This window comes from Limnobacter sp. MED105, assembly GCF_000170915.1.
Classification (GTDB): domain Bacteria; phylum Pseudomonadota; class Gammaproteobacteria; order Burkholderiales; family Burkholderiaceae_B; genus Limnobacter.
Genome location: NZ_ABCT01000002.1, coordinates 173,014 through 230,684, shown reverse-complemented (window position 1 = coordinate 230,684; position 57,671 = coordinate 173,014). Strand labels below are relative to the sequence as shown.

Sequence of the window (57,671 nt, the reverse complement as noted above, 5' to 3'; positions counted from 1 at the left end):
TCTCGGCGATCAGCAGCATACCCACCATCATCAGGAAGGCCAGTGCCAATACTTTCACAGAGGTGTGTGCTTCAACGAATTCGCCAATTGATTTGGCAAACAGCATCATCACGCCCACGGCCACCATCACTGCAGCAATCATCACCTCGATATCGTCGGCCATACCCACCGCAGTAATCACGGAGTCCAAGCTGAACACAATGTCCAGAATACCGATCTGGATGATGGAGTACCAAAACAGTTTGGCACCGGTTTTCTGAATGGCCGCACCGGCCTCCAGCTCTTCTTCAACCTGGTGTGGCGCTTCCACTTCCAGGTAAATTTCTTTCGAGGCCTTCCATAACAGGAACAGGCCCCCAAAGAAGAGTACCAAGTCTCGCCCGGTGATTGCTTTTTCCATGACGGTAAACAAGGGTTCGGTCAAACCAATGATCCAGGACAGGGAGAACAGCAGACCCACACGAGTCGCCATTGCGAACATCAAACCGAACTGACGCACGCGGTCGCGAATGTCTGCGGGCAATTTCGACACCAACACGGTAATGAACACAATGTTGTCGATACCCAGCACGATTTCCAAAGCCGTCAAAATCGCAAAAGCGATCCAAACGTTTGGATCCATTAGTAATTCCATAAAACACCCCGTTTTTTAGTCAAATTCAACAGCCCGCTATTTTGCACCACATTTCGCATGGTGGGTGATCATTTCGTATTCTGACTGCTTATTGCCAAGCGATTTAACAACAAATTGAACTGGATCGGTTTGGCAAAATGATAGTTAAAGCCCGCGGCTACGGCCCGTTCAATATCACTGTCGAAAGCATAGCCTGTCAATGCGGCAATTTCGCATTGCTGATTGGGGCCAGTTGTGGCGCGAATTTTTTCAGCCACTTCATAGCCCGATAGCTTGGGCATGTCGATGTCCAGCAAAATAAAGTCATAAGGTTCAATCATCGCCTTGTTCAAGGCTTCTTTTCCGTCCCTGGCCACCTCAACCACATGCGCGTCTTTTTGCAAGAAGGTCTGGATCAGCTTGATATTCAGTGGCGTGTCGTCGGCAACCAGCACGCGCAAGGGCCGAACGGGCAAAATACGCTCCTGGCCATGACTGTCCAGCTGATGCTCCCGCTTCAAGGTCACCGAGAACATCACCTGCGTGCCCTGGCCTGGCTCCGACTCCAGCTGAATTTCCCCGCCCATGGCATTGATCAGGCTTTTCACGATCGACAAGCCCAGCCCCGTACCGCCAAACCTGTTTTCCCGGTCAGTGTGTACTTGCGAGAACGGCTTGAACAGCAGTGATTGCTTCTCTTTTGGAATGCCAAGACCCGTGTCGCTGACCTCAAAAGTAATCAGATCTTCGTTCGGGCTAATTTGAGTGTTGCTAACAGTTAGGCTCACTTTGCCGTGAGAAGTGAACTTGATCGCGTTTGATAGCAAATTTTGAAGTATTTGACGCAAGCGGCCCATGTCGCCTGAGAAAATTTGATGCTCGCCCAGTTTGTTGTTCAGCTCAAACTTCACACCTTTGGATTCGCAGGTCAGGCGGGGCAATTCTGTGCTGCCCTTGAGCAATTGCTCCATCAAGAATGGCGAATCTACAAGCTTGACCATGCCCGACTCCAGTTTCGAGAAGTCAAGAATGTCATTCAGAATCGCCGAGAGGGTTTCGGAGGACTGCACCAGATAACCGGCCTGCTCCTTCAGTTCGCCGGCTGGCAAGTCCATTTCAAGCAAACGCGCGAAACCCATGATGCCGTTCAAAGGCGTGCGGATTTCATGGCTCATAGTGGCCAAAAAACGGCTTTTTTCTGCATTGGAGTCTTTCTCGGCCTTGGCTGCAATGGCTGTCTCACGCAGTCTGCTTTCAAGTTCAAGCTGCACGGTGCGGTCCAGGTGAGTACCCACCACTCGGGTCGGCTTGCCGTGTTCATCCCGCACAATCAGCGCTTTGGCCAAAATTTGCACCCAATGGCCGTTCTTGTGAGCCATGCAGAATTCTGCTTCGTAGGAGTCCTTTTCCGGATTGTCCAGGGCATCGGAAAGCGCCTTTTTGGCCAATTCAAGATCATCGGGCGCGGTCAGTCGCTCCCAGGTGCCAAAGTCATTGCTCAGTTCATGGTCTTCATAGCCCAACAGGCGTTTCCAGCTCGGTGAAAAATACACCTTCTGGGTGGTAATTTCCCAGTCCCACAGCCCATCGTGTGAGCCTTCCATGGCCAGCTTGAATCGTTCTTCACTCTCGGCCAGGCTGTCCCGGATTAGCCGTTCCTCGGTCACATCCTTGCACATTAAAATAATGCCGCCCCGGTGCCCGTCAGGCTTCAGCCAAGGCTCGATCGCCCAGTCCAGCCAAATGGTGTGTCCGTCCTGGCTGGTCCACGGATCAGATGTGGCGGAGATACTCTCACCCGCCAAACCAGCCCTGTGTGCCTGGCGCCAGCGTTCATGCAGGTTGGGCACCACATCGTAGTGGTTTTTGCCCACCAGACTGCCCTTGTGACCGTTTGCAAAAGTTTGCACCCAGCGCGAAGAGGCCGCCACATAGTTCATTTCGGTGTCAAACATCGCAATTGGAATAGGGGCCTGCACAATCAGCGCTTCAACCACCCAATAGCTTTCTTTGGCTGACTTCAGCGCATGTTCAAGCGATTGGCTTTTTTCCGTCAGTCCACGAGTCAAATCCAGAATATCCCTGGAGATCGGCTGTAATTCCGTGGGGAGCTCTTTCATGGACGCTTCGAGCGCTTTGGGATCGTTTTTGCGCACCAGTTCCAGGTAGGCGCTGGCCTTGGCAGACAGGCTTCTGCCCAGTGCCAGCACCAGCAAAAGGGTGGCCACGGTGCCGATGATCAAGGCCACAATGGCACCGATCAATGCTTTCGAAATCGGTGAGGCCACAGTATCCAGCGGTGTGACGGTGGCTGAAATCCAGCCCAAACTATCGGTCTCAGCGCTGTTGTTGGGGGCAAAGGCCACCAGGTAGCTTTCGCCATCACTCAAAGTTTCAATCGACCAGTTACTTTCGCCCGTGACTGCTTTCTGAAAACCCGCCATGGCTCTCCAGGCAGTGCTGTCCTGAAAGTCGGCCAAATCCAGCCGGTTGCCCATTCTCAGGCTGCCGTCCTTCGCCAAAATCACCGTGGGGGCTGATGGGTTGATGGTGTTAAACACATCTTTTTCGATTTCAGCAATGAAATACTTCCAATCCAGATGAATGCCGATCACACCAATAATTTCATCCTGCTGGTTTTTCAGCGGGGTGGTGAAGTCAATGAACTGGTATTTTTCCTCAGCGCGGGCTGGTAGTAAGGCAGCCAGCAACGCGGCCTCGTGCACATCCATAATTGCGGGTGCAATTAGCCCCTGCTTGAACCACGGGCGCGCAGCCACGCTTTTTCCGACCAGCAAATCATCCAGTGCTGCCAGCACAGTGCCGTCCGGGGCCGCCACACCAATCCACAAATAGCCTGGCGTATGCTCTCGCATAATCTGCAATAGCTTGGTTTGCTCTTCAGCCGTGTAATTTCCAAATGACTGCTCAATACGGCTGGTGTAGACCAGGTCTCGCAGGTGCTCTTTCAAATGGCGGTCCACCGATTGTGCAATTTGCTCGGTTTGTGCCAAGGAATCCACCCCGGCCTGATTGATGGTGTTGTTGCGCAATATCCAGTGCGCGGTAATGGCCACCGGAATGGAGAGCAAAAACAGCGCAATCAAACTACCCACAATCAAGCGGGTGGTAAAGCTTGAGCGAATATTGAAATTAAGCATGAAGGGGAATGTGTGGAAATGGTGGATGGCTCACTGTAACTCAGGCAGCGACACGGCTCAATCGTTAAACGAGCCCGATTAGTCTGGTTTATCAAGGGATTGAATCAATTTCAGCTGGATTGTGCTGATGACTCGGTAATTAACAATTCAAAGGTAGTATTGCCCTCAATGTTTCATCGTGACTGGAATCATCGGAATTGGACTCAACGGATTTGTTAACCCGGGCAGTGGGTATTGTGGCTTTTGGTTTGAGCATTGCGGGGTTCTGTGTCATTTCAGAACGCGGAACCAAGCTCTTGTTTGCGCTGTCGTCCATGGCTTGGGGCCTTCAGTACTACTTGTTGGGCGTACACACCGGCTTTTTGATTATGCTGCTAACCGGGGTACGGCAGGCAGTCACCATTTATTCCAATGTCATGGGGCAGCGTTTGCGCCTGGTACTGGTGCTGGGGTTCAGTGGTCTGGCCATCGCCATTGCCGTGTTCACCTGGCAAGGTTGGCTGGCCAGTTCCTTGCCCTTGTTTGCCACCTTGCTGGGTACCTGGGCCTTGTTCATGATGGGCAATGTGGGCATGCGCAAAGCCACCTTGGCCACCAATGCCCTGTGGGCCGTGCATGGCTACCTTTTCGATTCCTGGGAGCTGTGCCTGACCATGATCGTGATCACCGTGGCCAACCTGTATGGTTTGTATCGTTTGCGCGGGGCTACTGTGGTGCCTTGAGCAACAGCCAAGTATCCAATTCGCAACGCTTTACGCCATTTCCCTGCTAAAATGCAGCCTGTTTTCAAACCCTTGCATCATATAGAGGCCCCGCGATGAACACGCGCCCCGCTTCTTCGCCTGCCGAGCACAACAGCCTTGTTGTCAACGGCGCCGCAGTCGAAGCCCAACTCCGTGAACTCCTTCAAAAACGCATCCTGATTCTGGACGGTGCAACCGGCACCATGATTCAGCAATACAAACTCACGGAAGCCCAGTACCGGGGCGAGCGTTTCGCTGATTTTCACCGCGACATCAAGGGCAACAACGAATTGTTGGTGCTGACCCAGCCAGCCATCATGACCGAAATTCATGAGCAGTACCTGGCCGCTGGCGCTGACATTCTTGAAACCAATACCTTCGGTGCCACCACCGTGGCGCAGGCCGATTACGACATGGAACACCTCGTCGACGAGATGAACCGTGAAGCGGCCCGCCTGTGCAAGGAAGCGTGCATCAAGTACTCCACGCCCGACAAACCCCGGTTTGCTGCAGGCGCTTTGGGCCCCACGCCCAAAACCGCGTCCATCAGCCCCGACGTGAACGACCCCGGTGCACGCAACATTACCTTTGATGAACTGGTCGCCACCTATTACCAGCAAACCAAGGGTTTGGTGGAAGGCGGCGTTGACCTGCTGCTGGTTGAAACCATTTTCGACACGCTGAACGCCAAAGCCGCGCTGTTCGCGATCGATCAGTATTTCGAAGATTCCGGCAATAAATTGCCCATCATGATTTCCGGCACAGTGACCGATGCCTCCGGCCGCGTGCTGTCTGGCCAAACCGTTGAGGCCTTCTGGAACTCTGTTCGCCATGCCAAACCCATCACCATTGGCTTGAACTGCGCGCTTGGTGCTTCGCTGATGCGCCCCTACGTGGCTGAACTCAGCAAAATCTGCGACGTGCCCATTTGCGTGTACCCCAACGCTGGTTTGCCCAACCCGATGAGCGATACGGGTTTCGACGAAACACCGGAAATCACCTCTAGCCTGGTGAAGGAATTCGCAGCAGCGGGTTTCTTGAATGTGGCCGGTGGTTGCTGCGGCACCACGCCCGATCACATTGCGGCCATTGCCAAGGCGCTGGAAAACCAGAAGCCCCGCACCATTCCCACCGTGGAACCCAAGTGCCGCTTGTCGGGTCTGGAACCGCTGAACATCGATGACAACAGCTTGTTCATCAACGTGGGCGAGCGCACCAACGTGACTGGTTCAAAAGCATTCGCCCGTATGATTTTGAATGAGCAGTACGACGAGGCGCTGAGCGTGGCCCGTCAACAGGTCGAAAACGGCGCGCAAATTGTGGACGTGAACATGGACGAAGCCATGCTCGACTCCAAAGCCGCCATGGTGAAGTTCCTGAACCTCATGGCGTCCGAACCCGATATTTCACGCGTGCCGGTGATGATCGACTCCTCCAAATGGGATGTCATCGAAGCTGGCTTGAAGTGCGTGCAGGGCAAGGCCGTGGTCAACTCCATTTCCATGAAAGAAGGCGTTGAGGAATTCAAACGCCAGGCCAAGTTGTGCAAGCGCTATGGTGCTGCGGTCATCGTCATGGCCTTTGATGAAAAGGGTCAGGCCGACACCTACGCCCGCAAAATCGAAATTTGCGAGCGTGCTTACAACATTCTGGTGAATGAAGTGGGCTTCCCGGCCGAAGACATCATCTTCGACCCGAACATCTTCGCCATTGCAACAGGCATTGAAGAGCACGACAACTACGGTAACGACTTTATCGAGGCCACAGGCTGGATCAAGAAAAACCTGCCGCATGCCAAAATTTCAGGTGGTGTGTCCAACGTGTCTTTCAGTTTCCGCGGCAATGAACCTGCCCGCGAGGCCATTCACACCGTGTTCCTGTACCACGCCATTAAAAACGGCATGACCATGGGCATTGTCAACGCCGGCATGATGGGTGTTTACGATGAACTGGAACCTGAACTGAAGGCCCGCGTGGAAGACATTGTGCTGAATCGTCAGCCCAATTTGCCAGCCAACGATCCCGACTTTGGCAAATCAGCCACCGAGCGAATGATTGAATTCGCAGGCACCCTGAAAGCGGGTGGCAAGAAGCTGGAAGAAAACCTGGAGTGGCGCAACCAACCGGTGCAAAAGCGCCTGGCCCATGCGCTGGTACACGGCATCACCAACTTCATTGTTGAAGACACCGAAGAATGCCGCGCTGAAATTGCAGCCAACGGTGGCCGCCCCATCAACGTAATTGAAGGTCCGCTAATGGACGGCATGAATGTGGTTGGCGACCTGTTTGGTGCTGGCAAAATGTTCCTGCCGCAAGTGGTGAAAAGCGCCCGCGTCATGAAGCAGGCGGTGGCCCACCTGATTCCTTACATTGAAGAAGAGAAAAAGCAACTGGTGGCCGCCGGTGGCGATGCCAAAGCCAAAGGCAAAATTCTGATTGCCACTGTGAAAGGCGATGTGCACGACATTGGCAAAAACATTGTCACGGTTGTTCTTCAGTGCAACAACTTTGAAGTGGAAAACATGGGTGTGATGGTGCCCGCAGAGCAAATTCTCGCCAAAGCCAAAGAAATCAATGCCGACATCATCGGCTTGTCAGGCCTCATTACGCCTTCACTTGAAGAAATGGCTTATGTCGCCAGCGAGATGCAACGCGATCCCTATTTCCGCGACCGTGGTATTCCGCTGCTGATTGGTGGTGCCACCACCAGCCGCGTGCACACCGCTGTGAAAATTGCACCACATTACGAAGGCCCCACTGTGTATGTTTCAGATGCAAGCCGTTCTGTCGGTGTAGCCTCAAACTTGTTGTCGGATGAATCAGCCGACACTTTCAAGGCTGATCTGAAAACCGAATACGAACGCGTGCGCGAACAACACGCCAACAAGAAAGCACAGCCGCTGATCAGCATTGAAGCTGCGCGCGCCAACAAACAGAAAATTGACTGGGCAAATTACACGCCGCCCAAGCCAAAGTTCATTGGCAAGCGCTACTTCAAGAATTACGATTTGGCTGACATCGCCCAGTACATCGATTGGACTCCGTTTTTCCAAACCTGGGATTTGCACGGCGGTTACCCTCGCGTGCTGGAAGACGAGCTTGTGGGTGAAGCCGCCCGCAAAGTATTCGAAGACGGTCAAGCCATGCTGAAAAAGTGCATTGAAGGCCGTTGGCTGCAAGCCAATGCGGCGGTGGCCTTCTACCCCGCCAACACGGTGAGTGACGATCACATCGAAGTGTATGCCGACGAAAGCCGCAGCCAAGTGCTGTTCACCTACAGCCCTTTGCGCCAACAGGGTGAAAAACGTGAAGGCATCGCCAACAAATCACTGGCCGACTTCATTGCACCCAAAGGCGCGGGTGCGGACTACATCGGCATGTTCGCGGTCACCGCAGGTTTGGGTGTAGAAAAGAAAGAGAAGGAATTCCAGGCCGCACACGACGACTACAGCAGCATCATGTTCAAGGCGATTGCCGATCGTATGGCTGAGGCTTTTGCTGAATGCTTGCACCAGCGGGTTCGCAAAGACCTGTGGGGCTATGTGGCCGATGAAACTCTGAGCAATGAAGAACTGATTGCCGAGAAGTACCAGGGTATTCGCCCCGCGCCAGGTTATCCAGCCTGCCCGGAACACACCATCAAGCGCAACATGTTCGAAGTGATGCAATGCGAAGAAATTGGCATGACACTGACCGAGAGCCTGGCGATGAACCCGGCTGCCAGTGTGTCAGGTTTCTACTTTGCCAACCCTGAAAGTGATTACTTCAATGTTGGCCCAGTTGGGCAAGACCAGTTCAAGGCCTTGCTCGACTATTCGGGTCGCAGTGAAGAGGATTTGAGAAGGGCACTGAGCACCAACCTGACCTGACATGTCGCGCATCCACAGCGTCGCCCCACCCGGCGCTGTGTAGTCGAAATCGATTCATCGCAATTTTTGTCCAGGAAAGACGAACTTTGTTGAGTTTCAACGCCACCTAGTAAGCACTAGAAAACCGAATTCAAGGTTTGTTGGCTGAGGACTCGCGATGATCGAAGTGTTAAACAGGTTTGCAAGGCTGGCTTCTGCACGGTCCGAGGTGGTTGGTGCATCTCTTATCATCCTCATGATCGTCATGATGGTGATTCCCATGGGTCCGGGCATTCTCGATGTACTCCTGGCCATCAATATTTCTGTGTCGGTCGTGCTTGTAATCAGCGCCGTACTCATTGAAACACCGCTGGCATTTTCTTCATTTCCTGCGCTTCTTTTGATGACAACCTTATTTCGGTTGTCTCTCACCATATCCACGACACGACAAATTTTACTAGAGGGTGATGCCGGACATATTGTTCAAACCTTCGGTGAGTTCGTCGTGGGCGGCAATGTGGCCGTTGGTTTAACGATTTTCCTCATTATTTCGGTTGTTAATTTTCTGGTGATTACCAAGGGTTCCGAGCGTGTAGCTGAAGTGGCCGCGCGTTTCTCACTCGACGGCATGCCTGGAAAGCAAATGTCCATCGACAGCGATCTCCGTGCCGGGTTAATTACTCAAGCCGTTGCGAAACAACGCCGTTCCGACCTTGAAAAAGAGTCGCAATTATTTGGTGCAATGGACGGTGCGATCAAGTTTGTAAAAAATGATGCAATTGCCGGGCTTGTTATCACGGTGGTTAACTTGCTTGGTGGTTTAACGGTCGGCATGATGCAGAAGGGAATGTCCTTTTCTGAGGCGGGGTCGGTATACACCATTTTATCAGTAGGCGACGGACTAGTCGCGATCATTCCATCGTTGATGGTTTCCATCGCGGCCGGTTTGATTGTAACGCGCGTTACCAAAGGCGAAGCTGACGGATCCAACACTGCGCAAGACATGTTGAAAGACCTCAGCCGAAATTCAAATGCACTTCAAATCAGCGGCATTTTCTGTTTTCTGTTCGCATTCGTTCCTGGCATGCCCAGTTACGTATTCCTCGCCACTTCGGCAACGCTGCTGTGCGGTTGGTACTTCATTTCGAGAAAAACTGACAAAGCCGAAGAGGTCGATGTGTCCACGCAGTTCAGCGACATGCTGTCTGCCAGCGGCAAAAGCATCAAGATGGACGACATCTTGCACACCAATACTTTCGCACCGCTGGAGGTGCGGTTGCCTGTAGACATCGAGCCCACCGCGGCCAATCAAATTCAGAATATTTGCAGAATCGCGAGAAACCGGCGAGTAGAACAATTGGGCATTCTGTTTCCATTGTTCGAGTTCATCAATCACACCGAGAGTTTTGTCGAGTTCTATGTGTATGGCGTACCGGCCATGTCCATTCATATCTCCGAAAAGCGGCTCAGCATTCGCAGCGATCAGTCACTGGTGCAGGCTGTGCCCGGTATTGAATTCGTGATTGAGAAAGATGTTGTTACCGGCAAATACGACATGCTGTGCGACCCCCTTCAGAAAACACTTCTCGATCAGCACAAGCTGGAATACCTGACATTCGAAACAAGATTGGTGTCACAAATTGAAGCGTTGTTGGTCCAGAAGGTCGACCAGCTATTCACCTTGAATGAGTATCAACGACATATGACCACTCTGGGTGACAAGTACACGGAGCAACTCAAGGAGCTTGAGCGCGTGCTGCCCGTTACCAAAGTGGTGGAGGTGTTGCAACGCTTGCTTGGCGAATCAGTTTCAATCAAAAACATGCGTTCAATTTTGAATTCATTAATTGAATGGGGGCAACGCGAGCGAGACCCCATGGTTATTGCAGAGCAGGTACGCCGTGGTTTGTTCGAGCAAATATGCCATCAACATACCCACGAGCGAAAACTCAAAGTATTTATGTTGGGCGTGGAATTTGAGCAGTTGATACGAGAGTCGAGTCGAAGTGACGGCAATGGATCATTTGTTGACATTGATTCCAGTTCTCTCAATGAACTAATCGAAATTGTCGAGGAGCAGTGCAGGCCGCATCTGGTTGGAAACTATGTACCCGCCATTGTGTGTTCAATGGATTGCCGGGTGTTTTTCCGCCAAATTATTCAAGACTCATTGTTCATCATTCCGGTTCTTTCTCATCAAGAAATTTCTTCAAATATGGAAATTCAAGTGTTAGGCAACATCAATCTAAATCTTCAAGCGAGAAACAATCCATTTGCTGACGGAGTCACATCATGATTCACATTCAGGTTAAGGCCAAGTCAGGATTGCATGCCGGTGCGGTTTGGCGACTGGACAACTCGCTGGTCAGCCTGGGCGCAAACTCCCAGTCAGATGTATTCCTGTGCGATCCTGAAATTCCGGATACCTTGATCACACTTAGAAAAAGCGGGCGTCGGTTCAACATCGAGACCCTGCATTCAGAGGCCAGGTTAACCGCACCTGATCAAAAAAAAGTAGACAACACCCTTTTCCCCTCGCAGCTGCTCACGCTTGATTTCAAGCACATACAAATCGAGTTGCAGATCGTCAACGGCACCAGTGGGCTGATGTCGTCATTGAATGACGGTGTCGCCAGAACACTCCATCAGTTGGTGCAACTCTTACGGGGCATAGGAGCCAGGGCAATCGTCGCCTTACTATTCATCATCGGCTTGTTGTTGACCACAGTTGTTTTGTTCTTCGGCACAGCGGGTGTTGTCAAGTCAGAGGCCAGCGTTATCAAGAAACCAGACTTGAACAACACCTACAAATTGAAACCGCTTTCTACTCTTGAGAGTCGCATGGCAGAGAACGTGGCAAACGAGATCAATGATTTTGCAATCAGAGCCTCCACAAACCAGCTCTCGGTAACGGTGGATGATGACCGTGTGGATATCGATGCTGAGTTGTCGAGGGCGCAGTCCATCGGGTTTGAAAAACTCCTGGATCGTCTGGTCATCGATTACGGTGAGAAAGTGGATATCCGTGCCCGTCTGGCGTTGACTGAAGAGCAACGCCGTATTGATGAAATCGCCATTGAGCAGGTTGTTCTTGGTAGTCGCCCAGTCGTTATCCTGCGAGACGGGGCAAGGCTGTACGTCGGCGGGCAGTATCAAGGTGTTAATTTGCTCAGCGTCGATTCCCGAAAAGTGGTTTTTCAGGGTGAAACCGTTTATGAGGTCGTCCTCTGATGCGCAGCGCCATGGCTCTGTTGGCACCGGCGATCGTCAATCAGCTTCAAGCCAGGATTGGTCAGATCAACCCGGTAAAACGTGTTGGGTATGTCAGTGAAATTATTGTTTCTACAGTCAGGGCGATTTTGCCTGATGTGGTGCAAGGTGAGTTGTGTGAAATTGAAACGTCTGGCGGGCATAAAATCCTTGGCGAGGTTGTTGCGTTCTCTGAAAACATCGTCACCATCTCGTGTCTTGAATCTGTCGCCGGAGTCGCCTTGGGTTCCCGAGTGTTGCCCTTGGGCCGAGCGCACAGCATTAAGGCGTCAGATCACTTGCTTTCATCGCTCCTCGATGGCATGGGCCGCAATCTGGATCATCCGAATGATCGTCGATCCGGCGTCTTGTCGGTCGATTCCGATGCTCGACCCGTCATTCAGGTGGCACCACCAGCGAGTAAAAGACCACCAGTTAGCGAATCACTCGTCACGAAAGTGCGGGTCATTGATGGGCTGCTCACCCTTGGTATTGGCCAAAGGGTGGGTATTTTTGCACCCCCCGGTTGTGGCAAAAGTACCTTGATGGCCCAAATTGTTCGCGGTGCGAATGTAGATGCTGTGGTGTTTGGTCTTGTGGGCGAACGCGGTCGTGAGTTGAGGGAGTTCATCGAAAAAGAAATCACGGATGAAATTCGCAAAAAAAGTTTTTTTGTGTGCGCTACCTCTGACCGGTCTGCAATCGAGCGTGTTCGCGCTGCGTTTACCGCCACATCGATTGCCGAATATCTAAGGGACCAGGGAAAGTCTGTTTTGTTGGTTGTGGATTCGTTAACGCGTCTTGCCCGCGCGCAGCGTGAACTGGGATTGATGGCCGGGGAGCCTGCCACACAGGCGGGATTTACGCCTTCCGTGTATTCAATTTTGCCTGAATTGATTGAACGTTCAGGTCGAACGGAACAAGGGGATATTACGGCGGTTTTCACAGTTCTCATGGAAGGCGAGCGAATTGAAGACGATCCAATTGCCAGCGAAGCCAAAAGCCTTCTCGATGGGCACATTGTACTCAGCACCAAACTGGTCGAACGAAGTCATTTCCCCGCAATTGATCCCTTAAAAAGTCTGTCTCGTGTCATGGGCTCAGTCACCAGCGTCAAAACCCAGGAACTGGCGTCGCTGGTCAGGCGCGCGTATTCGCTTTATCAGGAGGTTGAGCTATTGATTCGGCTTAACGAGTACCAGCCAGGTACCGATCCATTGGTTGATGAAGTAGTCAACATCAAGGCGAGTCTCGATGAATGGTGCAAACAATCGCGATCCGAACCCGAGTCACCTACCGTGGCATTGTCGCGTCTCGGTACGTTGATGGTCGGGTTTGAGCGACTGCTTCAAGAGGCGAAGGCGTGAATACCTTCATCAAAGATATTCAGCAGATTATGGCGATCCGAAAGCTGCGGGTGGATTCATCGCGCCGTAAACAGAAACTTAAAGCGCTTGAGCAAGATCAGGCCGCGCGAACCATTGAAAGTGCCCAGGCGCATTTTGAGCAAACGGAGCAAAGACTCATTCAAATAGAACTAGAAACCCTGCAACGTTTGACCAATGGCAACTTTGTCAAAGTGGATCAGCTGGTCAGCTTCACAAAGCTTCAGCAACAGGGCATCAAAAAAATAAAAAATATCCAGCAGTCCATCGATCAATCTCATCAACAGTACGAGTCAGCACAGCTTGCGTACCAGGAAAGTTGCTTGAAAGTTAATCAGGCTGAGAAAAAATTATTGGGAATAGAGGAAGTACTTCTACAGAAATTATGGAAATAGCTGAACACATCAATGAGCAAGAAGTGGCGCAAGTTTGGGCACTGGATCGACTTCGAAGAGTGCGTTACGACGCGACCGGTTCCACAATTTTTGCCCGATCAAGATCAATGTCTCAGCGCATCTATTACTTTGATACTGACAGGCATTCTGATCTGGCGATTCGGCGCACCACTGGATTACCCCACAAAAGTACGATCAGCGACCTGATTTGGGTCAGTGCCAATTTTCCTGAGGGAAACGAGATTCAGATTGGTCTGGATTCAGCTTATATTTTTGAGCAAACCGGTAGTTTGATTACACCCCAAATCGTTGATTGGGGTGGTGAGGGTATCGTTCCGCTAATTGATATCGTCAGTGCCGTTCTGAACGAACTCGAGTCAATTCTTGGGCTTCATGTCGAGGACTTTTTGCCAGCACATCTCATGCCCACCTCAAACCCCATCGACTACCTGGCCGTGGACTACAAGCGCCAAAACAAACTCATTCTTTTGTCAGACAAGCAAACACTGAAGCTGCTTGAAGCAAAGGCACGGAACTATTGCCTGCGCTACTGGAATGACTACGAATCCATGGGGAGAAAAGTATTTTTCGAGTTGAGTGTTTACTTGTATCCAACAAAAAGAAAGTGGTTGAGTACCGAACTCGCAGAACTTGAACAGGGTGATTTGGTTGCACTGCAAAATTATAGGATCAATGCATCGTCTCGATCAATACGCGGTTCACTGCGATTTAAAGGCGACAAATTTTCAAAAAGAAACTATGAGGTATTCATTCAAATGAACGAAGACGACACACGACTCCACTTTGGTAGCGACGATCTTTCTGACACATCGGGTCTTGAGGAAGAGAATCTTCCACCACACGAGCAAATCGAACTGGAGATTCATGCGGGTAAAACCAAGATTCTTTTTAACGAGTTGTGCAGCGTCCAAGAGGGTACCTTGATTGAATTAAGAGAGCATGCCTTGCCAATGGTGACCTTGTGTGTAATGGGTTCACCAATACTTGAGGGCGAGCTAGTGCACTTTCAGGATCAACTGATGGTTCAAGTCACAAAAAGACTCGACTAAGAGAATCTCAACATGGATCAAAGCATCAATCCAATTGGTCTGATTGTCACGATAGCCTCGCTATCGGTGTTGCCATTGGTGGCGGTAACGGCCACTTCATTCCTGAAGATATCGGCGGTGTTGCTAATATTGCGCAACGCAATTGGTGTGCAGCAAGTGCCATCAAACATGGTGCTCTACGGAATCTCCATGGTGATGACCCTGTTGGTGATGGGCTCAATATTGACTGAGGCCGGCCAACGTTTCGCACCGGACGGCAAAATGCCAGTCAGCGGAACCGAAGTACTCGAGTCGATCAATGCCAGTGTGCCACCCTTTAAAAAGTTCATGTTGGCCAATGTCAATCCGGGTTATCTCAACAGCTTTCATGAAACGGCGCAAAAATTCCAGAAAAAATACGATGCACCTGAAGTCGAGAAAACAGATCTGTTTGTTGTGCTTCCAGCTTTTGTCGCCTCCGAACTTGCTGAGGCTTTCAGAATCGGATTGTATCTTTACCTGCCTTTCGTGATCATTGATCTGGCCGTGTCAAGCGCCCTGATGGCCTTAGGCATGATGATGGTGTCACCCATGTCACTTACCGTACCTGCAAAAATTGTTTTGTTCGTCGCAGTCGAGGGATGGGCAAAGGTACTTCAGGGGTTGGTCAATTCTTACTTGGTGTAAATCATGCTGATTTATTACGTCAATCAGGCATTGTGGATTTCATTGCTTGTTGCCGCCCCTGTGGTGGTTGTCACAATGGTTTTGGGGTTATTGCTTGGTTTCCTGCAGGCTATTTTTCAGTTGCAGGATCAAGCCTTGCCTTTTGGCATCAAGTTGATGGGGGTTGTGCTTATCCTGTTTGCGTTGGGTTCCTGGCAATCTCAAATGTTGGTTCAGTTTACGCAAACCATGTTTGATTTAATCTCGGTTCCGCATCGTTCTAAATGGTAGAGCCACTGACCGACACTGGCGAGCAACTGCGGCAGTTTCTTGCGGTGCTCTCGTATTATTTACCCAGAACTGTCAGTTTTATGGTGTTTTTCCCTTTGCTCTCGAAAGGTCTTTCCAGCAGTCTGATCAAGATGTCGGTCGGTTCTGTTTTGGTTCTCTACCCGGCATTTGCTTCAACTACCCTTTATTTTTCGTCAATGAACCCACCGGCTTTCACCTTGATTACCTTTCTCAGTGAAGTGGTTTTGGGTGCACTACTGGGGCTGACCATTGCATTTCCCTACTACGCGTTCAAAGCATTCGGCGCCTTAGTCGATGTTTACAGAGGCGCAACGTTCGCCGCGCAGGCCACAGGTAGTGACAGCGGGGAAGAGCTACCCATTGAGCAATTGTTTGGTCTGCTTTTTGCGGCGCTGATTTTTGCCGGGCCGGGTTTGCATGCTGTCTCTGTGCATTTACTCAACAGTTATTTGGTTATGCCACCAGGTACCTTGACCTTGCTCAGCCTGGACAGTTGGCTGACCACCATGCTGCGCATGGCCGCTGACCACATCACCTTCTCAGTCCTGCTGAGTGGGCCGGTATTAATTGCAATCCTGGCTGTAGAACTCGTGGTCGAAATCATATCGGCGTTTACCCAGCAACTTCAAGTTTACAGCCTTGAGTTCGGGCTCCGAAGTGTGTTTGGAATTGCCGCACTCATCACACTCATGTTCTTTGCCGAGCAGGAAATACTGACCATGTTCTGGCAATACAGTGAAAGCTTGAATTTGCTTCTCGGAGATGTTCAGTGAGCGGCGAAAAAACTGAAAAACCCACCCAGAAAAAATTAGACGATGCCCGAAAGAAGGGTCAGGTAAGTGTCAGCAAAGACGCTCAGATACTGTTTAAACTCCTGATGTTTTACATGTTTTTCTTTTGGCTTTCGCAAGACTATGCGGCGCGTTTCTCTGAATTACTTGACTTGATCGTGACTGCCGGGCTCAAGCAGCCGTGGACTTTCTCAGAAAGCATCTTCTCCATGTTCTTTGATCTTTTCGTGGCAATCACTGTGCCTTTGGTCGCTGTTTGTGCGATAGCCGCCACTCTGATTACCTGGGCACAAATTGGATTTCTCGTTTCGCCAGAAGCGTTAACGCCTTCATTCAAGAAGTTCGATGCCGTATCCAATATCAAGAACATGTTCTCGAAAAAATCTTTGGTGCAGTTGCTGTTGTCCATCGTCAAAGTACTGATTTTGTCTGTGGTTGGGTATCTTGTATTCAAAGACAATATGGGAGACATGATCTACAGCTATCGCGCTGGGTTGACTCAGTTTTTTGACGTATTGGTTCATGTGTTGAAGGCAATCATTTTTGTATCGCTGATCATTTTTATGGTCATCGCTGTGATCGACTGGTCTGTGGAGTACATGCATCACATCAAAAATCTACGGATGAGCCACCAAGACATCGCCGATGAACGAAAGCAGTCCATGGGAAATCCACAACTCAAGCAGCGAATGAAAAGAGAGCACCGAAGTATTCTCAATTCATCACTTACCCGGGTTGCTGGCGCAAAGGCGATCGTGGCCAATCCCACACATATTTCAGTGGCTTTGGATTATGAGCCGGGCAAACATGACTTACCTTACATTCTCGCCATGGGAACAGACGACGAAGCGTTAAGAATTCGTGAATTTGCCAAGAAAAACGGAATTCCAATTATCGTGAATGTAAAGCTGGCCAGAATGCTATATCAGGACTGCGAGGAGGATGAATACATTCAGAGAGAACACCTGGAGCTAGCAGCCCAGGTATTCCGGGCTGTCATGGAAATGGCATCTGATCAGGACAAGGGAGTTAGTCATTGATTGTTTACCTACTCCTTGCGCTTAGACTTTTTAGCCATTCATTACCGCCAGAATCCAATTCTAGGAGCAAGACTTCAGCTGCATCTTTCATCGCTGGCGTGCTACTCGGGGAGTTCCTGATTGCTTCTAGGTCATCCCTGGAGAGTTTATTGTCTCGATCTCCATTCTTGGCCAGTAGCTTCGCTTGTGGTCAACAGATTTGTTTGAATGTCATTCAAACCTGCCCGAAACTGATCGAAATCACCTCGGCTGAACTTGCTGTCTGTTCTGTTTGCATTTCCACGAATTGATACCCGGCGCATCCGCTACTGCGACGTCTTCACCATGGTAACCGGGGCTAATGGTTGTCATGTTTTTCATTCCTCCAGCTTGGAAATTAATTGCTGTTTAGCCAAGTCGCCATGTCGTTCTTTTCAAAGATTTGATCGTCGCCACAAATTTCGAGAAGCATTGAACGATTTTCACTGGATAGTGCCGCTTTGGCTGCCTCAATAATGGCCGCTCGATTTTCAGGTGGTATACCCATTTGGTCCCAGAGGGGATCGGTTTCGCTGAGCTCCGACAGAAGCCACATGCCTTGTGTGCCGTACCGATCGTTGTCTTTGACTGCAGCACTGTTCTCGTAACGCCATTCAAGGTAATCCATCATATCAACCGCTTTTGGGTCAGACAACGTGACAATATTTGCCTTGAATGCATCGCGCTTGGCAACTTCCGCGGCCTCCGCTGCTTCCGCTTCTGCGGCAGCGGCAGCCTCATTTTTGTCTGCAAGGTAAATGCCGCCATTTGCCGTCATGGCAATTGTGTTCTCGGCGGGGTTGTAAGAAACAAGTCCCATTGAAATTGCAGTGTTGAGCTGGTTGGTGGTGAAGTGGGTGTTGTCTGCTGGCAGGCCAAACAAAAAATTCAGCATTTTGCGCGTTTCTTCGTCTGGCACCAGTCCCGGTGGCAACGTTTCATCAGGCACTTCTGCCATGCCTTCAAGAATCGCCTTGGCATCTTTTTCTACTTGCTCTGAACCGTAATTCGGTGCGTACCCGGTGGCAGTGAAATAGCCCGACACTTCACTGGCGGTGTTCATCAGGGTTTGTGTCATGGTTAACAGCCCCATGCTGGGTATCAACGGCAAAGTATTGTTGGCAAATGCCTCCACCACCGTGCTGCCATTCTCGTTGGGCGTCCAGGTGCCAGGCGCCTGGCTGGCATCTCCCTGAAGCAGTCCCATCATTTTCAGTGTGTTCAAGTGCCCCTGATTGAATTCCGTGTTGGATCCAAACATGCTCTCGAGCAGAGTCAGGGTGTTCGGATCAAGGTCGCTGTCTTGTATCGGACCAAGCTGATCAGACTCTGCAGGGTAATTGGCGTTGTAAATGTATTGCGCCGCACCCATCAGGCCACCCAGTTGTGCGCTCATGGCCGAGCCGGTGGCCTCGGTATTAAATCCGGAGTTTAGGTAAGTTGCACTGCCACTTGGAAAGAAAGGAATTTCATCGCCGAAAAAGGCGGTGTCGTTGTAATTCTGAACGAGACCTTGTCCTTCTGCTGTTAGTGTGAATGTGTGGGTGATTCCATCCTCGCCAAGATTTCTTTTGTAGTTGAATTGATCGTAGTCCAAGGTTAGGGTGATGTCGCGAACCTTGAGTTCTTCGACAGGCTTGTTATTTTTCAAAGCCAGAAAGTTCAGGATTTCTTGCAGTTCTTCTTCGGAGGAAGCGGAAATGATGATGTCTCCGACGCGGTAGGTGAACTGACCATCGGGCTGCTCGTTGATGCCCGGGGCATCCGTTACTGCGACGTCTTCACCATGGTAACCTGGGCTAATGGTTGTCATATGTTTTCATTCCAGATGTAAAATTCTCGATGATAAGAATAGTTTTTACGTGCCACGCGTTTGTTCTTTTTCTGTTTCTGTGGTGGTTTGGTACAAACTGACAAGTTGCTGATACAACGCATTTGCTTCTTGTGCCTTGATGTCGTCTTTTGCACCTTCATATTGATAGTTGGCGTTGCCATACTCGCCACTTGCATTGATTGGTGCCGTGATCAGGCTGGCGCCGATTGGACCTACCCATTGATTGCCATGGCCAGTTTTGCTGTTTTTGGCAATGGCGGCGTTAGCCGCGCCTAAGCCAGCTGTAATCACTGCAGACAACATGGCGCATGCAAACTGTACGGTGGCACCTTTCAAGCGCTCTTCTGCGGCACTTATTCCCAGTTCCACCTGCGTTTCAAGTACCTGAGACATCAGTTGTTTGACATCAACTTGCATGGCGTAGCTGAGCATCAAAAATTCAAGAAATGCGTCGCCGAAAGGATTGGTGTGAATCCCGATCCTTTCGGAACCGCCGAAAAGAATGTCCGCCTCGTCGTCGGTAAGACCCCAAAGTTTTTTGGCCTCATCGCGCGTAATGGTGTCTTTGCCACTGGCCAAACCAAGATACGTTTGCACTTCTTCCGGCGACAGGTTGGCGAGCATTCGGTTGGCTTGCTCTTCAGTCAAGCCGAATTTATCCATCATGTACGCCAGAAATTTTTCTTTTTCGGTCTGGGTTAGTTCGTTGGGCTTATCGACATTGTTTGTGCTTAGGGAGTCTGTTCTTGTTGCAGCGTCTACCATTGTTTGTTCTCCTGAATAGATGTGTTTCAAACACCAAATAGTTGCGCAATCAACATTTGAAAACGTTGCAGCAAATCCTGGTAATTGGAATTTTCCTGGCTCAACATTTCAATAATCTGGCTCCAGCCATCAATAATTGCCTGGGCTACTTCTGCTTCCTTCAGTAGTTTTGCGCCCTCGTACTGCAGCTGCCCCATTTCTGCTTGAAGACCAGCTTGTGCCATCAGGATTGCGGACTGCGCATATTCAAGAAAGCGGGTTAGCGCTATTGTTTGGGCCTCGGTGAGTGAGCCAGTCAACATTTTTGCGATGTAGGCTGGAAGGGACGATGCAAACTCCCTGGCTGCTTGTACGCCCGCTGAAGCGCTTGACGACATGGCTGACAGGCCACCCGCCATCAAGGCTGTGCAAACTACAACAATCGCGATCATCAACAAGGTGCCGACCACAATGGCGCCGATCGGTCCCAAAGCGTCGCTTAACGCTTCGAACATTGCACCCATCCCTTTTTCAATGAAGGATTCCGAGCCAGCTGCTTCGCTGATCAAGGGCTCTAGAAACATGACCAAGGTCACCACAAGAATCGCGATGGTCATTGGCGTTGGAATCAAGATTGCTGTGATCATTGCCAATGCCACACCCAATGCACCGAGTGCTTTGAAAAACTTGGCCAATCCACTCATCGCTTTGGCTTTTCGCAATTGCTCGAGATAGTCTTCAATTTGTTGCTTGACCTTTTCAACCTTGGCGCGTTCCGCGCCCTCGAGGCCGACCAGGTAACTGCCGATGACATCTCGGGTTTGCTCAAGCGCCGCGATCATGTATTCGGCCAAGGTTTCTGTCAGTGGCTTACTTGCGCCGTTGTCAATCAGGCTTGCATAGCCGGTGTCTCTTACTTGATCAAGCATCTGGCGTACCTCAGAATGCGGATTGATAGGCTTGTGATGCAACCTCGGCGAGTTTGCTCATAATTGCAGAAAACTCACTCATGACCGCCTCAACCAGCTTGCTGATGGATTCAATTTCCTGATCCAACTGGTCTACAAGTGCTTGATCGCCATTTTTGAAAGCCTCGTCTCGCAGGCGGGTTTTTTCAGCGATGTCAGTTCCTTTCAGGTCCAAAAACAAATTAATGCTGACACCGAATCCGTCATTCCCTTCGACCAGGCTATTCAATGCACCCTCAATCTGGCTCATCTTGGTAGAAATGTAACGTTGCGCATTTGTGTCGCCCCGATCGACAGCAAAGCTGTATTGAAGCTTTAGTTCATCAAGATAGTTTTGTAATTCTTCCTCGCTGTATCCTTCCGGACCAGGAATTTCACTCACATCCCAATCTGTTTCAAGGTTGTATTGCCAAAGATCTTCGCTGCGCATCACCTTTTGCTCAGCTTGAACTTTCGGGTCTGACGCGCTGAGTCCCGTGGACAGCAAATAATTCATCTTGGCTTTTGCGACCGACTCGCGGAACTGGGACAAGGCCAATTGTTGGTTTTCTGCGCTTGGGTCTGCTGCAATTGATGATTCGTATGCAGCTTTCGCGGTAATCAGTTCTGTTTTCAAAGTGCCCAGGCCCACCGAATTTAGGTTTACGCCACTGGCTTCCAGTGTGTCCAGTTTTGCCAGCAGTTCATTGACCTGGTCTACAGTTTTGATGTTGTTCTCGGCACTCCACGAACTTGTCGAGGTTGAAATTGCCGACATTACTTCAGCCACGGCATCGGCCTGCGGTTGCAGTTCAGCAATAGCTGTATCCAAGGCATCAGTGCCTTGCGTGTGCTCCGCAAGCACTCTCAACAGTGCCAGCTCACTTTTCAGCTCGCTGTCCAATTGATTCAATGGGTCTGTGCCGGTGGATGAGTCCCAGCTGTTGCGAATTTGTTTCAGATCGGTAATCAGGGCATTGAGATCACTTCCCTGAGCCCATGGTTGACTTGATTGGCTTTGTAAAAAGTTGATGAGTCTCGTCAACTCTGATTTGGACATGTCGGCCAGGTTTACGCCCGGGTTCTGATTAAGCCATGCCTGAACAGCCTCCTCGGCTGTATCGACTTCACCAGTAATCGTTGTTGGTTGCCACTGTACTGATTGGTTTGGATCTACGCCTGCCATGATAAATACCTCAATGTGTGTTGTTGTGTGTTTATCGAACCGAGAAACTGGACAGTCGTTTTGTGCCCGAGTCTACTTTTTGGTCATATTGATCGCGCAGGCGTTGTAACTGCTCTCCAATAATTGCGGAACGGTAGTCCGAAGGAATGACCAGTTCTTTCGCTTCAAGGCACCATGAGTAAAGTTTCTTTGCTTCTTCTTCATTGACCTTCTCGCCATTCATGACTTTGTTGAACACTTCAAGAACATCGTTCGGAATCGGTTTTCCAGAAGCACTCATCTGCGCACGGGCTTCATTCAAATAGCGTTTCATGTCTTCGTTGGCTTCTACTGCGCCTTCTTCATGTGTCTGAAGGAGAGATATCAAGGCATCGCCGTTTGTCTCGAGTGGGCCGTACCATGCTGCCAGCTCGGTGAGACGTTCTATGTCATAGGTGTACCCCCCCAATTGCAGACCTGTAGCCAGTAGTAGCACTGTTTGAGTGTCTCCCCTTGCCGCTGCTTCAAACATTTGATCGACTTTGCTTTCATCGATCTCGTAGGGTTCGGTCAATGGTTCGGGATTCGTAATTGGGGTGGTAGCAGTCATGATTTTCCCTTTGGATTTATTAGTTAAGTGCCCGGGAAACAACGTCGCGGTAGAAGTCGCCAGACTTGCCCGCAGCATCGAAAATTGCCTGGGCCGAAGCGAGGTCAATTTTCAGTTTTGCCGCGGCTTCCACAATGTCACCAGGCTCTACATCCGGGTCATTCAGTACGTCTTGAAATTGCTGAAGCGCGTTGTCCTGGAAATCCTGACCTGTGGTTGTCATTACGCCGATTGGACCTTCGATTGCTGCCATTTTGATTCTCCTGATTAATATGTAAACACCATGCACACCAAATACGGCTGATCTGTTTGATCAGTCGTCATCGCTACCACCGACAGGGTCGGTGGCCTCGCTGAGAAAGTCGTCCAGAATGAAGCCCACTGTGATTTCTTCCAGAGCATCTAGAAGCTCTGGTGAGTAGGCCCCTGCGGGCACCGACGCTGTTCCTTCAACCGCCATAATTGACTCCTTATTTGTTGACGATACTTTTTAATGGCTCGGTAAGGTCTTTGACCAAACCAGCAGCCAATTGCCACAATGAACCCATCATTTGAATCTCGTAATTCAACATCACAGAGTCGACTGGAGAATCACCAAAATCTGAACGGGCAAGCATGTTGTTGACATTCTTGCCGTGTCGATCTGCAAAGTTAAATACGCGATCGCCTGCTTGAATAACTTCCACAATACCTCCTACTGTTGTTTAACCAATTGCTCAAAACTTTCCGATACTTTGCTGCCAATTTTTCCTGTCAGTTGAATTGACACAGACTTCATGGAGCTTTCGTGAATTGATTCAATCAGACTGAGTACGTTGTCATTGGCATCAAAATCTTTGAGTTTTTGACCCATGTTCATGTCACTTTGATTCAGCTTTGTTTGGGCATTTTCAACAAAACTTTTTACTGTGTTGTTGATGGGGCCAGCATCGTTGATCATTGCTTTGAAGTCAGCAATATCGTGTAACGGTGGTTGGGGTGTTTGTGCGCCCGGTGGCGAGGCAAGCATTGCGATGTTGTTAATTGCTGCGACCAATTTTGACCTCCAGAGCGACGCCAAGCTGCTTAGACAATTTGGCCTCTAAAATTTTAATCAGTACTTTCTGTTCGTTCAGCCCCATCGCTGGTGGCAGTTCGATATTGAGAAGCAGGTTTCCCTGGTGGTAACTTCCTTTCACTTCCAGTGCACCAAGTGCAGAGTTATCAATTTGGAAGGAAAATGAGTTTTGTATTTCTGACAAACCCTTTTCTTTTACTTCTCCTTTTTTAAGTGGAGAAAAAAGTTCTTTTGTTCCGTTTGTTTGAAAATTTCCTGTGTTTTTAGGTGTTTTCTCTGAGTTCGAGGGTGTGTGACTTTCGGGCGATACCGGAAACAGCATTTCCAGAAAATCATCTTTGAGTGAATTTTGTTGTGGCCTTGACATGGAAGGGTTTGACAAGGCGAGAGGCTTTGAGGCCTTGCTGATATTGACAGTGCAACCACTTGCTTTCTTGTCGATGCGTTCTTGCACGTTGGCGGATAAACACAGCGGATCATATTTGTTGTCAGACTTCATTGTTTACCTTTGGCTCAAACGATCAATTTCCCAAGTGATCTTGTCGAAAGTGAGTTGCATGTCCCGAAGGGTTTCCAGATGCCAGTTTTTTGTGGTGCGAAGAATGAATCCCAGTTCGGGTTCGAGTTGGCAATTAATATGAATTCCGGGGAGGGGATTTTTCATTTCTACCAGGGCTTTGGACGCCTCTGTGATGCCAGTCGATGGTGGAGTTTCGGAAACCCAGACCATAAAGTATTCTTGATGTTGAGCTGAGAAGTGATTTGTCCTGTTCTCGCTTTTCACCATGACCCAGTCGCTATTGGAAACTGACAGTTCGGCTGGTTCGATCTCATGACTGTCCATGCGAAGCTCCTACGGATAGAACTCCTGCAGCCTTCAGATTTTTGTCAATTCCGTCGGTTACTTGTTTTCTGTGAGATCCATTTTTGTAAAGATCTTCAAGCAGGTCACTTTTAAGTACCAAGCGGTTGTAGTTCGTGATGAATATGTTTTTACCGGGTCGGTTGTTTGCACTTACGGCCGAGGCAATTCTTACCAGCGAATTCAGCCCTGTGACAACTTCCGCCGATGCAACAGTTTGCAAGCAACTTTCCAGCAAGTTACTTAGCGATGGCAGACCACTCAATTTTGCCGCGGTGCAGCAGTTCAGAAATTTTTTATGGATTCCCTGAGCCTTGATTAACAGATTGATTTGATTGATTCGGCTAAGGATCATGTAGTGCCGAGGTGCGGTAATTTTTTTGGGGTTTTGTGTTTTCTCTCTCGACAGGATATTGATGAATCCATCGCGCATTTTATTCATGTCAGCGCTGAAATCTTCCTTTGTTACATTGTTTCGGATGGCCTTGAACAGTGACAATATGTCCGGTGCATCAACGTGAGGTTGTATTTCAATTGTTTGGTACGCCTTGATGAATTCACGGAGGGTCGCTTGTGAAAGTCGACTTTGTTTGCCTACTTCAAACGCTGAAATAGAGCCTGAGATGAAGTCACCGTGTTCCGAGTAAAGTGATTTTTTATAATTGTTTAAATCTTTGATTTCTGTTTTGCTCAAGCCTGGCTCTTCGAGCAACAGGCTGACAAGCAAGAACTTGCGCAATGCTTTTTCTTCCGGCCGCAAGTTTCCCGCCAGGTCGACCAAACTTTTACTTTTTGTCTTGACTGCGGTGTTTAGCGAAATCAGGTCTTTACTCAGAAATGTCATGTCCGAAGTGAACATAAGCCGATACGCTTCTTTGTATTTTTCAGACGTGCGCTTTGTGTGTGCGTCTTCCCGGCTGCGGGCGGCTACTGCAAGCGCCTGCTCTTCGGCCGTGACTTGTGGCTTGCCTTCCAGCCTGTTGTTTGGGGTTACCTCAACAGGTGGCTCGCCTGAACTGTTGTGCTGTGCATGTGCGCGAATAAAGTTATTGAGTTTTTTCTGCTCAACTGCACTTAGTTGCTTTTTTGCCAAAGCGCCACTTTGAAGCGCTTCAGCTGTGGTGACCTCTTGAACAATTGGTGGAATCGTAATTGCCATGATTACCTCGGAATAGTGCTATCGAGTTTCAAAGAGGGAGTTCCTTCAAGGTTGTCTCCTTTCAATTTGAATGACATCTGGAGTTCTTTCACCGCTTTGCGTGTGGATTCCGAATCGTGAATTGGCCGGTCAATCAGTCGTGGCGTAATCAGGAAAAGCCTTGCAACAGTTTGTGTGCGCTTTTCAGTGGAAGTGAACGCTTTTCCGATATACGGTATGTCTCCGAGCAAGGGGACTTTGTAGTCATTAACTTCAGTGGATTCTCTGTTGTATCCGCCAATTAGGATGGCCTTTTCCCGTTGAATTACAGCTTGGGTGCTTAGTGATGTGTTCTGCACCCTGGGCATGTTGATTCCTTGCGTATTCTCGGTAAGGCTGCCGTCCTGAATTTCGATGCGCAGGAAAATCCGCTCTTCCTGTTCATCGATGACTACTCGGGGAGTGACCTGCAACAGACTACCTGCTGTAATTGGAATAACGTCGGCAACGCGTTCGCCTGAAACCTGGATGTAAAGTGTTTGACTAAGGTCGATGTATGCGGACACATTGTCTTGGGTCACAATTGTTGGGCGCGCAAGTACTTTTGCGTTTTCATCGGCAGAGAGTGCTTTTAACCTGGCCATAAAACGCATTGGATCAACAATCGAAGTGGCGCCGGCTGCGATCAAGCTTGGTCGGCCAACGCCGCTACCGGGAAAGTCGTAGGCAAACCGATCTGACAGCAAGCCAAATTCCAAACCCAACTCATTGAGTCCTTTTTGATCGACTTCGACCATCATTGCCTCAACCTCGATCATCGCCACCTGACGGTCCAGTTGATCAATCAGATTCTTGTAGTAGTCGTACTTACTCTTTGCATCACGAATCAAGATTGAGTTGGTGCGTGGGTCTGCTGTGACACTGACAAACTCTGCTTTTTCAGGGTCGTCGTCGGCCTTCTTTTTCACCCCGCTACTGGGCGAGACAGGCAAAGCACCAATTCTTTCCCCCATCATCAAACCTTCGCCAGGACTAAGGCTGTAGGGGGATCGCTCAACATTCATGCCAGGTTTTTTTGCTTCCGGAGAATTTGCCATTTGCTGATTTGGAAGCCCAAGCAAGTTCAGCAGCACGGAGAGCGCGCCCGGCGTGGTAACCATGGTTCCTCGCAAGTTGGTTTGCCTGTCTTCGACTGAGGCGTGCTTGAGTGGAAAAACCATCAGTTGGGTTCCGTGCTTTGCGATCTCGGATGGATCGGGCCGGTCCTGCTGAAAGGAGTCTTCTATTAATGAGAGGTAGCTGGCGGGGCCGGAAACAATGAGTTCTTTGCTGTCCATATGAAATACAAACGGGAACTCTTTGTAGTAAAGGCCTGCTGAAGTAAGCAGTTCTTTCCAGTCGTCGTTAGAGCGATCACCACCTACATAAATGCGCTTTGTTCGCCAGTTTCCTGATCTGTAGGTATATACATTCAGGCCGTTCTGAAACCAATTGATTTGATAGGCACTTTCAAAATAGGCCATCACGTCATCAACTGTTTTAACTTCAAATCGACCGCTGACTGGTGAGCTTGGAATACTGTCTGCAACCAAACGCTTCCCAAACATCGACAACATTTTTTCAATAACCCGTTTGGCACTCTCGTCTTGCGCAAGATAGACTTTTGTTTCGACTTTGTCTGTTGTGGCTGCGCGTGATACAAGGGGGGCGAGGACTAAAGCGAGAATGAGTAATTTAAGAAATACTTTCACTGTTGACCTCAAGATTTTTTATCACAGGTACCAATGCAGGTTCGAGACGTTCAATCTCTTCTTTGTACATCGCGATCAGATTATTCAAAGACACATTGATTTCAGCTCCGTTTGCAGTACTTATTTTCAGTTCAAATGGTTGTAGCTCTTCATCGGCTTTTACATTGCACTTTCTAAGGTTCATTTGTTCAGCGAGGACTTCGGCAAGTACCTTTTTAACCAAATCTACCTGGGCAGGATTGGCCTGAAGATTCAGTTCCCGTGCGTTGTGAGAACGTATGACCAGCGCTTCGGCAAGTGTTTTGATTTTGAGAAAATCGGATGCAGTTGAAATGAATTTCTCAAGAACAACCACGCAAACTTCTGTGCAGATTGACGAGGAATTATCGAGCAGATTATTTTCTTTCCAGGCTGTGATCTTTTTGAGGGACACCAAGTCTTCGCGCACTGAGTTCGCGGCAAGCTGTCGGGATTGTTCCTTGATTCGTTCAGCTTCGTCATTTGCATCACGCAAAATGATTTGGGCTTGTCGGTGTGCCTGATTCAGTAAATCGTGATAGGTGCTTACGTGATTTAACAGGGCCGCTTTAACGACACCGCCTGATATCTGTAGTCCTTCAGGAAAATGAACGCGCTTGATGAGGTTAAGCATGATCTTCCTTGTGTAGAAAATCGATTTCCTCAATTGAATTATCGGATGTGCCGTCTGGGTCGAAGTCAAGTTCCAATACTTCGTGGTGCGAATAGACTTCGCTGTGCAAGGCGCAGAAGGCGGCTTCACTCCAGTGGTCAATCACGTCCCACAGCTCTTGTGGAATGGGCTCAAGATCATTGCTCCAGTCGATGATCTCTTTGGTTTGTGTAAGCTGCCAGCGCTGATAAATTTTCGGAAAGTAGCTTCGGAGGTAAACCGCAAATCCCAGTCGTATTCTGTCGTGAAGAAACAGTTGTTTCTTCAGGGTGTTGGCCATGTGGCGCGCCACCGATTCCTGCCACTGGATCAAGGCCTCAGGCAGATCGTTTTTCAATACAATGATTTCGCGGATCACTTCGGGCGAGTTCACGCCAAAACTACTTTCCCAGTCTTGTGGGCGTGCATGCAGAATACTTGCATCCAGACTGAATAAGGCGAATCGTTGAAGATGTTCTTCAAGTACGCTGTTTGTCGCGATGGCAATGCTGCGTAACTCTGGACGCAGGATCAGGCGATCATCGGGTAGTTCTGGCATGTTCAATGTACTTCGCAATTGAAGCAAGTTGAAATAATCGATGTTGTCGAGCTGCTCTTTTGTCAGGGGCAGTGAGACGCAATGTTCTTCGTGAATTGCGATGAGCGGGTTCGACCACCATGCCCACCAGCGACTCGAAAATATGAGTTCACCAGTCATTTGAAGATCCTGAGTTTTAGTTTGCGCAATACTTCGGGCCACTCATTTTCGTCTTTGGCCTGGAGCCACACTATCCCCAGTGAGAGTACCCAGAGCGCTACGATCAGATAAACGATGCTGAGAAAGTAAATTCGATCTTCTTCACTTAGCGCCAGTGGGCCATACCAAAGAAGCGGTAAGCAGGCATCGCCACGTGGTTCTGAAGGAATGGCGGCCACAGAGATACTTGTATTGACTTCGCCTGTTATTCCGGGAATGCTTTTGAATATCAGTTCCCTGACGCGTGGAACGTAAGCTGGAAAGGACGACCCGTTCTCGTATTTAACGAACACAGCAGCCGACGAGGGGGAGAGTACTTCACCTGGGTTGGCACGTTCCGGCAGAACAATGTGTACTCGGGCAGATAAAACGCCGTCCATGCTCATCAATGTTTCTTCGAGTTCCTGGGACAGTGCATACAGGTATCTGGCACGCTCCTCCAGTGGTGAGCTAATCATGCTTTCTTTTTTGAAGACCTCACCCATTGATGTTTTCTTCGCTCGGGGTAGTCCTTGCGACTGAAGAATTCTGAGTGCGTCTGAGGACATTTGCTTGGGTACCGAGATGATGACTCCCTCTTTGCCCGATGACTTTTCTACGGGAATGCCAGCCTCTAGAAGACTGGAGTAAATTTCATTGCCTTCTTCTTGCGACAATCCACTGAAAAGCTGACTGTTGCCGGAACAGGCTTGCAAGGCACCGATGAGAAAGAGGTAGCCGATTGAGCGAATGATGAGTTTGAGCGCGGTTTTCAAAATTTAGCGCCTTTTGGTAATGGAATTCATTTCTTCGGAAATGTTTTCGCCCCGGTTGCTGATTCTGCTCATGCTTACAAAATAGGCTGTGGCAGTAAATTTCTGGTAGACAACGGATTGCGTAAATTCGGAGTTCAATGCGAGCGAACCCTTCAGGTCAAAAGTGCTTTGATTGACCTCTTTTTCAAGTTGCTTGATGGCGATTTCAGCTTCGTTGACGCTTGCAGCAGTCTCTTCGATTAGCGTGCCCTGGTTGCGCTTGGCATCTTCTACGGATCGTTTGGAGAGACTTTGAGTTCCGCTGCTTAATGCACCATTGATGCTTTTCAGGAGTGTTTGAAACTGATTGATGTTGTCCTGGGGTGCCTGAATTTGAGCTGCTTGGCCAAGTGTGATGGCTGATGTTGCTGCGGCGGAATTAATCACTGAAGGTGCTCCTGATGAACTCGTGTTGTCTGAGTTGACGGATTGGGCTAAAAGTTCGCGTGCATGGTCACAACCAACAACGTTCTTTTGCGTCGTCTTCAAACTTCGCATCGTATTGGGATCGATTTTTTTCGGCTTTGTCGACTCCGTAGAATTGGAGCCGAAGTTCTACGCGTCGACTTGCATCTTTTGAGTCGCGCACATGGTTGAATGCAACACCGCCAGCGAGAAAGAGTTTTTTGACTTGCTGCCTTTGATCATTGTTTAAATGCACTGCTGTGCTTTGGTCGTTTCGCAGCAGTGTGCACATCACCCATTCTGAACGTTTCAGGCTTAGGTTCAGGTTGTAGAGGTAAGAGCCATCGGTGTCGGTAAAGCCTTCGATGAGCACCTGTTTCAACCATTTCTGTCCTGTTGGTGTGTTCGCTGTGCTCAGAATTGCAGGTACCACTTGATTGAGTGCCTGTTCACCTTCTGCGCCTAATCTGAATTGGTCTGACTGAAATCGACCGACTTCTCCGAAATTGATTCGATTCAGTTTGCAATCGACTTCAACCGAGGTGTTTGTTTTTGCGACTTCCTCGGATAAGTGTTGACAGATATTTGAAATTTCTTGAAGTCTAACTTTAGTCATGTCCACTTGCTCTTTGATCTCTGGCGTTTCTTTGACTGTTTGCTCTGCTTTTTTTGTGATCGAGGCTAGTGCAGTCACCATGATCACCAGAAAGAGAATCATTAGGGCGGTCATTAAATCCGCGTAAGAAATCCAGAAAGGTTTTTCTGCTTCTTCAGCGTTTCTTGATGGCTGTTGATATTGCCCGAAGCTCATGCGGCCTCCGGGCTGTTTTCTATTTGACCGTCTTGCTGTCTCGCCCGAATGACTTTTCTTGCAAGATCCTGGGGATTGCTTTTGATGTGGCTTAGTCGGTTGTCCATTTTCTTGCCCATGTCTTCAATTGGACTTTTGACTTGACGGATCAGTGCGGTTTCTATTTGACTGGCCAGTCGTCGATTAGACTCAGTTAGCGCTTGTTCAAGCGCACCGCCCATGCTGGCGACTTGTTGTGACTGAATAGACTCCAATTGCTTGATCACAGGAACCATGGCTTGAATCAGTTCGTCTTTCAGGCTTTTCGCTTGATCACTTGAGTTTGCTGAGTGATGGACAAGAGTGGCCAAATATTCTTCTCCAACGCCGGCTTCAAAGAGGCTGCTGATTGCATCGACGAGATCATCGAGCGAGCTCAGGCATCGGCGGTAAAGCATCTTTTCCCAGTGGGTGATGATCATTGCGATTGTGATGGCTGCTGCTGATGCATAGAATGCGTCGCGTACGCCGCCCAGTAAAAGAGAGACGCTTTGTGCCATCAGTTCGGGATTGGACGCGTCAAAATTGGATAGTCCGAATAGCAAACCTGAAAATGTTCCGATAATTCCAATGCCTGTCAGAATGCCCGGCAGGTGTTTGAAGTAATCAACTGCAAGCGGACGATCGATAACCGATGAGACTGAGAAGTAGTAAGAAACGGGGACTGTCAGGCGTGATTTTTTGTTTTTTGTAATTCCGTTGATGAGACCAGTTTGTGTGTGCAGTGTTTTAGAGAAGTCTCGCCAAATGGGTTCGAGTTGAGTGTTTTGGAAAACTCGACCCACGCCGGTTTTTCTGATCATTTCGTCGCCGTCGCTCATCGAGCGAATCGTGGTGCTGATTTTTTGCAGTGTCAGGCAAAGTGCTTTGGATACTTTGACGTAGCGCGTGTAGAAAAAGTAACACGCAGATACCAGTAAGACCATGACGACGACAGGGGGCACGAGTTGTAATACATTGAAGTTTGAGTTTTCCAATTCTTATGCTCCTGCAGCGGAAGGTGTAGCCGGGTGGTACGCGTCAAAACAGAAAAAAGATACCTGCCCATCTAGGTTTCCGCCCAAGGGGCAAAGTTCCATTTGTTGCGGAGCTAGCAGTTATTGTGGTTGTTGTCAGGGGATGAGTGTTCGCAGTTGTCGTAGTAGTGGGAAGGCGGAACGAATGTATTGTTGTTTAACCCATTGAATGGGTTGGTGTTGGCAACGGCAGAGGCAGGCGATTTGTACACTATGCTTCCGGCGATCATTAATGCGAGGCCAAGCGCGATTATTAATGGGCCTGTGGGTGCAGCAGGTGTAAAACATATCCCTGCTCCCAAGGCGGCAATGGCAAGCCCCGTGGTGGCCATGACCATGGCCGATTTTCGACCGGGCGCCTGTGTTTTGGAGTCCGTCGTGTTTTCTATTGGCTGGGTACTTGGTCGTTGGCTGCTTGATTGAAGCTGATTTGAGCCTATTGAAGCTGGCATGATGAATGTCCTGATTGTCTTTTTGCGTGGTTAATCCCCAAGGAAAGTTCAACTTATCTAAGTGGTGTAAAAATGCAAAAAGGCACCCCGAAGGGTGCCTTTTCACTTTGCCTGGGGGTCGGAGCCCCAGGCAATACTACAAAGCTTAGATGGGCAGGCTGTCTGTAGGCAGCGCGCTGGTCAATGCATCCAGAGGGCTTGCGCCAGAGGAGATTGGCAGGCTGGAGGGGTCCAGCAAGCTTGTCAATGAATCCAGAGGCGTGCCTGTGGATGGGAAGCTTGGCAAGCCACCACCTGCACCACCGCCTGCTGCCAGGTCGGTCAGAACACTTGGGTCCAGTAGGGAAGTAACCATGTCCAGCGGTGTGCCAGTTTCTGGGATGCCGGGCAAGCCGCCACCACCACCCGCACCTGCCAAGGCGTCGGTCAGAATGGCTGGGTCGAGCAATTCAGTGACCATGTCCAGCGGTGTGCCGGTGCTGGGCAAACCAGGCAAGCCGCCACCACCACCCGCACCTGCCAAGGCGTCGGTCAGAATGGCTGGGTCGAGCAGGGCTGTAACTTGGTCGAGTGGTGTGCCTGTTTCTGGGAAGCTTGGCAAACCGCCGCCACCAGCACCACCCAGGGCGTCAGTCACAGGGCCCAATACCGCATCCAAAGGTGTGCCTGTGGGGCCGGCTGCACCGCCACCGTCACCGCCTGGCAGTGGCAAGCCACCTGACAAAGCTGCGATCAAAGGATCGGTAACTGGGGTGAGTGCGTCGAAAGCCTGGTTCAGGCCATCAGCCAGGGGCTGAGAAACCATCGGTAGTGCGTCGGTTGCCGTGGCCAGGCCATCAAACAATGGGGCTGCTGCATCAAAACCTTGAGTCAAACCGTCGTTCAGGGGAGCCAGCACGGGGTCGAGTTGACCAACCACTTGAGCCAGGCCATCGGCCAACTGTGGGGAAACCATGCTCAGACCACCACCCAGTTGCTCGGCAACCACGCGCAGGTTAACTGGCAATGTGTCGGCCGCTGCTGTTACCAAACCGTCTTCATTGCCAGCCAATACGTCAACCACCGGTGACAGAGCTTCTTCAACGGCTTCTGTAATTGGAGTTACGTTTTGATCCAGAGAGTCGGTTACTGGTGCCAAACCTGTCAGTGCATCGCTCAAGGTGTCGTTGACTGGTGTCAGTGCTGGTTCCAATGCATCCGTGATTGGCGCTGTTTCTTCCAGAACTGGGTCAAGTGCTTCAGTCACAGGTGCAAGGGCACCCACGGGGGCATCAACCACCGTGGTTACAGGTGACAGGGCATCCAGGGTTTCTTCAAGTGCAGGGGAGGCTGGGCCGGCTGCATCGGTGACTGGCTCAAGTGCACCTGCGGCTGCTTCGCCGGAACCGCCACCTGAAGAACCACCGCCTGATCCGCCGTCGCTGTCATCGCTGCCCAGTACAAATGCTGCACCAGCGGCCGCGGCCAATGGACCGGCCAAGCCACCAGCGGCCAAGCCTGCACCGAACAAACCAAACATGCCGCCTGCACCCGTCACTGCAACGGTTTCGCCTTCGGTCAGCAATTCGAATTCGCCTTCGGCCACTTCAAATTCAGCGCCGTTCTCGCCTTCTTTCAATGTGGCTACAGCATTGGATTGCAGAATACCTTCGGTGGCCTGTTGACCATCCGCGCCGGGGAATTCGATGTAGGCAGAGCCTTCGGCACTGGTGGTGACGGTGTCACCCGCAGAAATAATGTCGCCTTCTTTCAGAAGGACTTGTTCACCGTCGGGACGGGTTACAGAAACCTCTCCCAACACGCTTTTGATAATTCCAGTGATATTAGCCACAGTGCATTCTCCGACAATGGTGTGTTTATTTAAAAGTTCGGCAAAAATTTCGCCTTGTGAGAGTTTTACTGGCCGCAATCAGGAAATGGATGTGAATATTTCCTAATAATTAACAATGTTTAACATTATTTGTAGGTGTTGTACTTACAAATCCTGACTTGTCGCATGTAAAGCCCTCTCGGGGGAACGCCGATCGAATCTAATTTTTCTAATTCAGCCAATTAGTGTAACTCTTTCGGGGGGTAATTTGCATCACCATGCCAGTTGCCGTATGGCCAGTTCTTTCATGATTTCTTCTGCTCCGCCACCAATGCACATTACTTTGACCTCGCGGTAGATGCGTTCGGTTGAGCTTCCCCGCATAAAACCCATGCCCCCCAGAATTTGAACCGCTTCATTGGCACAGTGTTGCAATGTTTGGGTGGACTGGTTTTTCAGCAGGCAAATGTCGGCCACCAGTTCTTCATTGATGTCGCCTTGGTCGATACGTGCAATGGTTTCGTCGAACCAGGCCTCCGTGGCCCGAATCTTCATGCGGATGTCGGCCAGTTTGTGGGCGATCACCTGGTGCTCGATCAGGCGCTTGCCGAAGGTTTGGCGGTTTTGGGCCCAGTCCAGTGCTTCGTTCAGGCACACGCGTGAAAAGCCGACGCAGGCGCCTGCCAGCATGAGGCGTTCGGTGTTGAAGTTTTCCATGATGATGCGAAAACCTTTGCCTTCCTTGCCGACCAGGTAACTTGCCGGGACTTCCACATTGTCGAAATAAATGCTGGCGGTGTCGCTCATCCACCAACCGGTTTTTTTAAGCGGGCTGCGTGTCAGGCCTTTGGCATTGCCTGGCACCATAAGCACCGAGATGCCGCGGGCACCAGGTTCGCCGGTGCGCACTGCCACGGTCAGCCAATCGGCACGAACACCGCTGGTGATGAATACCTTTTCACCGTTGATGCGGTAGTGGGGTACGCCGTCTTTTTGAAACAGGTCGGCTTTGGTTTTCAGGTTGGCAACGTCGGATCCGCCAGAAGGTTCAGTGATCGCCAGCGCACTGATGGCCTCACCCTTCAACACTGCGGGTGCGATCATTTGCACCAGTTCTTCACCGCCGTGATTGAGCAAGGGTGGCAGACCGATGTTGTGGCTGAACAAACCCGCGAGTAATCCGCCGCTGCCTGCGGAGCACACGAGATTGGACAGGCGCAGTCGCTCGGCCAGCGTGCATTCAAAGCCGCCGACTTCTTCAGGATATCCCAAGCCCAGCAGGCCCATATCGCCGGCCTGCTTGTAGAGTTCACGCGGAAATTCCCCGGCTTCGTCCCAGTCGTTGATGTGGGGTTTGATCTGTTCGTTGACAAATCGCTCCACCGAGCGGAAAAAATCTTCCATGGATGGTGTCTCCTCCAACCGCGTTTGTTTGTGATTATTGAATCGGGCTTAGCTGAACCATGGCTTGCTTCTGCTTCATCTGGTCACCCACCTTGATGTGCACCTGTTCCACAATCGCTGCTGTTTTGGCGCTGATGCGGTGTTCCATTTTCATGGCCTCCAGGCACACCAACACAGTGCCTGCCTCAACCTGTTGGCCGGGCTGAACCAGTACTTGGGTTACTTTGCCGTTCATGGGGCTGCTGACCACAGCTTGAAACACACCTTCTGCCAAGGCTGAGGCGCTTAGCAGGGTTTCATCATCCACATGCAGAGCTTGCGGGTTGAGCCCCTGTTGAACCCACACACCGCTGTTGGATTGAGTGACTGTGTATTGCGCGGACTGGTCGTTCACCATGGATTGAATGGTGACACTGCCTTGCTGCGTCGTCATGCACTGCCAGTGTTCGAGCACTACTGCTTCATCACCAAGCCCATCGACCTCATAACTATTGTTGTTGCTGCTGACTTTCAAATTCAGGGACTTGCCCTGCACCTTGAGTTTCAAGGGCCGTGGCAAGGCGCGAGTGCTTGAAAAACCTGTCAAAGGTGTTGGCCAGGCGGCGTGGTTTTGCTGCTGGGCATACGCCAGGAATACTGCCGCCACTGCACATTCGGCCATGAAGTGTTGGGGTTTGAGTAATTCATCGGCGTGTTGGGCCAAAAAACCGGTGCCAAAATCGCCGCCCTGAAAAACAGGGTGGCTGGCGATGCGTTGCAAATAAAGTGCGTTGTGTTCAAAGCCGATGAGTACGGTTCGTTTCAGCGAGTCGGCCAGCTTTTCGCAGGCAGCCAGGCGGTTCTCACCATGCACAATGACCTTGGCCAGCAAGCTGTCGTACCAGGGGCTGACTTCGCCGCCCTCTTGCAGGGCATGGTCGCAGCGGCTGTTTTCGTCGGGCCTCCAGGCGAGCACTGGCCCTGTTTGCGGCATGAAATCGCGGGCTGGGTCTTCAGCACACAGGCGGCCTTGAATCGCGTGGCCAAAGAATGTGATGTTGTCTTGTTGAAGTGTCAGGTGTTCGCCCGATGCAATGCGCAGTTGCCATTGCACCAGATCAATTCCAGTAATGGCTTCGGTCACACCATGCTCTACCTGCAGGCGCGTGTTCATTTCAATGAAATAAAAATCGCCGTTTGCGTCGAGCAAAAACTCGACTGTACCGGCGCCGACATAACTGGTGGCACGCACCAGTTTTAATGCGGCTTCACCCATGCGTGCGCGCAGTTCTGCACTCACTGCAGGGCTGGGCGCTTCTTCAACAATTTTCTGATGCCGGCGTTGCACGGAGCAATCACGCTCACCCAAGTGAACGGCGTGGCCGTGGGTATCTGCCAGCACCTGAATTTCAATGTGACGCGGATTGATGATTGCTTTCTCAAGCATGACCCGATCGTCGTTGAAGGCATTTTTCGCCTCCAGCTGTGCGGAGTGCAGTTGCGATGCGAATTCGGATTCATTCATCACCAAACGCATGCCGCGACCACCGCCACCTGCCAGTGCCTTGATCATGACCGGGTAGCCAATGCGCTGCGCTGCAGCCATCAGGTCGCTTACGCTTGCGTTGGGCTCGCTGAAGCCTGGAATACACGGCAAGCCAGCCTGCTGGGCAATTTCCTTTGCACAGGCTTTGTCGGCCATGTCGGCAATGGCTTGCGGTGTGGGGCCCACCAGTGTGATTCCTGCTTGCGCACAGGCCTGCGCAAAAGCCGGGCTTTCCGATACAAAACCGTAGCCAGGGTGAATGGCATCTGCCCCGGCTTTCAGCGCTGTCTCTATCAGTTTGTCGATGCGCAAATACGATTCAAGCGAGGGCGCCGGGCCAATGCAATAGGCCTCGTCAGCTTCTTGCACGTGCATGGCTTTTTCGTCGGCCTCGGAATAGACAGCGACTGTGGCGATGCCCATGGGTTTGGCTGCACGCAATATTCTGCGTGCGATTTCATTGCGATTGGCAATGAGCAGTTTTTTGATCCTAGGCATTCTTTTTCTTGCCCGGCAAAATACCCATGAATTTGCAGATGATGCCCAGCATGACTTCGTCTGCACCGCCACCAATCGAAATCAGTCGGCCATCGCGATACAGCTGCGAAGCCGGGTTTTCCCAGGTAAAACCCATGCCGCCCCAGAATTGCAAACACTTGTCAGCGACTTCGCGCACCAAGCGACCACTTTTCAGTTTGCACATGCTGGCCAGCTCGGTGACTTCACCACCCGCTACGTATTCTTCGGTGGCCTGCCACACCAATGCACGCAAGGCCTCAATTTCAGTTTTCAATTCAGCCAATGTGAAATGCACCACCTGTTGATCGAGCACGGTGCTGCCGAACAAGTTGCGTTGGCGGGTGTAGTTAATGGTTTCGTTCAGCACATGCATCATGCCTTCGATGCTGTTGGCGGCACCCCACAGGCGCTCTTCCTGAAACTGGATCATTTGGTACATGAAGCCTGCGCCTTCCATACCAATCAAGTTGCGCTGTGGCACACGCACATTGTCAAAGTGAATAAGACCCGTGTCGGATGCCCACATGCCAATTTTGTGAATCTTCTTCTCAATCGTAATGCCCGGAGTTTTCATGGGCACGATGATCAGTGATTTGTTCTGGTGGGGTTTGCCTTCGCTGGTGTTGGCCAACAGGCAGATCCAGTCGGCTTGCAAACTGTTGGTAATCCACATTTTGCTGCCGTTGATGATGTAGTCGCTGCCATCTTTTTTTGCAGTGGTTTTGACACCTGCGACATCCGACCCTGCGCCGGGCTCTGAAACACCAATACAAGCCACCATGTCGCCAGCAATGGCGGGTGCCAAAAATTCACGGCGCAGTTCGTCGCTGCCGAACCGCGCCAAAGCGGGTGTGGCCATGTCGGTCTGAACGCCGATTGCCATGGGCACGCCTCCACAATGGATTTTTCCCAAAGCCTGCGCCGCTACGACGGAATAGCTGTAGTCCAAACCCATGCCGCCAAACTCTTCTGGTTTGGTCAGGCCTAGCAAGCCAAGATTACCCATCTTTTTGAACAACTCATGGGCGGGAAACATCTGTTCCTTTTCCCAGGTGGCCACATGTGGATTAATTTCATTCTCCACAAAGCGTTCGATGGTGCGTTGTAGTTCTTTGTGTTCCTGGCTTAGTCTCACTGCACTTCCTCCTCGTTATTCACTCGTCACGCGTTAGGGGCGAGCCACGCCAAATTGCATGGGTTGCACACTGCGCTCTTGTTGCAGGCAGGCAATTAGCGCTAGCGCCAATACCTGCCGGGTGTCTCTTGGGTCGATCACGCCGTCGTCGAGCAACAAACCACTGGTGTGGAATGCGCTGGTTTGGGACTCAAACGTGTCGATGATTTGTTTTTTCATGTTTTCCAGCATGAACTCGGGCACTTCCATGCCTTTGCGGGCTGCGCTGGCCTGCATCACTGTGGCCATGGTGCCGGCAGCCTGTTCTGCGCCCATCACGGCAGTTTTGCTGTTGGGCCAGGCAAATACAAAGCGGGGGCCAAATGCCCGGCCGCACATGCCATAGTTGCCAGCGCCAAAACTTGCGCCGCATAGCAGGGTGATTTGTGGCACGGTGGCGTTGCTCACGGCCTGAATCATTTTCGAGCCGTGCTTGATGATGCCGCCCTGCTCGGCTTCCTTGCCCACCATGTAACCTGTGGTGTTCTGCAGGTAAATGATCGGCGTTTTGGTTTGGCAGCAACTTTGAATAAAGTGTGTGGCTTTGGTGGCACCTGCGGTGTCGATAGGCCCCAAATTGCTGATGATGCCGATTGAAACACCCATCAGCTTGGCATATCCGCACAGCGTGGCTGGGCCGTAGTTGGCTTTGAATTCGAGGAAGTCGGAATTGTCAACGATGCGGGCGATTACTTCACGCATGTCCACTGGCGTTTTGATATCGGCGGGCATAATACCCAGTAGTTCTTCGGCTGGGTAGCGCGGCGCTGGCGCTTGGGCATTCAGCGTAGGTATCACATTCCGATTGCTGTTGTTCCAGTCGATTTTTGCCATCACTTCGCGGGCCAGTGCGATGGCGTGTCGGTCGTCGTCGGCGATGTAGTCGCCCAAGCCTGAGACTGAGCAATGCATGTCCGCACCACCCAGTTCTTCGTCGGTGGCAATTTCGCCCGTGGCGGCTTTCAGCAGAGGGGGGCCTGCCAGAAATGCGCGCGCGCGTTCGCGCACCATAATGACCACATCGCTTAAGCCCGGAATGTAGGCGCCACCGGCTGTGGATGAGCCGTGCAGTACATTGACCACAGGCAGGCCAGCTGCGCTGAGTTTGGCCAAACGATAAAAGTTACCGCCGCCCAGAATGAAGTGTTCGACTTTGTACTTCAGCAGGTTTGCGCCTGCTGATTCACCCAGGTTGATGAAGGGAAGTTTGTTTTCCAAGGCAATGTCTTGCGCACGTTGCATTTTCTCAATGCCCATGGCCTGAAGCGCGCCGGCCTCAATGCCTGAATCGCTGGCGACTACCATGCACAAGGTGTTTGCCACATAACCCAGCCCGGCAATAATGCCGCCGCCGGGAATGCTTTTGTCGGCTTTTTGGCCGTCTTGCATGTAACCGGCCAGTGTGCTGAGTTCCAGAAACGGGGAGCCAGAGTCAAGCAGCAGTGCGACCCGGTCGCGAGGCAATAACTGACCGCGCTTTGCAAACGATGGCGCGGCCTTGGCCGAGGCATCACGGGTGCGCTGCTCCAGCGATCGCAATTCATGCAAGGCCGCTTCCATATTGGCTTTGTTGAGTTCAAACTCAGCGGAATTTGCGGAAACGAGACTCTCTAAAATAGGCATTGGTGCGTGGCTTTACCAGGAAGCAAATGGGTTGGTAAAAAATCAAACGTTTGTTTGATTTTGAGGGTGAGGCTTGGGTGTGTCAAGCCTTAAATATTTGATTATTTCTTGCTGGCCGCTGCGCGCGCGGCGTCGCGGCGCTGGATCACTTCGGGCACGCCACCCAAGTGAAAGCTGTTGAAAGCCGGGTTGGCTTTGCCGGTGCCCACTTGCCAAATACGCCGTGCATTGGGTGCTGCACCGTCGATCCGAACACACGAACCCGAGATGAATGAGGCTGCAGGGCTGCACAAGAATACCAATGCGCCTGACACTTCGGCTTCCAGCCCCAGCCGTTGCAGTGGGATGGTTTTGTCCAGCTGCATGATGGTTTGCTTCATGGGTTCGGGGTAGGTGTCCATACCGCTTGATGCAATGAAGCCGGGGGCAACTGCATTCACGCGCACGGGCGCCCATTCATTGGATGCTGTTTCCGAGAAGTTCAACATGCCGGCCCGCGCGGCACCCGAGTGGCCCATGCCAGGCATGCCGTTCCACATGTCTGCGATGATGTTGGTGATGGACATGTCAGATTCACCCAAGTGCAACATCATGTACTGGTTGAATACTTCACGGGCCATGAGGAAGCCGCCGGTGAGGTTGTTGCGCACCACGGTCTCGAAGCCTTTGCCACTGATCATGTTCAAAGGTGAGGGGAATTGCCCGCCTGCATTGTTGATCAGGTGATTGATTTTGCCGTGTATTGCCAACACATCGGCCACAGTTTCCTTCACGCGCTCTTCTTCACGAATGTCGCAGCTGTGCAAAGAAATTTTGACCGTGCAGGTTTGCTCGATTTCCGCTTTTACAGCTTCAAGCTTTTCCATTTTTCGACCGACCAAAGCCAGATCAGCGCCCAGGCTGGCCAGTTCATGCGCGGTACAGCGGCCAATGCCTGAACCACCACCGGTGACCAGTACGGTTTGACCTGCAAAAAGATTGGGGCGAAACACGGATTGGAAGCTGTTCAAAAGGGTCACCTGTGAATTGTGCAATTTGATTATTCAAACGATCGTTTGAATTTAACCATGCTTTTTGAGATCGTGCTTTCACAGGATCCAATTCACGGGTGTTTTTTTACCGGGTCCCGGCATCAGCCAAGCGGATCGTATCGGTTTTGCTGAACATTTGATCTGCGAAGGCAATGGTGTGTGTGTTCAGGGCGCGTGAGCTGTCGTGCTCTGGATCGCGGTTTGAGAAGTCGGTTCGAATGGATTTCACGCGACGGTAGACCACCTCAAAGTACTCAGGCATCACTTTTTGCACATAGGCCAAGCCAACCAGGTCGGCCAGTGTTTCTTCGAAGTGCACGTTGTTTTTGAATTGAATTCCCAGGTGTTCTTGCAAGGCCTGCTTGGCAGTCACTCGTTTTCCCTTTTCGGACATCAGGCAGTGCGTCAATTCATGGGCCGAGGTAAAGGCAAGAAATGCGGGTTCGGCACCTTCATGGCCTGAGTCGAGGAAGTGGGACCACACTCGCTTGGCATCGGCATGTTGGTTAACGTGCAGCACGCAGGCTTTGATGCCGCTGTTTGTCAAAAACGGCGAGGGATTGTTCATGGTGCTCTCGCGTACATGAATACGCTGCGTGTCGATGGTGTAGACCTGGGCAAATTGCTCGATTTCCACCTTCATGGCGGCAGTGTCGGGCAGGCTGGCCTGCGGTGTAAACAGACTGACCAAACCAAAAAATAGACCGTTCCACATGACATGCTCCAAGAATTCCGGTGATGTCTTGTGAACGGCAGGTTTGGGTGGGTTCAGCATTGCACCAATGCGTTGCCCTTAAAGGGGGTATTCAAAGGGGGTGGGGGCGTGAAAGGGCAGCGTCCGTGTCAAAATGCAGGCAATCAATCATTCAACGCGGGAGTCGATTTTCATGAGCAACAGCAATCCAGTCGCGATTATTACGGGTGCAGCAGGCAATTTGGGGCAAGCCGTGGCCATCCATTTGGGCAGTTTGGGTTACCGGCTTTTGTTGATTGACTTGCATCAGCCCGATTGGGAAGGTGAAAGCGATGCGGTGTCGATTGGCAATGTCGACCTGACCTTGCCTGAGCATGCTCAGGAGGTGGTTAATCAGGCCTGGGAATATTTCGGCCAAATTGATGCGGTCGTGAATATTGCAGGCGGTTTTGTGTGGGAACGTCAGGCCGAAAGCAGTCTTGATACCTGGAATACGCAGTACGCCATGAATGTGCAGACCTCGGTGAACATGTGCCAGGCCATACTGCCCCAGTTTCAAGATCAGCAAGGTGGTGTGATCGTTAACATTGGTGCGGCTGCTGCAGGCAAAGCGGCTGACGGCATGGGTGCTTACGCAGCAGCCAAATCGGCAGTGCTGCGTTTGACAGAGGCGCTTGCTGCGGAGAACAAACATTTGGGCATTCGCGCCAATGCAGTGTTGCCCAGTATTCTGGACACGCCCGCCAATCGCGAAGCCATGCCCGACGCTGATCCTGCTGATTGGGTCAGCCCTGACTCTTTGGCAGGGGTTATTGCATTTTTGCTCTCAGATGCCGCCCGAGATATCAATGGAGCCGGCATTCCGGTCACAGGCAGGGTGTAAACAAGATCTGTTACTTCCTACTGGCCATGCCATTGAGGTAATTGTCGATCGTGAATTCAGCCTGTTCCATCAAATCAAACAGATTCGGGCTAAGTACAAAGTTGGCGAAAAGCCCGTCAATCAAGGCATGCAAACCAATCGCTGCCTGGCGGGCGTTGGTATTTGCTGGCAATTCGCCTTTGTCGATAGCGGCCTGAAAGTCTGTTTCAATGGTTTGAATGCAGCCTTGAATCGCTTCCAAATGGCGGTCGCGAATAGGCAACATGTCGTCGACCATTTCCGCTTTGTGCATCACGATGTCAAAAACCCGCTGTGTGCGGGGGTCTTCTGCCAAAGTGCGCACCACATGCATTGAGCGGGTACGCAGGTAGGCCAGCGGTTGTTGTTCTGGGTGCAGGTCGGGCGTGGCGATGAATTCATCCATCGGTAATATTACGCGTTGTAACATGGCGTCAAACAGGTCGGCTTTGTTCTTGAAATGCCAATAAATGGCCCCCCGCGTTAAATCTGCGGCTTTGGCAATGTCGTTCAGCGTGGTCCTCGATACCCCTTTTTCCGAGAACACGGCTTCGGCCGTATCGAGAATCAGGTTGCGGGTTTCCTGCGCTTCTTCCTTCGTTTTTCTTACCACAATCGTCTACGCCAAATTGAAAAAATTATTTACATACACTCATGTATGTATGTATTATCTGACTTCTCGGTCATTAAATCAACCCGAAAAATTCCCACAAGGATATAACAGGGCACATATCATGCACAGCAACTCATTGAAATCAAAGCAAACCCAAGCTTCCCCCTACAGCCGCGCATTTGCAGGAGCCACCCTTCTGCCCGCGCTGCTGGTGACTGTTTTGTCCAGCGCCTTGTTGCTGGGCTGTGGCCAGGGCGCCGATGCTCAGGCCCCCGGTGGTCCCGGTGCCGGCCAGGCTGCACCTGTTCCGGTGGTTGAGGTGAAAACCGAACCGCTGGAACTGACCTACGAATATCCAGCTCAAATCGCCGGCCTGCGAGAGGTTGAAATTCGAGCCCGTGTGGCCGGTATTATCGAGCGCCGCCAGTTTGAAGAAGGCGGCCGAGTGAAGAAAGGCCAATCTTTGTACAGCTTGGACAACGCACCCTACCAAACCGCTTTGGCCCGTGCCTTGGCTGATGAAAATGCTGCCAGGGTTCGCGCCGCTCAAGCTGAACGTGATTACAAACGGGTAATGCCATTGGCTGATAGTAAAGCGGTGTCACAGTCTGAATTGGACAACGCGCAATCGGCATTTGAGGTGGCCAAAGCTGACCTGCAGGTAGCCAGCGCTGCGGTTCGCACAGCTCGCCTGAATCTGGAGTATGCACGGGTGGAATCGCCAGTCAATGGCTTTGCAAGCCGCTCGCTTTACTCTGAGGGCAGTTTTGTATCCGGTCCTTCTGAATTGTTGACCACGGTCACCCAGATCGACCAGGTGTATGTGAACTTTGGCATTCCTGAAAAAGACCATGAGCAATTGCGCAAAGGCATTGCAAGTGGTGCGGTTTCCTTGAGCAATGGTGATTTGGTGGTTGAGGTGCTGGGTGCCGATGGCAAGCCCATGGGTTTGAAAGCCAAGTTGGGATTCCAGGACGTACGTGTGAACCCGGCCACCGGCACGGTGGATGCGCGTGCTGTGTTGGCCAACGACAAGGAAGTGTTAAGCCCAGGGCAATTTGTGCGTGTGCGTGTTAGCGGTGCGGTGCAAAAAAATGCCGTGTTGTTGCCACAACGTGCCGTGCTTGAGAACCCGGAAGGCGGCAAGGTCGTAATGACAGTCAGCCCGGAGAATACCGTGGCGCCGCGCCCCGTTCAGGTTGCCCAGTGGAAAGGTGATCAGTGGGTCGTAACCGATGGACTGGTTGCTGGTGACAAAGTGATGACCGATGGTTTCATGAAAGCCCCGCCCGGAACACCCGTACAACCCGTGATTGCAGGTGCCGATGCGCAGCCTGCAGCAGCCGAGGCCGCAGCACCTGCAGCCACTGAGCAGAAGCAATAAGGGGTAACACATGTTTTCGAAATTTTTTATCGACCGGCCTGTGTTTGCGGCCGTATTGTCGATTTTCATCATGCTGGCGGGTTTGGCCGCCATGCGTGGTTTGCCAATTGCCCAGTACCCTGAAATTGCACCGCCTGTCGTTCAGGTTCGCGCAGTGTACCCCGGTGCTTCGGCGGAAGTGATTGCCAGCACCGTGGCCGCACCCATTGAAAACGCTATCAATGGTGTGGAAGACATGATGTACATGAGTTCGACTTCGGCCAGCAGTGGCGTGGTTGAAATCATGGTGACGTTCGAGATTGGCACCGACCCTGACCAGGCCGCCCTGAACGTGAACAACCGCGTGAAGCAGGTGGAAAACATCTTGCCGCAGGAAGTGCGCAGGCAAGGTGTGACTGTGAACAAGGGTTCATCGTCATTCTTGCAGGTGTTGGCGTTTTACTCTGAAGATGGCCGGTTTGACGACTTCTACACCTCGAACTACGTGACCTTGAACGTGCTGGACCGCATCAAGCGTATTCCGGGTACAACCAACGTCCAGATTTTTGGTGCAAAAGACTATGCCATGCGAATCTGGATTAAACCCGATCGCATGGCCCAGTTGAAGTTGACCGCGGGTGACATTGCCGCTGCACTGAACGAGCAAAACGCGCAGTTTGCGGCAGGCAAGGTGGGCCAGGCGCCCAACAACAACGGACAGGAGCTGGTCTACACCGTCACAGCTCAAGGGCGTTTGAGTGAGCCAGAGGAATTTGAAAACATTTTGATTCGTGTGAATCCGGACGGATCTTCACTTCGCTTGAAAGACGTGGCCCGAGTGGAACTGGGTTCCAAGGATTACGACTTCACAGGTCGAATCAATGGCAAACCAGCCACCCTGGTGGGCGTGTTTCTGCAGCCCGGTGCGAACGCACTGGATGTGGCTCAAACTGTGAAGAACACAGTGGATGAAATTGCTGCAGACTTTCCGGAAGGGCTTGACTATGCAGTGCCGTACGACACCACACGTTTCGTGGAAGTGTCGATTCGCGAAGTGGTAAAAACGCTGATCGAAGCGATGATCCTTGTGTTCATTGTTGTGTACGTGTTTTTGCAGAACTGGCGTGCCACGCTGATTCCAATCGTGGCTGTGCCGGTGTCCCTGTTGGGCGCTTTCGCTGGCTTGTACCTGCTGGGTTATTCCATCAACACCTTGACTTTGTTCGGCATGGTGCTGGCCATTGGTATTGTGGTGGACGACGCGATTGTGGTGCTGGAAAACGTTGAACGAATCATGCACGAGGAAGGCTTGAGCGCCCGCAAGGCTGCGATCAAGGCCATGCAGGAAGTGACCGGCCCGGTGATTGCGATTGTGCTGGTGTTGTCGGCCGTGTTTATTCCGATTGGTTTCCTGGGTGGTTTGACTGGTGAGTTGTACCGGCAGTTTGCGATCACCATCGCGATCGCCGTGATTGTGTCAGGCATTGTTGCCTTGACCCTGACGCCAGCACTGTGCGTATTGCTGCTTAAGCATGAACACAAAAAACCGGGCAAGTTTTTCACCGCATTCAACAACTGGTTTGCGCGTGTAACCAGCAAGTATGTGGGTGGTGTGAAATTCATCAGCATGCGCCCGGCCATCGGTATCGGCCTGTTTTTGGTGATGCTGGTTGTGACCGCTGGTTTGTTCAGGGCCACTCCAGGCTCATTGGTGCCAGATGAGGACCAAGGCTACTTTATTGCTGCGGTGTTTTTGCCGGATGGCGCCACATTGCAGCGCACGGACAAGGTGGTTGCTGAAGTGGTGGATGCGGTGGCAGCCAACCCGGCCAACGAGTATTCAGTGGCATTTACAGGCTTCGACTTTTTGGGTGGCAGCTTCAAGAACAATGCTGCGACCATGTTTGTCACCCAACGCCATTGGGACGACCGCGAGGCCGTGACCACAGACTTGGTCGGTGAGTTGTTCGGCCGCACGGCGGGTATTCAGGAAGGTTTGGTATTGGCCTTTGCACCGCCCCCAATTTTCGGTTTGGGCAATGCTGGTGGCTTTGAGTTTTACATTCAAAACCGTGGCGAGGGTGGGCCAGCCGAATTGGCCAAAGTGATGAACGCCTTCATGGCCAAAGCCAATGCCGATCCGCGACTGGCAGGTGTTCAAACCCTGTGGCGCCCGGGAACCCCGCAGTTGTATGTCGACGTAGACCGCGAACGTGCGCGCGCAATGGGCGTGAATGTGAACGAGGTATTTGACACGTTGGCCGCCAGCATGGGCACTTACTACGTGAACGACTTCAACAAGTTTGGTCGCACCTGGCAGGTGTTGATGTCGGCGGATGCGCAATATCGCAAAAGCCCGACTGACATCGGCAACATGTACGTGCGTTCCAACAAAGGCGAGATGATTCCAATTTCAGCCTTTGCCAAGGTAGAGTTTTCCCAGGGGCCGGAAACTTTGGAGCGTTTTAACAATCTACCAGCAGTCAAGTTGCTGGGCAGTGGTGCACCCGGCATTAGTTCAGGCGAGGCCATTCAAGCAATTGAGGACATTGCCGCTGAAGTGTTGCCCGACGATTTCAGCTACGACTTTTCCGGCGCATCGTTTCAGGAAAAGCGTTCTGAAGGATCATCCAGCTTTGCGCTGGTCTTGGGTGCCTTGATGGTGTTCCTGATTCTGGCTGCACAGTATGAAAAGTGGACTCTGCCGTTCTCGGTGCTGCTGGCCATGCCGTTCGGCTTGTTCGGTGCATTGCTGGCGGTGTGGATGCGCGACATGACCAATGACGTGTATTTCCAGATCGGCTTGGTCACGCTGCTTGGTCTGGCTGCGAAAAATGCGATTTTGATCGTGGAATTTGCGGTGTTGAAGCGTGAAGAAGGCATGAGCGCCCTGGAGGCATCACTGGAAGCAGCCCGTTTGCGGTTCCGCCCCATTTTGATGACTTCGTTTGCGTTTATTCTGGGCGTTGTTCCATTGGCATTCTCAAGCGGTGCTGGTGCAGGTGCACGCGCCGCTGTGGGTACCGGGGTAATGGGTGGCATGACAGCCGCCACATTGCTGGCCATTTTCTTTGTGCCCCTGTTTTACCGTTTGATTGATCGCGGTGAAAAAGGTGGACGACAACATGGTGATGAAGAGGAAGCAAATGATTCATCCAATCAAACTAAAACAAACAAAGGGGGCGAGCATGTTTAAAGCCCTTCCAAAAACTGCAATCGCCTTGGGTTTAACCTTGGCGTTGACGGGCTGTGCATCCAGCATCCCCTTGCTGGACAGGTTCACCGTCAAGCCAGAGCAACCCGTTGAAGTTGCCGTGCCTGAAAACGTCAAAGGCGTGGGCATGAAGGACATTCAAAACGAGGCGTGGTGGTCGCTGTTGGGCGATTCCAGTCTGGTCGCCGTGGTTGAACAGGCCTTGAAGAACAACACGGATGTTCGCCTGGCCAATGAGCGCCTGAATGAAGCGGGTGCTGTGCTGGGTATTGCGAAGTCGCAGCAATGGCCTTCCATTTTTGGTCAGTTCACCAGCGGGCGCAATCGCCCCTCACAGGCGGGTAACGTGCCTGTGTTTGGTGGTCAGAATGTGTATGAAAGCAATCAGATCGGCTTGGGCGCCAGTTGGGAGCTGGACCTGTGGGGCCGAATTGGTGCGCTGGAAGACGCAGCGCGTGCAAGTTTCATGCAGCAGGGCTACAACGTGCGTGGCGCGCGTTTGAGCGTGGCTGCAACAGCCGCTTCTTTGCACACTCAGGTGCGTGTATTGCGCCTGCAGGTGAAAGTGCTGGAGCAAACACTGGAAAGTCGCGATGCAGCTTACAAGTTGGCCAAGCAGCGTTACGACGTGGGTTTGAGCAATGAACTGCAGTTGCGCCAAACCGAAGCCGAGCTGCTGGCCGTGCGTGCACAACTGCCCGACACGCGTGAGCAATTGTCCAGGGCTGAGAATGCTTTGGCCGTGATTGTGGGTGGCAACACCCCGGCATTGCCACCCTTGGGTGTGGACAACTTGAACTTGACCAGCATATTCATCTTGCCTGAGAACACACCTTCTGAATTGCTGCTGCGCCGCCCCGATCTGGCAGCGGCAGAACAGCAATTGCTGGCAGGTGAAGCCAATCTGGAAGCGGCCCGCAAAGCCTTTTTCCCAACCATTGGCCTGAGTGCTTTTGGTGGTCGTGAAAGTGCTGACTTGAGTGATTTGTTCACTGGGCCCGCGAAAATCTGGAGCTTTCAGTCTCAGATTACACAGCCGATTTTTCAGGCAGGTCGTTTGACGAATGAACGAGATGCAGCCATTGCCCGCCGCAATCAAGCGGTGCTGCAGTACGAGGCGAGTGTTCGCACGGCATTCCAGGAAATTTACGATGCAATTGTTGCGCAGCGTGAAGCACGTGAGCGTTTGCAGGCTCGTCAGGAGCAGGTTCAAACCCTGACTCAGGTGGTTCGCCTTGCCCAATTGCGCGTGGACAATGGCGTGGCCAATCAGCTTGAACTGCTGGATGCACAACGCAATTTGCTGAATGCACAACTGAGTTGGGCTGCAGCCTGGCAAAGTCAACAGGGTGCAACCCTGGCCATGATTCGTGCCTTGGGCGGTGGCTTTAATGCTGAGCAGGTGGCCTTGAAAGAGTAAGCGATTTGCACTTCAGCACTTGAAACGGCGACCGGGCAACTGGTCGCCGTTTTTGCTTGATGCATTGAACTTTCACCGGCCTGTGATATAACCAAAATGGGTTAACCCAAAGCATTTACCAAACACTAAAGCAAAGGAGTTGGAGATGGCAGGTTATTTTGAATTAAGCAAAAGCAGCGATGGTCAGTTTCGATTTGTGCTGAAAGCAGGCAATCATGAAACCATTTTGACCAGCGAGCTTTACAAAACAAAAGCAGCCGCTGAAAACGGAATTGAGTCAGTTCAGAAAAATTGCGGTGACGCTGCACGCTACGAGAAAAAAGTGGCTGCCAATGGCAAGCACCATTTCAACCTGAAAGCTGCCAATCACCAAATTATTGGTTCTAGCCAGATGTACGCCAGCGAGGCTGCATGTGACAACGGAATCGAGTCGGTGAAAACCAATGGCAAGTCGACCACTGTGAAAGATTCGACCGCTTAAGATTTACTTGCGCAATTACAAATCATGCGGCGTTTTAGCCGCATGGTTTGTTGCACTGCTTATTTTTTTTGGTTGAGTTTGTATTCCACCGTTGAGTCGTGGAGAGTTTTATCGCCACGCGCCTTCGCCAGTAAATGGAGGCCCTCTTCCACCGGGGTTTGCATGCCACGCATGGCCCTGACTTGAAAACGGGTTTCAGCGTCAAATTCAGCCAGCATTTGAGTGGTCATTTCATCAATTAGCGCATTGAGCGGAATGCCACGCGCCTTGGCCAGTGCTTTTAGGCGAGCGTGTTTTTCATCGGACAGACGCACAGTTAGAGCCGCCATTCAAACCTCCTTTAAAAGCTGGTTTGGGGTCAGAATTCTTAAGCCATCAAAGAATAACTCAGTGCCTTTGAAGTCTTTGATATTTTGGGTCACGATCACCTCTGCATTGCCGGCAATCGCCAGTTCAATTAGATGATTGTCTGCCTCATCGCGAAGATTGGGGCGCCAATTGAAATAAATTTTTTGAAGATTACATTTTGAGAAAAACAAATCCAGAAGCTTGCTTCTTTCGGTGTCATTCAGGCGGCTTGATTTGAATAGAACCGGTCTGGACAGCACAGCTTCATACTTATTGATCAAGGCGGTGCCGATTAATGGATGAATCTTTTCAAGAAGCACCGCCTCGATTACGCGAGTGCTGTCGCCGTTGCCAAGGCAGGCTGAAATAAACACGTTGGTATCAATTACAACAATCATGATTAATGGTAGCATTTTTGCCACCACAGTACATCTTTCATTTCCCTAGAGCAAATCCACTATCGGTTCTGTAACTTCCCGGTTATGATCAAATCATGACATCAAAGAATGTCATCCTAAACAAAGCCGTCGGAGACCCACCATGACCGCCACTACAGCTGCGCGAAGAAAAGCCGCCCGTCCTGCGTCAAATACTGACGTGCCTTTGAAACAACGCAATGTGAAATTTGATTGGTCGGAAACGCCGATTGACTGGATTCCGAATGAGCCCTACGCCAGTTATTTCATCAACGAGATCAACCTGATTTTGCCTGCTGGCGAATTCTGGTTTTGCCGTCTTTATAACAAGGCCTTGCCCTGGATCACCGATGAAAAGCTGAAAGAAGATGTGCGTGGTTTTATCAAGCAGGAGGCCATGCATGCGCGTGGGCACAGCTCGGCCACCGAGGAATACCTGGCAGCGCGCGGCATCAAGACCGAGCGCAATCAGCAGTTGATGAAATGGTTGTTTGATGTGGTGCTTGACGACACACCTTTCGGTAAAAAAGTACCTGCGTGGTTGGAGCGCCGTTGGTTGTTGGCGCGCCTGGGCTTGGTGGCCACCATTGAACACATGACCTGCGTATTGGGCATGTATGTGCTTGAAAATAAAAAATGGGACGAGCTGAATTCGGACCAGGTGTTGCTGGACCTGATTCGCTGGCACGGTGCTGAAGAAGTGGAGCACCGCAGTGTGGCATTTGATTTGTACAAGCATTTGGGTGGCGATTATTTGTCGCGCTATTACCTGGCGGCCGTTGTAGTGCCCATGATTATTGGCTTGTGGGTGGACGGTGCGGCCAATATTGCCGGGCAAGATCCTCGTTTTGCCAAGAAAAAACCCGCGGTTTACAAGCCGTGGATGTGGGTTGAATGGTTCAAGGCCTCGCGCAAGCAGTTATTGCCCAACCCGCTTTGGCTGGTGATGCAGCAGTTGCCTTATTTCAGCCCATGGTACGATCCTTCCAAAGAAGGTTCGACGGAATTGGCACAGGCCTATTTGAGTCAGTCCCCGGCTGCCATGGCCGCCGGCGCGATTGCAGCGAATATGAAGGTGCCTGCTTAACTTTTGCGAGAATTCATGCCCACACACCGCACAACAAAACCCCTGATTCTGGACAATGTTGAGCAGTGTGTGGACCAAATTCTTGAGCGCCTGGGCAATCACATCAAGGTGGGCTTGCCACTGGGCTTGGGCAAACCCCCCGAGCTGATCAACGCCCTGTACCTGCGCGCTAAAGCGGATTCATCCATTCATTTGACAATACTCACTGCGCTGTCTCTGGAAAGACCAGTGGCAAGCTCGGAAATTGAGGCCGCTTTTCTGAAACCTTTTGTAGAGCGCGTGTGGGGCGACTGCCCCGACCTGCTCTATGCGGTCGATGCCACGCAGGGCAAATTGCCTGTCAATGTCAAACTGCACGAGTTTTTCTTCAAACCAGGCAGCCGCATGGACAACGCGAATGCCCAGCAAAATTATGTCAGCACCAACTACACCACCGCGGCTCGAGATATCTATGAACAAGGTTGTAACCTGGCCATGCAAGCCGTATGCAAACCTGACGACGGTGAGGCTCTTGAATATTCCCTGAGTTGCAACCCGGACACATCGCTTGAACTGGTGCGTTTGTTGCGAGAAGGAGAAAGGCCGCACCTGTTGGTGGGTTTGGTGAACCAGAACTTGCCCTACATGGCGCACAGTGCTGTGGTGCCGAGCGAAGAATTTGACCTGGTGGTTGACCACCCGCGTTACACGACCACGCTGTTCTCGACGCCCAAGTTGCCCGTGGACATTGCCGATTACGCTTTGGGCTTTTATGCCAGCGCGCTGATTAAAGATGGCGGCACATTGCAGGTGGGTATTGGTGCATTGGGTGATGCCGTGGTGCATGCGCTTGGCCTGCGGCACACCGACAACGCGAATTACTGCCGGGTATTGGGGGCGATGAATTGGCCGGAGGAAAGTGGTGCGCTTGTAGAGCGGATTGGTGGCAAACAACCCTTTAAAACCGGCTTGTATGGCGCCACGGAAATGTTTGTGGACGGCTTTTTGCATTTGATGCAAAAGGGTGTGTTAAAGCGCAAGGTGTATGAGCACTGGGCGTTGCAGCGCTTGATCAATTTGGGCAAGTGCAATCCCGATCAGCTCAGCGCATCGATTCTGGACGATTTGTTTGAATTGGGTGTGCGTGAAATTACGCCCCGCGATTTTGAGGTGCTCAAGCGGCATGGCCTGTTGGTCGAGCGCGTTTTGCTCGATGGTATTCACCTCGTGTTGCCCAATGGGCAGCGTGTGTTGGCCAACCTGGCCGACAAGGCCACACGCACAGCCTTGGCGAGCAGTGGTCTGGGTGCTTCACTTGTGAATGGTACCGTGCTGCACGCAGGCTTTTTTCTGGGGCCATCGGCAATGTACAACACCCTTAAAAACATGCCGCTTGCCGAACGCAATTCAATCCATATGTTGGGTGTAGAGCACGTCAATCAGCTGGATTTGAACCGCCCTTTGTACAGTGCCCAGCGTGAACACGCGCGGTTTGTAAACACCGGCATTATGGCCACCCTCAGCGGTGCGGTGGTGTCGGATGGTTTGGCGGATGGGCGGGTTATTTCCGGCGTAGGTGGGCAATATAACTTTGTGTCCATGGCGCACAAATTGCCCACTGGGCGAAGTGTTTTGATGATTCGGGCTGTGCGTGAGAATGAACAGAACGGCGAGGCCAGCAGCAATATTGTGTTCAGCTACGGGCATTGCACGATACCCCGGCATCTTCGCGACATTGTGGTCACTGAATATGGCATTGCCGATTTGCGTGCAAAATCCGATTCTGAGGTGGCCAAAGCCTTGATCAATATTGCCGATTCGCGGTTTCAAGGCGACTTGCTCAAGCAGGCCAAGGCTGCCAAAAAAATTGAGGAAAACTATCAAATTCCCGAAGATTTTCTGGGTAATACGCCCGAGAACCTGGCTCGCCGCTTGGGGGCATTGGTTAAAGAGAATGTACTACCTCCTTTTCCATTGGGTTGCGATTTTACCGAACAGGAATGGGTGTTGGCCCAAGCGCTGAAAGGGGTAAAAGCCCAAGCCGCAACAACATCCAAATGGAAGTTGCTTTTGAAAACCTGCCTGGCTGATCCATCGCCCGAGTCGGCCCTGCCTTACCTTGAAAGAATGAAGTTGACCCATCCGCAAAAATTACAAGACAAAGTGGTGCGCATGTTGTTGGTCGAACAATTGAAGCGATTGAAAGTCTTGGGGTAAATCCTCGCCAGGGTTACAACTTTCCCTAGCTTGCCCTGTCTCAACCAGAGTGGTATGTTGCCGGTTATGACAAAAATGGTTCGAACCCTTCTTATGTGGCTGATGTTGCTTGCGTTGCCTGTCCAAGGCATGGCGCAGGCCAGCATGTTTGCCTGTCATTTGAATGGTAATTCGACCAGTGCTGGTCAAGCGATCGACCACAGCTCCATGGACCATGGCGCGATGAGCCACGACAGCATGGATCACAGCATGCATAAAATGGATGGGCAAGCCGATCCTGATTCTTCCAAAAAACTGATGAAGTCGCTGCACGGTTGCTGTAACTGCGCACCCACCTGTGCAGTGGTGCTGTTGCCCGTGGCACAGGCCAGCTTCAATGCCATTCAGCAGGATGCAACGCACCCTGTTTCTGAGCCACAACTGCCTTACTCCGCCGATACTCGGCGAATAGACCGACCGCCCAAAACCCTCGCCATTTAATTCGTGGGCATGTCAGGCTGAACGCGCCTGCATGCCATGTGTATTGAATGATTGCGAGGATCTATGAAGTCCTATTTCTTATTCGCACCCTTGTTGCTGGCATTCGCTTTGCCCGCGAATGCCGAACAGGCTGTGCAAGAACTTGAATACCAATCGGCATTTGAAGGCTATCAAGCCTATTCTGATTCTGAAATACAAAACTGGCCCAAGGCGAATCAACTGGTTGATGAAATCGGTGGTTGGCGCGTGTACGCACGCGAGCCTTACGAGGACAAGACCAAGGATGAACCGGCAGAATCCAAACAGGCTACCCAACCCCATGTTCACAAACACGGGGGTGCCCAATGAACACGCCCCATTTATTGAAAAAAACAGCTATTTCATTGGCCGTGCTGGTGTTGGCGGGTTGTGCGTCGGTGAATATTAATGAATCGGTGGACCAAACCAATCAGGAATTGAATGGTTTCACCAACGGTAATTTGAGCCTTGTTCAGACCGATGAACAACGCCAGGCCATGGCTTCTAAGGCCAGCGAAATATTGAAAGAGCCTTTGAGCCAGCCTGCGGCGGTGGAGTTGATGCTGACCCACAGCCCGCAGTTTCAAACCGTGTTGGCCGAGAATTGGGCCCAGGCTGCGCAAGCCGCGCAAAGTGGCCGAATTCACAATCCGGTGTTTGCGTTTGAGCGTTTGCGGATCAAAGATGAGCTGGAATTGGGGCGTTTGCTGAGTTTTGGCCTGCTCGATTTACTCAGCTTGCCAGCCCGGCAAGGCATTGCCCGCACGCAACTTGACCGGGCGCAGCTACAGTTGACCAGCAGTGTAGTGGACCAAGTGACCCAGGTTCGTCAAGCCTGGGTGGATGCGGTTGCGGCACAACAGGCTTACACCTATGCCCAACAAGTGTTTGAAAGCGCACAGACCAGCGCTGAATTGGCCCGCCGCATGCAGGAAGTGGGTAACTTCACCCGTTTGCAGCGCGCGCGCCAGCAAAGCTTTTATGCCGATGCAGCGCTAAACCTTGCGGCCACCCGGCACAAAGCCACGGCTATGCGTGAGGCACTGGTGCGCATGTTGGGTTTGACTACCGATCAGGCTGCGCAACTGAAGTTGCCCGATCGTTTGCCCGATTTGCCCCAGGCCCCGAAAGCCCCTTCGGAGGTGGCCAAACAAGGTGAAAACCGATTGGATGTGCGCATGGCCAAACAGGGCTTTGATGCCAGTGCAAAAGCGCAAGGCTTGGGCAATGTCGCCAGTTTTCTGGACATTGAGGCCGGCATTCGCTACGACACTGTTTTTGAAAACGACACTGGCGAGCGCAACAACAAAAAAGGGTATGAGCTTGAATTGGCCCTGCCAATTTTTGATTGGGGTGGCATGAAGCGTGATGCCATGAACGCCAACACACTGGCTGCCGCCAATCGGCTTGAAGCCACCTTGCGCAGTGCGCAATCCACGTTGCGGGAAAGCTATTCCGCTTACCGCACCACCTATGACATTGCACGCCACTATCGCGACGAAATTATCCCACTGCGGCAAACCATCGCCGATGAAAACGTGCTGCGTTACAACGGCATGTTCATCGGGGTGTTCGAGCTGTTGGCAGACAGCCGCGACCAAGTGAACGTTGTGGTGCAAGCCATCAATGCCCAGGCCGATTTCTGGCGGGCCGATGCCGCTTTGCAAGCCACCGTGGTGGGCAAACCCATGATGGTGTCGGTCAGTGGCGCGGCGGCAAGTGCTGGCGGCGACGCTGGCGGTGGCCATTAAATCAAAGGATTCTAAACATGACTTCCAGACGTGAATTTTCAAGGCGAGAGTTTTTTAAGGCCGCTGCACTGACAGGCGGCGCGGTGGCTGCGGCCAGCGTCAGCAAAGTGGCTATGAGCGCTTTGCCTGAACCCATTTTGCAAACCTCGCCCGACACCATGCCCCCTTTGGTGCCCAACAGCGGGCGGCCCTACAACCCGGTGGTCACCTTGAATGGCTGGACATTGCCCTGGCGCATGAACAACGGCGTGAAGGAATTCCATTTGGTGGCTGAACCCGTGCTGCGGGAAATGGCCCCGGGCATGACGGCCCACCTGTGGGGCTACAACGGGCAAAGCCCAGGCCCCACCATTGAGGTGGTGGAGGGCGACCGCGTGCGGATATTCGTAACCAACAAACTGCCCGAACACACCAGTATTCACTGGCACGGCCAGCGATTGCCCAACGGCATGGATGGTGTGACCGGTTTGAACCAGCCAGGTATTCCAGCCGGTAAAACCTTTGTGTATGAATTTGAAGCACGCAGGCCCGGAACCTTTATGTACCACCCGCATGCAGATGAAATGGTGCAAATGGCCATGGGGATGATGGGCTTCTGGGTCACACACCCCAAGAACAAGAATCCGTTGATCAGCGAAGTGGACCGCGATTACTGCTTCTTGCTGAACGCCTATGACATTGATCCCGGTGCTTACACACCGAAAATCATGACCATGCTCGACTTCAACCTGTGGACCTGGAACAGTCGCCTGTTTCCGGGTATTTCACCTTTGGTGGCACGCAAAAATGACCGAGTGCGTTTGCGTGTTGGCAACCTGACAATGACTAATCACCCCATTCACATTCATGGCCATGAATTTGAAGTGACTGGTACCGATGGTGGGCCCACACCGAAAAACTCACGCTGGCCTGAAGTAACCGTGGACATTGCGGTGGGCCAAATGCGGCAAATGGAATTCATTGCCAGCGAGGAAGGCGACTGGGCATTCCATTGCCACAAAAGCCACCACACCATGAATGCCATGGGCCACGATGTGCCCACCATGATCGGCGTGGACCACCGGGGCATGACCAAAAAAATCACGAATCTGATTCCTGATTACATGGCCATGGGTGAGCGCGGCATGGCCGACATGGCTGAAATGCAAATGCCGCTGCCCGACAACACCATTCCAATGATGACGGGTGACGGACCATTTGGTTCGGTCGAAATGGGTGGCATGTTCAGCATGCTGAAGGTGCGCAAGGATCAGAAACCCGGTGATTATTCCGACCCTGGTT

Annotated in this window: 54 protein-coding genes (2 of these 54 only partly in view); 23 read left to right on the top strand and 31 right to left on the bottom strand. The window is 51.4% G+C overall.

All coding sequences use genetic code 11. The features are described from left to right. On the bottom strand, window positions 1-622 hold the 5' portion of the coding sequence (locus tag LMED105_RS03910; protein ID WP_008248364.1) for a TerC family protein. It extends 131 nt beyond the left edge of the window; 622 of the gene's 753 nt are visible here — the first part of the coding sequence; it begins with the start codon at window positions 620-622; its stop codon lies beyond the left edge, outside the window. Window positions 623-702: 80 nt separating this feature from the next. Continuing rightward, on the bottom strand, window positions 703-3,774 hold the full coding sequence (locus tag LMED105_RS03905) for an ATP-binding protein (RefSeq protein ID WP_008248363.1): 3,072 nt from the start codon (window positions 3,772-3,774) through the stop codon (window positions 703-705). A 197-nt stretch (window positions 3,775-3,971) separates the two neighbouring features. Here LMED105_RS03905 and LMED105_RS03900 point away from each other — a divergent pair, with 197 nt between their 5' ends. The 11 genes from LMED105_RS03900 to LMED105_RS03850 all read left to right on the top strand — a co-directional run bounded on the left by LMED105_RS03900 (window position 3,972) and on the right by LMED105_RS03850 (window position 17,252). Next, a complete protein-coding gene (locus tag LMED105_RS03900) occupies window positions 3,972-4,496 on the top strand; it encodes a YgjV family protein (RefSeq protein ID WP_040512267.1) in 525 nt (174 codons plus the stop codon). A 95-nt stretch (window positions 4,497-4,591) separates the two neighbouring features. After that, window positions 4,592-8,386 carry a methionine synthase gene (metH, locus tag LMED105_RS03895; RefSeq protein ID WP_008248361.1) on the top strand — a complete coding sequence of 1,265 codons (3,795 nt, stop codon included), beginning with the start codon at window positions 4,592-4,594 and terminating at the stop codon, window positions 8,384-8,386. A 157-nt stretch (window positions 8,387-8,543) separates the two neighbouring features. Further along, a complete protein-coding gene (locus tag LMED105_RS03890; RefSeq protein ID WP_008248359.1) occupies window positions 8,544-10,661 on the top strand; it encodes a flagellar biosynthesis protein FlhA in 2,118 nt (705 codons plus the stop codon). After that, the gene (locus LMED105_RS03885; RefSeq protein ID WP_008248358.1) at window positions 10,658-11,596 is read left to right on the top strand and encodes a hypothetical protein; all 939 of its coding nucleotides are present in this window, start codon (window positions 10,658-10,660) and stop codon (window positions 11,594-11,596) included. Before LMED105_RS03890 ends, LMED105_RS03885 begins: the two co-directional genes overlap by 4 nt. Beyond that, the gene (locus tag LMED105_RS03880) at window positions 11,596-12,981 is read left to right on the top strand and encodes a FliI/YscN family ATPase (RefSeq protein WP_008248354.1); all 1,386 of its coding nucleotides are present in this window, start codon (window positions 11,596-11,598) and stop codon (window positions 12,979-12,981) included. Before LMED105_RS03885 ends, LMED105_RS03880 begins: the two co-directional genes overlap by 1 nt. Continuing rightward, window positions 12,978-13,394, top strand: coding sequence for a hypothetical protein (locus LMED105_RS03875; RefSeq protein WP_008248353.1), 417 nt, complete (start codon window positions 12,978-12,980; stop codon window positions 13,392-13,394). The genes LMED105_RS03880 and LMED105_RS03875 overlap by 4 nt, the downstream gene beginning before the upstream one ends. Beyond that, window positions 13,385-14,464 carry a FliM/FliN family flagellar motor switch protein gene (locus tag LMED105_RS03870; RefSeq protein ID WP_008248352.1) on the top strand — a complete coding sequence of 360 codons (1,080 nt, stop codon included), beginning with the start codon at window positions 13,385-13,387 and terminating at the stop codon, window positions 14,462-14,464. Before LMED105_RS03875 ends, LMED105_RS03870 begins: the two co-directional genes overlap by 10 nt. Before the next feature lie 12 nt (window positions 14,465-14,476). Continuing rightward, window positions 14,477-15,130, top strand: a complete 654-nt coding sequence (gene sctR, locus LMED105_RS03865; RefSeq protein WP_008248351.1) for a type III secretion system export apparatus subunit SctR — start codon at window positions 14,477-14,479, stop codon at window positions 15,128-15,130. Between the two features lie 3 nt (window positions 15,131-15,133). After that, window positions 15,134-15,400, top strand: coding sequence for a type III secretion system export apparatus subunit SctS (sctS, locus tag LMED105_RS03860; RefSeq protein WP_008248350.1), 267 nt, complete (start codon window positions 15,134-15,136; stop codon window positions 15,398-15,400). Further along, the gene (locus LMED105_RS03855) at window positions 15,394-16,194 is read left to right on the top strand and encodes a flagellar biosynthetic protein FliR (RefSeq protein WP_008248349.1); all 801 of its coding nucleotides are present in this window, start codon (window positions 15,394-15,396) and stop codon (window positions 16,192-16,194) included. The genes sctS and LMED105_RS03855 overlap by 7 nt, the downstream gene beginning before the upstream one ends. Beyond that, window positions 16,191-17,252 (top strand): flagellar biosynthesis protein FlhB, encoded by a 1,062-nt coding sequence (locus tag LMED105_RS03850; RefSeq protein WP_008248344.1) that lies wholly within the window; start codon window positions 16,191-16,193, stop codon window positions 17,250-17,252. Before LMED105_RS03855 ends, LMED105_RS03850 begins: the two co-directional genes overlap by 4 nt. A 376-nt stretch (window positions 17,253-17,628) precedes the next feature. Here LMED105_RS03850 and LMED105_RS03845 read toward each other — a convergent pair whose 3' ends face one another. From LMED105_RS03845 to LMED105_RS03760, 19 genes are all read right to left on the bottom strand, one after another. Further along, window positions 17,629-19,083, bottom strand: coding sequence for a hypothetical protein (locus tag LMED105_RS03845; RefSeq protein ID WP_008248342.1), 1,455 nt, complete (start codon window positions 19,081-19,083; stop codon window positions 17,629-17,631). Window positions 19,084-19,128: 45 nt separating this feature from the next. Further along, window positions 19,129-19,869 carry a hypothetical protein gene (locus LMED105_RS03840; RefSeq protein WP_008248340.1) on the bottom strand — a complete coding sequence of 247 codons (741 nt, stop codon included), beginning with the start codon at window positions 19,867-19,869 and terminating at the stop codon, window positions 19,129-19,131. 26 nt (window positions 19,870-19,895) lie between these two features. Further along, window positions 19,896-20,777 (bottom strand): hypothetical protein, encoded by an 882-nt coding sequence (locus LMED105_RS03835; RefSeq protein WP_008248338.1) that lies wholly within the window; start codon window positions 20,775-20,777, stop codon window positions 19,896-19,898. 10 nt (window positions 20,778-20,787) lie between these two features. Beyond that, window positions 20,788-21,981: a hypothetical protein gene (locus LMED105_RS03830; protein WP_008248336.1), complete on the bottom strand. Its 1,194-nt coding sequence runs from the start codon at window positions 21,979-21,981 to the stop codon at window positions 20,788-20,790. A gap of 31 nt (window positions 21,982-22,012) precedes the next feature. Next, window positions 22,013-22,570, bottom strand: a complete 558-nt coding sequence (locus LMED105_RS03825) for a hypothetical protein (protein WP_008248335.1) — start codon at window positions 22,568-22,570, stop codon at window positions 22,013-22,015. Window positions 22,571-22,589: 19 nt separating this feature from the next. Beyond that, complete coding sequence (locus LMED105_RS03820; RefSeq protein WP_008248333.1) at window positions 22,590-22,823, bottom strand: hypothetical protein; 234 nt, start codon at window positions 22,821-22,823, stop codon at window positions 22,590-22,592. Between the two features lie 60 nt (window positions 22,824-22,883). Then, window positions 22,884-23,030, bottom strand: coding sequence for a hypothetical protein (locus tag LMED105_RS16770; protein WP_008248332.1), 147 nt, complete (start codon window positions 23,028-23,030; stop codon window positions 22,884-22,886). A gap of 10 nt (window positions 23,031-23,040) precedes the next feature. Beyond that, window positions 23,041-23,256 carry a hypothetical protein gene (locus LMED105_RS03815; protein WP_008248331.1) on the bottom strand — a complete coding sequence of 72 codons (216 nt, stop codon included), beginning with the start codon at window positions 23,254-23,256 and terminating at the stop codon, window positions 23,041-23,043. 8 nt (window positions 23,257-23,264) lie between these two features. Then, a complete protein-coding gene (locus LMED105_RS03810; protein ID WP_008248330.1) occupies window positions 23,265-23,606 on the bottom strand; it encodes a hypothetical protein in 342 nt (113 codons plus the stop codon). Next, the gene (locus LMED105_RS03805) at window positions 23,590-24,126 is read right to left on the bottom strand and encodes a hypothetical protein (RefSeq protein ID WP_008248329.1); all 537 of its coding nucleotides are present in this window, start codon (window positions 24,124-24,126) and stop codon (window positions 23,590-23,592) included. The genes LMED105_RS03810 and LMED105_RS03805 overlap by 17 nt, the downstream gene beginning before the upstream one ends. 3 nt (window positions 24,127-24,129) lie before the next feature. Further along, a complete protein-coding gene (locus LMED105_RS03800) occupies window positions 24,130-24,471 on the bottom strand; it encodes a hypothetical protein (RefSeq protein WP_008248328.1) in 342 nt (113 codons plus the stop codon). Further along, window positions 24,458-25,348, bottom strand: coding sequence for a hypothetical protein (locus LMED105_RS03795; RefSeq protein ID WP_232222704.1), 891 nt, complete (start codon window positions 25,346-25,348; stop codon window positions 24,458-24,460). The genes LMED105_RS03800 and LMED105_RS03795 overlap by 14 nt, the downstream gene beginning before the upstream one ends. A gap of 302 nt (window positions 25,349-25,650) precedes the next feature. After that, on the bottom strand, window positions 25,651-27,378 hold the full coding sequence (gene sctC, locus LMED105_RS03790; RefSeq protein WP_156799523.1) for a type III secretion system outer membrane ring subunit SctC: 1,728 nt from the start codon (window positions 27,376-27,378) through the stop codon (window positions 25,651-25,653). Next, a complete protein-coding gene (locus LMED105_RS03785; protein WP_008248325.1) occupies window positions 27,362-28,030 on the bottom strand; it encodes an HrpE/YscL family type III secretion apparatus protein in 669 nt (222 codons plus the stop codon). Before LMED105_RS03785 ends, sctC begins: the two co-directional genes overlap by 17 nt. Next, on the bottom strand, window positions 28,023-28,766 hold the full coding sequence (locus LMED105_RS03780; RefSeq protein ID WP_008248323.1) for a hypothetical protein: 744 nt from the start codon (window positions 28,764-28,766) through the stop codon (window positions 28,023-28,025). The genes LMED105_RS03785 and LMED105_RS03780 overlap by 8 nt, the downstream gene beginning before the upstream one ends. Next, a complete protein-coding gene (gene sctJ, locus LMED105_RS03775; RefSeq protein WP_008248317.1) occupies window positions 28,763-29,560 on the bottom strand; it encodes a type III secretion system inner membrane ring lipoprotein SctJ in 798 nt (265 codons plus the stop codon). The genes LMED105_RS03780 and sctJ overlap by 4 nt, the downstream gene beginning before the upstream one ends. A 3-nt stretch (window positions 29,561-29,563) precedes the next feature. Further along, window positions 29,564-30,088 carry a hypothetical protein gene (locus tag LMED105_RS03770; protein WP_156799522.1) on the bottom strand — a complete coding sequence of 175 codons (525 nt, stop codon included), beginning with the start codon at window positions 30,086-30,088 and terminating at the stop codon, window positions 29,564-29,566. Beyond that, window positions 30,054-30,815: a flagellar motor protein MotB gene (locus tag LMED105_RS03765; protein WP_008248314.1), complete on the bottom strand. Its 762-nt coding sequence runs from the start codon at window positions 30,813-30,815 to the stop codon at window positions 30,054-30,056. Before LMED105_RS03765 ends, LMED105_RS03770 begins: the two co-directional genes overlap by 35 nt. Next, window positions 30,812-31,831, bottom strand: coding sequence for a hypothetical protein (locus tag LMED105_RS03760; protein ID WP_156799521.1), 1,020 nt, complete (start codon window positions 31,829-31,831; stop codon window positions 30,812-30,814). The genes LMED105_RS03765 and LMED105_RS03760 overlap by 4 nt, the downstream gene beginning before the upstream one ends. A 252-nt stretch (window positions 31,832-32,083) precedes the next feature. On the opposite strand from LMED105_RS03760, the gene LMED105_RS03755 reads away from it, so the two are divergent. After that, window positions 32,084-32,293 carry a hypothetical protein gene (locus LMED105_RS03755; protein WP_156799520.1) on the top strand — a complete coding sequence of 70 codons (210 nt, stop codon included), beginning with the start codon at window positions 32,084-32,086 and terminating at the stop codon, window positions 32,291-32,293. A 174-nt stretch (window positions 32,294-32,467) separates the two neighbouring features. Here the strand turns inward: LMED105_RS03755 and LMED105_RS03750 are convergent, their stop codons facing one another. From LMED105_RS03750 to LMED105_RS03720, 7 genes are all read right to left on the bottom strand, one after another. Continuing rightward, window positions 32,468-34,153 carry a hypothetical protein gene (locus LMED105_RS03750; protein WP_156799519.1) on the bottom strand — a complete coding sequence of 562 codons (1,686 nt, stop codon included), beginning with the start codon at window positions 34,151-34,153 and terminating at the stop codon, window positions 32,468-32,470. 252 nt (window positions 34,154-34,405) lie between these two features. After that, the gene (locus tag LMED105_RS03745) at window positions 34,406-35,536 is read right to left on the bottom strand and encodes an acyl-CoA dehydrogenase family protein (protein ID WP_008248309.1); all 1,131 of its coding nucleotides are present in this window, start codon (window positions 35,534-35,536) and stop codon (window positions 34,406-34,408) included. 34 nt (window positions 35,537-35,570) lie between these two features. Further along, window positions 35,571-37,559, bottom strand: a complete 1,989-nt coding sequence (locus LMED105_RS03740) for a biotin carboxylase N-terminal domain-containing protein (RefSeq protein ID WP_008248308.1) — start codon at window positions 37,557-37,559, stop codon at window positions 35,571-35,573. After that, a complete protein-coding gene (locus LMED105_RS03735; RefSeq protein WP_008248306.1) occupies window positions 37,552-38,715 on the bottom strand; it encodes an acyl-CoA dehydrogenase family protein in 1,164 nt (387 codons plus the stop codon). The genes LMED105_RS03740 and LMED105_RS03735 overlap by 8 nt, the downstream gene beginning before the upstream one ends. A 33-nt stretch (window positions 38,716-38,748) precedes the next feature. Continuing rightward, the gene (locus LMED105_RS03730) at window positions 38,749-40,377 is read right to left on the bottom strand and encodes an acyl-CoA carboxylase subunit beta (RefSeq protein WP_008248305.1); all 1,629 of its coding nucleotides are present in this window, start codon (window positions 40,375-40,377) and stop codon (window positions 38,749-38,751) included. A gap of 101 nt (window positions 40,378-40,478) precedes the next feature. Further along, the gene (locus LMED105_RS03725; RefSeq protein ID WP_040512328.1) at window positions 40,479-41,387 is read right to left on the bottom strand and encodes an SDR family oxidoreductase; all 909 of its coding nucleotides are present in this window, start codon (window positions 41,385-41,387) and stop codon (window positions 40,479-40,481) included. Between the two features lie 106 nt (window positions 41,388-41,493). Next, window positions 41,494-42,123 (bottom strand): hypothetical protein, encoded by a 630-nt coding sequence (locus LMED105_RS03720; protein ID WP_156799518.1) that lies wholly within the window; start codon window positions 42,121-42,123, stop codon window positions 41,494-41,496. A 172-nt stretch (window positions 42,124-42,295) separates the two neighbouring features. Between LMED105_RS03720 and LMED105_RS03715 the strand changes: the two genes are divergently transcribed. Continuing rightward, on the top strand, window positions 42,296-42,985 hold the full coding sequence (locus tag LMED105_RS03715; RefSeq protein WP_040512265.1) for an SDR family NAD(P)-dependent oxidoreductase: 690 nt from the start codon (window positions 42,296-42,298) through the stop codon (window positions 42,983-42,985). 10 nt (window positions 42,986-42,995) lie between these two features. Here the strand turns inward: LMED105_RS03715 and LMED105_RS03710 are convergent, their stop codons facing one another. Continuing rightward, window positions 42,996-43,616: a TetR family transcriptional regulator gene (locus LMED105_RS03710; protein ID WP_008248298.1), complete on the bottom strand. Its 621-nt coding sequence runs from the start codon at window positions 43,614-43,616 to the stop codon at window positions 42,996-42,998. A 121-nt stretch (window positions 43,617-43,737) separates the two neighbouring features. Here LMED105_RS03710 and LMED105_RS03705 point away from each other — a divergent pair, with 121 nt between their 5' ends. From LMED105_RS03705 to LMED105_RS03690, 4 genes are all read left to right on the top strand, one after another. Further along, window positions 43,738-45,000: an efflux RND transporter periplasmic adaptor subunit gene (locus LMED105_RS03705; RefSeq protein WP_008248296.1), complete on the top strand. Its 1,263-nt coding sequence runs from the start codon at window positions 43,738-43,740 to the stop codon at window positions 44,998-45,000. A gap of 10 nt (window positions 45,001-45,010) precedes the next feature. Further along, a complete protein-coding gene (locus LMED105_RS03700; protein ID WP_008248295.1) occupies window positions 45,011-48,175 on the top strand; it encodes an efflux RND transporter permease subunit in 3,165 nt (1,054 codons plus the stop codon). Then, window positions 48,168-49,613: an efflux transporter outer membrane subunit gene (locus LMED105_RS03695; RefSeq protein ID WP_008248294.1), complete on the top strand. Its 1,446-nt coding sequence runs from the start codon at window positions 48,168-48,170 to the stop codon at window positions 49,611-49,613. Before LMED105_RS03700 ends, LMED105_RS03695 begins: the two co-directional genes overlap by 8 nt. Before the next feature lie 145 nt (window positions 49,614-49,758). Next, window positions 49,759-50,094: a YegP family protein gene (locus tag LMED105_RS03690; protein ID WP_008248293.1), complete on the top strand. Its 336-nt coding sequence runs from the start codon at window positions 49,759-49,761 to the stop codon at window positions 50,092-50,094. Between the two features lie 59 nt (window positions 50,095-50,153). On the opposite strand, the gene LMED105_RS03685 is transcribed toward LMED105_RS03690, so the two are convergent. Then, window positions 50,154-50,423, bottom strand: coding sequence for a toxin-antitoxin system HicB family antitoxin (locus LMED105_RS03685; RefSeq protein WP_008248292.1), 270 nt, complete (start codon window positions 50,421-50,423; stop codon window positions 50,154-50,156). Further along, window positions 50,424-50,855 carry a putative toxin-antitoxin system toxin component, PIN family gene (locus LMED105_RS03680; protein ID WP_198006787.1) on the bottom strand — a complete coding sequence of 144 codons (432 nt, stop codon included), beginning with the start codon at window positions 50,853-50,855 and terminating at the stop codon, window positions 50,424-50,426. Window positions 50,856-50,982: 127 nt separating this feature from the next. On the opposite strand from LMED105_RS03680, the gene LMED105_RS03675 reads away from it, so the two are divergent. The 6 genes from LMED105_RS03675 to LMED105_RS03650 all read left to right on the top strand — a co-directional run. Continuing rightward, complete coding sequence (locus tag LMED105_RS03675) at window positions 50,983-51,945, top strand: metal-dependent hydrolase (protein WP_008248290.1); 963 nt, start codon at window positions 50,983-50,985, stop codon at window positions 51,943-51,945. 15 nt (window positions 51,946-51,960) lie between these two features. Continuing rightward, window positions 51,961-54,141: an acetyl-CoA hydrolase/transferase C-terminal domain-containing protein gene (locus LMED105_RS03670; RefSeq protein ID WP_008248289.1), complete on the top strand. Its 2,181-nt coding sequence runs from the start codon at window positions 51,961-51,963 to the stop codon at window positions 54,139-54,141. 93 nt (window positions 54,142-54,234) lie between these two features. Next, window positions 54,235-54,621, top strand: coding sequence for a hypothetical protein (locus LMED105_RS03665; RefSeq protein WP_156799516.1), 387 nt, complete (start codon window positions 54,235-54,237; stop codon window positions 54,619-54,621). Window positions 54,622-54,684: 63 nt separating this feature from the next. Continuing rightward, window positions 54,685-54,969, top strand: coding sequence for a hypothetical protein (locus LMED105_RS03660; RefSeq protein WP_008248286.1), 285 nt, complete (start codon window positions 54,685-54,687; stop codon window positions 54,967-54,969). Further along, the gene (locus LMED105_RS03655) at window positions 54,966-56,390 is read left to right on the top strand and encodes a TolC family protein (RefSeq protein ID WP_008248285.1); all 1,425 of its coding nucleotides are present in this window, start codon (window positions 54,966-54,968) and stop codon (window positions 56,388-56,390) included. The genes LMED105_RS03660 and LMED105_RS03655 overlap by 4 nt, the downstream gene beginning before the upstream one ends. Window positions 56,391-56,407: 17 nt before the next feature. Further along, window positions 56,408-57,671, top strand: the 5' portion of a protein-coding gene (locus tag LMED105_RS03650) for a multicopper oxidase family protein (RefSeq protein ID WP_008248284.1). 164 nt of this gene lie beyond the right edge of the window; 1,264 of the gene's 1,428 nt are visible here — the first part of the coding sequence; its start codon is at window positions 56,408-56,410; the stop codon falls past the right edge of the window.

What these genes read in the sequence shown, in the direction of transcription:
- LMED105_RS03830 (WP_008248336.1), bottom strand. Translation starts at nt 21,981, where the DNA reads ATGGCAGGCGTAGATCCAAACCAATCAGTACAGTGGCAACCAACAACG.
- LMED105_RS03655 (WP_008248285.1), top strand. Translation starts at nt 54,966, where the DNA reads ATGAACACGCCCCATTTATTGAAAAAAACAGCTATTTCATTGGCCGTG.
- LMED105_RS03670 (WP_008248289.1), top strand. Translation starts at nt 51,961, where the DNA reads ATGCCCACACACCGCACAACAAAACCCCTGATTCTGGACAATGTTGAG.
- LMED105_RS03680 (WP_198006787.1), bottom strand. Translation starts at nt 50,855, where the DNA reads ATGCTACCATTAATCATGATTGTTGTAATTGATACCAACGTGTTTATT.
- LMED105_RS03755 (WP_156799520.1), top strand. Translation starts at nt 32,084, where the DNA reads ATGCTTCCGGCGATCATTAATGCGAGGCCAAGCGCGATTATTAATGGG.
- LMED105_RS16770 (WP_008248332.1), bottom strand. Translation starts at nt 23,030, where the DNA reads ATGGCGGTTGAAGGAACAGCGTCGGTGCCCGCAGGGGCCTACTCACCA.
- LMED105_RS03720 (WP_156799518.1), bottom strand. Translation starts at nt 42,123, where the DNA reads ATGTGGAACGGTCTATTTTTTGGTTTGGTCAGTCTGTTTACACCGCAG.
- LMED105_RS03675 (WP_008248290.1), top strand. Translation starts at nt 50,983, where the DNA reads ATGACCGCCACTACAGCTGCGCGAAGAAAAGCCGCCCGTCCTGCGTCA.
- LMED105_RS03800 (WP_008248328.1), bottom strand. Translation starts at nt 24,471, where the DNA reads ATGGACAGTCATGAGATCGAACCAGCCGAACTGTCAGTTTCCAATAGC.
- LMED105_RS03715 (WP_040512265.1), top strand. Translation starts at nt 42,296, where the DNA reads ATGAGCAACAGCAATCCAGTCGCGATTATTACGGGTGCAGCAGGCAAT.
- metH (WP_008248361.1), top strand. Translation starts at nt 4,592, where the DNA reads ATGAACACGCGCCCCGCTTCTTCGCCTGCCGAGCACAACAGCCTTGTT.
- LMED105_RS03730 (WP_008248305.1), bottom strand. Translation starts at nt 40,377, where the DNA reads ATGCCTATTTTAGAGAGTCTCGTTTCCGCAAATTCCGCTGAGTTTGAA.
- LMED105_RS03700 (WP_008248295.1), top strand. Translation starts at nt 45,011, where the DNA reads ATGTTTTCGAAATTTTTTATCGACCGGCCTGTGTTTGCGGCCGTATTG.
- LMED105_RS03825 (WP_008248335.1), bottom strand. Translation starts at nt 22,570, where the DNA reads ATGACTGCTACCACCCCAATTACGAATCCCGAACCATTGACCGAACCC.
- LMED105_RS03885 (WP_008248358.1), top strand. Translation starts at nt 10,658, where the DNA reads ATGATTCACATTCAGGTTAAGGCCAAGTCAGGATTGCATGCCGGTGCG.
- LMED105_RS03835 (WP_008248338.1), bottom strand. Translation starts at nt 20,777, where the DNA reads ATGCTTGATCAAGTAAGAGACACCGGCTATGCAAGCCTGATTGACAAC.
- LMED105_RS03845 (WP_008248342.1), bottom strand. Translation starts at nt 19,083, where the DNA reads ATGACAACCATTAGCCCAGGTTACCATGGTGAAGACGTCGCAGTAACG.
- LMED105_RS03890 (WP_008248359.1), top strand. Translation starts at nt 8,544, where the DNA reads ATGATCGAAGTGTTAAACAGGTTTGCAAGGCTGGCTTCTGCACGGTCC.
- LMED105_RS03765 (WP_008248314.1), bottom strand. Translation starts at nt 30,815, where the DNA reads ATGAGCTTCGGGCAATATCAACAGCCATCAAGAAACGCTGAAGAAGCA.
- LMED105_RS03905 (WP_008248363.1), bottom strand. Translation starts at nt 3,774, where the DNA reads ATGCTTAATTTCAATATTCGCTCAAGCTTTACCACCCGCTTGATTGTG.
- LMED105_RS03780 (WP_008248323.1), bottom strand. Translation starts at nt 28,766, where the DNA reads ATGACTGGTGAACTCATATTTTCGAGTCGCTGGTGGGCATGGTGGTCG.
- LMED105_RS03745 (WP_008248309.1), bottom strand. Translation starts at nt 35,536, where the DNA reads ATGGAAGATTTTTTCCGCTCGGTGGAGCGATTTGTCAACGAACAGATC.
- sctS (WP_008248350.1), top strand. Translation starts at nt 15,134, where the DNA reads ATGCTGATTTATTACGTCAATCAGGCATTGTGGATTTCATTGCTTGTT.
- LMED105_RS03855 (WP_008248349.1), top strand. Translation starts at nt 15,394, where the DNA reads ATGGTAGAGCCACTGACCGACACTGGCGAGCAACTGCGGCAGTTTCTT.
- LMED105_RS03690 (WP_008248293.1), top strand. Translation starts at nt 49,759, where the DNA reads ATGGCAGGTTATTTTGAATTAAGCAAAAGCAGCGATGGTCAGTTTCGA.
- LMED105_RS03820 (WP_008248333.1), bottom strand. Translation starts at nt 22,823, where the DNA reads ATGGCAGCAATCGAAGGTCCAATCGGCGTAATGACAACCACAGGTCAG.
- LMED105_RS03840 (WP_008248340.1), bottom strand. Translation starts at nt 19,869, where the DNA reads ATGGTAGACGCTGCAACAAGAACAGACTCCCTAAGCACAAACAATGTC.
- sctR (WP_008248351.1), top strand. Translation starts at nt 14,477, where the DNA reads ATGGATCAAAGCATCAATCCAATTGGTCTGATTGTCACGATAGCCTCG.
- LMED105_RS03795 (WP_232222704.1), bottom strand. Translation starts at nt 25,348, where the DNA reads ATGTTCACTTCGGACATGACATTTCTGAGTAAAGACCTGATTTCGCTA.
- LMED105_RS03695 (WP_008248294.1), top strand. Translation starts at nt 48,168, where the DNA reads ATGTTTAAAGCCCTTCCAAAAACTGCAATCGCCTTGGGTTTAACCTTG.
- LMED105_RS03665 (WP_156799516.1), top strand. Translation starts at nt 54,235, where the DNA reads ATGTGGCTGATGTTGCTTGCGTTGCCTGTCCAAGGCATGGCGCAGGCC.
- LMED105_RS03870 (WP_008248352.1), top strand. Translation starts at nt 13,385, where the DNA reads ATGGAAATAGCTGAACACATCAATGAGCAAGAAGTGGCGCAAGTTTGG.
- LMED105_RS03705 (WP_008248296.1), top strand. Translation starts at nt 43,738, where the DNA reads ATGCACAGCAACTCATTGAAATCAAAGCAAACCCAAGCTTCCCCCTAC.
- LMED105_RS03660 (WP_008248286.1), top strand. Translation starts at nt 54,685, where the DNA reads ATGAAGTCCTATTTCTTATTCGCACCCTTGTTGCTGGCATTCGCTTTG.
- LMED105_RS03740 (WP_008248308.1), bottom strand. Translation starts at nt 37,559, where the DNA reads ATGCCTAGGATCAAAAAACTGCTCATTGCCAATCGCAATGAAATCGCA.
- LMED105_RS03685 (WP_008248292.1), bottom strand. Translation starts at nt 50,423, where the DNA reads ATGGCGGCTCTAACTGTGCGTCTGTCCGATGAAAAACACGCTCGCCTA.
- LMED105_RS03880 (WP_008248354.1), top strand. Translation starts at nt 11,596, where the DNA reads ATGCGCAGCGCCATGGCTCTGTTGGCACCGGCGATCGTCAATCAGCTT.
- LMED105_RS03805 (WP_008248329.1), bottom strand. Translation starts at nt 24,126, where the DNA reads ATGAAGTCTGACAACAAATATGATCCGCTGTGTTTATCCGCCAACGTG.
- LMED105_RS03785 (WP_008248325.1), bottom strand. Translation starts at nt 28,030, where the DNA reads ATGCTTAACCTCATCAAGCGCGTTCATTTTCCTGAAGGACTACAGATA.